Below are 57,671 nucleotides of genomic sequence, written 5' to 3'. Positions count from 1 at the left end.
AGCCCGGTTGCAGAAGGAATGGCCAACTGCAGGAGGCTGGCGAGCAGGTAGGAGAAAAAGAGGAGCACATAGGGCGAACGCAGCGCCCGTAAGGGTTTCGTTACTACCCGCACGACCGCCTCATTTGCGCCGATATGATCCATGTAATGCGCAAATCCCATTAACGCCATGATCATCAGGCCGAGATCGGCGGCGCGCGTGCTGAAGAGATCGCGCATTACCTCGAAAGGATCGAGAAAGGAAATTCCCGTACTGGCAACCCCCTTCGGTAATACGGAACCCCATCCGGTTAACGCGGTGCAAATCATCAAGACTAAGCCCGCAATGAAGAGCACCGGTTCAGCGCGGTAACCTTTCAGAATCAGACGCGCGACCACCACGATCACCAGAAGTGCGATTAACACCTGAATCATGACTGAGCTCTCCGCTGCGCGAACTCAGTATAAGTTTCCTCAATCACCGCCACCACCACATCACTGGCAGCCCGCAGAGAACGCACCGGCAGATACTCATAAATTGAATGGAAGTTATGAGCACCGGTAAAAATATTCGGGCACGGCAATCCTTTCTGCGACAGTACCGCGCCATCATACCCGCCACGCATGGCGACAGGTGCGGGCGTTATGCCGCATTTCTGATACGCGCGGAATGCAATATCAATCGGGTAGTGAGCATCCCCCTGCAAACTGTTCAACACATTCGCGTAGCGATCGGCTAAATGACAGACCACGCTGTTTTCCCCCCACAGGGCACAGGTGCTGACGGCAAGCTGGCGAATAAACGCCATACGCGCCTTATAACCTTCTTCACTGAAATCGCGGATATCCAGCTTAAGTACCGTGCGGGCACTGTTACCCTGTAGCTGTTTTACCCAGTAATACCCTTCGCGCCCTTCCGTATATTCAGGCGCTTCTCCCCCTGGGAGCATGGCAATAAACTTATGCGCCATCAGCAGCGAATTCTTTAACTTACCTTTGGCCGACATCGGGTGTGCGGACTGGCCGGTAAAGATGATTTCCGCATCGCCCGCATTCCAGTTCTCGTAAACAAACTCACCGATACCGCAGCAATCCAGGGTATAGCCAAAATCAGCACCAAACGCGGCAACATCAAACGCTTTTGCGCCACGCAAGCCCTGTTCCTCATCCGGGACAAAACCCACTTTTACCGGCCCATGTTTTATTTCCGGGTGTGCGACCAGATACTCAAGAGCATTCATAATCGCGGCGATGGCTGCTTTATCATCAGCGCCCAACAGACTGGTCCCGTCGGTCACCAGCAGGTCATCACCGATATAATTTTTCAGTTCCGGAAATTCACTTTCGCGCAGGTAAATATTCAGCTCTTTGTTCAGGCATAAATCCCCACCGTGATAATGCAGGCGCTGTGCTTTGGTGTCTGCGGTCTGTTCCGCACTGGTATCCAGATGACCAAAAAAAGAGACCACCGGGATCGTGTCATCAGTATTTGCAGGTAAGGTTGCCGTCACTATAGCGGTATCCCTGACCTCAATGTTTTCCATTCCTAATGCTTCAAGTTCTGCTGCAAGCAGTTTTGCCAGTTCCATTTGACCAGGAGAAGAAGGCATTATCCCATTAGCGCCGTTTTCCCTTGATGTCGTGGTATTGATTTTCGTGTAGTTAATAAAGCGTTCAACAATATCCATTCCAGGAGATCCTTTAATGTATCATTTATGAGGTACTGCGAGAGGTGTTCTGCATGCAGCGTGGGGTAAGTAATCTGAGAACCAAATAAAATCAGCGCTCATCCCAGAACGCTGATTTTATGGGCATTACGACAACGATTTATATAAAGGAAGATAAAAAGGCCAGTGATTATACCTGCGATTAAAAAACTCCTTTCTGATTGATAAAATCATATTCCCTGTCTGTTTTTACTGCTATTTCCCATGGTGTTAAGCTAACAGAAGTCATAAACGGCATCCCTATACCTATGAGATAATAGAAATCATTTAGATTCCTGTACTCTGTACTGGCATAAGACATACCATCGCTATATTTTTTTAATGAACGAATACTGTATCAGCAACATGCAACCGTTTGCACCTCTCTACAAATAGCCACTTAGCGCACTAAAATCCGTGAACAAAATCACAATTACCTCAAAAGCAAAAAACTTCTATCGCGCTGAAAAAAAGGCAGTTATAAGGAAAGCTATATAATACCCACATAAACATAGCCAGAATTATACTATTCACTATGAAATAGATTCAGGCTGATACTATTTCAATATTGCCGTAGGGGTCAGTAGAGCTAAATCGTCGTAACCAATAATGTGAACATGAATAACGATAATATTAAAATTTCTATTTATGACGATAAGCTAAATAATATACAGGCAAAAAAAACCTCTCCCCCGAGAAGAGATTCAGGGCAGAGGTAATACGGGTGTTAAGGACATACTTATAGTTTTAATGATAACAGAAGCGCTTCTTGCAGGACCGAGTATACACACTTAGCCACGTTAAGAAAATTCTTAAAAACATTAAATTGCAAATTTCATTTAAAACCACAATTATGATAAAGGAGCATTTATCAAAGAACAAAATTAACCAGCAAAAAGAGTAAATCATACTAATCAATGAGGTGATAAAAAAAGAATAGCAATGCTGTATGGCTACCGATAGCGTTTCTGGCGACGCTGAAACATTAAATTAATTTAATGAATAAATGCGATTTACATAACGAGAATTAAAAAGTCATTAAATAAAAGAAATACAATTTTTCGTTACAGATCACACTTCCACTACAAGGAAGTTCCCCTACTGTGTCTTGCAGGTATGATTCAGCATGTAAATACCTTTCAACTCAACCCGAGGCTTTGATGCTGGAGAATGTAATCATCTGATAATCAGCTTCCCGACCTTTTCAGGCCGGACTGGTTATCAATGCGCCGAATTCGAATGCGGACACCGCTGTGTGTTTGCACGTTTTGCACATGATGATTAAACAGGTTTTCCAGTATGAATTTATCCCGTCAGGAACAACGTACCTTACACGTTCTCGCCAAAGGTGGTCGTATTGCTCACGTCCGCGATGCCTCTGGCCGCGTCACTTCCGTCGAATGCTATAGCCGTGAAGGGTTGCTGCTCTGCGACTGCACGCTCGAGGTGTTCAAAAAGCTCAGAACCAAGAAACTGATCAAATCCGTCAATGGTCAGCCCTACCGTATTAATACGACCGGCCTGAACAACGTTCGCGCCCAACTTGATAATCGCTAAAGGAGAGAGAGAGAGAGAGATGGATATCCCAAAGATTTTTACCATCAGCGAAAGCGCACATCGCATTCATAATCCGTTCACCGCACAGAAATACGCCACGTTAGGCCAGGTTTTACGGATGGCACCGGGAACACGCATTCTGGACCTCGGCAGCGGTTCGGGTGAGATGTTGTGCACCTGGGCACGTGATCACGGTATTTCCGGCGTTGGTATCGATATGAGCCGGCTGTTCAGTGAGCAAGCCACCCTGCGGGCCAAAGAGTTGGGAGTCAATGAGCACGTGCGTTTTATTCATGCCGATGCAACAGGTTATATCGCCGAAGAAAAATTCGATATTGCCGCCTGCGTTGGTGCGACCTGGATTGCCGGCGGCGTCGCTGGAACGATCAGACAACTGGAACTAAGTCTCAAACCAGGCGGAATTATGCTCATCGGCGAACCTTACTGGCGTCAGACGCCTGCAACGGAGAGCATCGCCCAGGCTTGCGGCGCGACTTCAGTGACTGATTTTCTTTCTCTGCCAGAGCTCGTTTCATCTTTCGACCAGCTCGGTTATGACGTGGTTGAAATGGTACTGGCTGACCAGGAGGGTTGGGACAGATACGAGGCGGCAAAATGGCTGACGATGCGCCGGTGGCTGGAGGCAAATCCGGACGATGAATTTGCCCCGGAAGTCAGAGAGCAACTGAGGAGTTCACCAGCACGCCACGTGGCCTTCACCCGGGAGTACATTGGTTGGGGCGTGTTCGCACTCATACAGAGGTAATATCTACAGTCGGTATAACCAGGCAGGTTATACCGACTTTTTTCATTGCTTACTTCATTAATACTTCAACAAATTTAGCCAGCCATTGCGGATGCGCGGGCCATGCAGGCGCGGTAATCAGATTGCCATCCACGTGGGCTTGATCAATGCCGATATCTGCGTAATGCCCGCCGCTCAGACGAACTTCTGGCGCACAGGCCGGATAGGCGCTACAGGTCCGGTTTTCTAACACCCCCGCCGCCGCTAACAGCTGAGGTCCATGACAGACCGCGGCGATAGGCTTACCGGCAGCGTTGAAATCTTGCACCAGCTTAATGACATCCGGATTCAGCCGGAGATATTCCGGAGCACGTCCGCCGGGGATCAGCAGCGCGTCGTAATCGGTGGCCCGCGCCTCGGCAAAATTCGCATTCAGCGTAAAACGATGACCCGGTTTTTCACTGTAGGTCTGCGCCCCATCAAAATCATGAATAGCGGTTTGAACGTAGTCCCCCTGACTTTTATCCGGACAGACGGCATCAACACGATGGCCCAGCATCTGCAACGCCTGAAAAGGCACCATCGTTTCATAATCTTCGACATAATCGCCGACCAGCATCAGTATCTTCTTCATTCACATCCCCCGCTCACGGTTATTAATGATGAGAAATAACGGCCATCTTTACTATAGCCCACGCATTTCACGACATTAATAAATACCGCAGGACACGCCGTCACCGGACGTCTGAAGGTGGTTGCCCCTGACGGCGCGCCCTGTTGTTAATACCTGAAGTTTCTGTCACTCCCAGGCTTGCTCAGATTTCGCGGCGTCAAACTGCGGCGGCGGCTTGCGGAAACGTCCGGTCAGGTAGGCGAGATACACCAACCCCACGCCAGCCCATACCAGTCCCAGCGTCAGCGATGTCACCTCCAGGTTCACCCACAGTACGGCAACGGTGGCGGCGCCGACCATTGGCAATACCAGGTAGTGCAACTTTTCCTGCCAGGTATGCTTACGTCCTTCACGACGCCAGAAGTGGTTAAACACGGACAAATTAACGAACGTAAAGGCCACCAGCGCGCCAAAGTTAATCAACGCCGTGGCGGTCACCAGGTCAAAAAACAGGGCCGAGAGAGCCACAATCCCGACCATAATGACGTTCAGCGCGGGTGTACGCCATTTCGGATGGACATAGCCGAAGTACTTTTCCGGGAAGACGTTATCGCGGCCCATCACGTACAGCAGACGCGAAACGCTGGCATGGGACGCCAGACCTGACGCCAGCGTATTCACAAAGGTCGTACACAAGAAAATAGACTGGAACAGTTTGCCGCCAACGTACAGCGCAATCTCCGGCAGCGCCGCGTCCGGGTCTTTAAATCGGCTAATATCTGGAAAAAATAGCTGCATAAAGAACGAGGCAGCAATGAAGATCAGTCCACCGTAAAGCGCGGTAAGGAAAATTGCTTTTGGAATGGTACGCGCGGCATCCGGTGTCTCTTCAGAGAGCGTGGTTACCGCATCAAAACCGAGAAACGAGAAGCAGACGATGGTCGCCCCGGTGATAATCGGGATCAAATGCGCATTCTGGCTGATAAACGGTTGCAGCGACCAGACGGTCCCAACCCCTTCGCCTTTGTGCAGCCCCTGCACCACGAGAACAATGAACACCACGATTATCGCGACCTGCACCAGTACAAACAGCGCATTGAAGTTCGCCACCAGATTTACGCTTTTCAAATTGGCCGCGGTAAGGATCGCTACAAACATCACCACCCAAATCCATGGCGCAACGCCCGGGAACAGCGCGGAAAGGTAAATTTTCGCCAGCAGGACGTTAATCATCGGCAGGAACAGGTAATCAAGCAGTGACGACCAGCCGACCATAAACCCCACATGCGGGTTGATTGCTTTTTGCGCATAGGTGTAGGCCGAACCGGCTTGTGGAAACTGGCGAACCAGCTTTCCGTAACTGATGGCGGTAAACAGCACGCCCGCCAGGGCCAGCAGATAGGAGGCCGGAACATGGCCATTGCTGATACCCGAAACAATACCAAAGGTGTCAAATACCGTCATCGGTGTGAGATAGGCCAGCCCCATCACCACCACCTGCCACAGCTTGAGGGATTTACGCAACTGTGCTTTGCCCGGCTGGGCCGCGAGATCCACAGAAGAATTAGTCGACATAGCTTTCCTCCCCGCCACGGGCCCAGATCTGCGTTCGAAACGTGGGTACAGCAGACCTGGGTCGTGTCGGGGTGGAAAGCCAAAAGAAAGGCGTCAATGTTGCACGGCACAGATGCGGTCCGTACTTACTGCGGGAGCCATGGATGCTCACGCGGGGCGGGTTTTTAAACATTGGCATCATCACATTTCCTCGTCACAAACTCTGTCGGTTATCTGAAGACCCGTTGTCGCAAGCCGCTCCATTACGCGACATCCGGGAAATGGCAGGTGATCCTGCAATATTGACGGGCTGGCTCCGCTAGACCGCATGATGCGACTTCTTTTTTTCAATGACTAAACAATGCGTACAGGCCCGACAAACATTACGCCGCCGGGCCACTTTCCTGTCAGGCGTTTTTCAGCATCCACTCAATTTCAGTGTCGGTAATCAGGCGTTCAAACTGGATCAGTTCATCGTGTTTACAGGCGTGATACACATGGCTAAAACGCTCCCCGAGCAACTCACGCAGACTGTCATTTTGCATGAACTCCCACAGCGCATCGCTCTGGCGGATCGGGAACGGTAGCCCTTCCTGCTCCAGGCCGTTGCCCTCCACCTCTTCCTGCAACGGCAGCTCGTTATCCAGCCCATGCAGGATCCCCGCCAGAATGGTCGACATCACCAGATACGGGTTGGCGTCAGCCCCCGCCACGCGATATTCAACCCGATGGTTATCACGATCGCCGCAGGGAATGCGCAGCGCCACCGTACGGTTGTTGTGCCCCCAGGAAGCCTGGGTCGGAACATACATCCCCGGCTGGAAGCGGCGATAAGAGTTCACATTCGGCGCCAGCAGCGCCATTGACGCAGGCATCAGATCAATCATCCCGGCAAGCGCACGTTTAAGTAACGCGGAATCATCGCCATTCGCATCGGCCAACACGTTCTCGCCTTTATTATTCATAATGCTGATGTGGATATGCATTCCGCTACCGGCATGCTCCTCATAAGGTTTTGCCATAAACGTGGCATGCATCTTATGTTTCTCCGCCACCAGCCGTACCAGCCGTTTCAGCGCCAGCGCGTCGTCGCAGGCGTCGAGTACGTTATCGGTATGGTAGAGGTTGATTTCAAACTGCCCAGGGGAGGCTTCAGCCACCGCGCCGTCAGCCGGGATCAGCTGCAAACGGGCCAGTTCATCGATATCGTTTAGCACATCAGCAAAGTGGTTCAGGTTATCAACCGAGTAAACCTGACTTTGCGTATTCCGATCGTCCGTTCCCGGCGCGCACGGCGGCTGCAGATAACCTTCGGGATCGCGCTTACGATCGAGTAAATAGAACTCCAGCTCTACCGCTACGACGGGGAACAGACCGCGCTGGCGAAGTTTCTGCCAGAGTCGGTTAAGTACGTTCCGCGGCTCAACGTCAAAGGGAGCGCCATCTTCATCCAGCATCGTCAGCATCATCTGCGCAATACATTCCGGATCGGCGGCCGAAGGCGTTAACGTGCCAGGCACCGGGACACAGGTCCGATCCGGTTCGCCAAGCTCCTGGCCTAATCCCGCCTCTTCGACCACATTGCCAAGAATATCCATCGCGAAAACGGATGCCGGGAAATAGCAGCCTTTCTCTAACTTGTGTAATCCCGCAACGGGAATGCGTTTACCACGAAAACAACCATTCAGGTCGGTTAACAGCACATCCACGAACTGCGTGTTGGGGTAGCGCTCCAGATACTGCTTAACTTCACGCGCAAACGCGCTACTTCGTCTCTCTTCAGAATGCTGAACAAAATTCTCAACTTCTACGATATTGGTTTCCATGATTCACCGCCGTTGGCCTGTAAGCTGTTCTGTGATTTGACTGTTAAATATAATGTCCACTCTTCGACTCTGGATGCAAACAAATTGTTTGTCAAATGTTAAATTAAGTTTGCTAGAAGGTTATTCCGCTGCTAGATTGAGAAAATAATGAACGGAATGGCATAACAAGGAACCGTTTGGCAATAATTTATTCCAAAACGTGAGGTCGATCATGGGCAATATATTTGACAAGCCAGTTATTGGTGTAGTGATGTGTAGGAACAGGCTTAAGGGTCACGAGACCCAGACTCTGCAAGAAAAGTACCTGAATGCAGTATTGAACGCCGGTGGATTACCGATAGCGATTCCCCATGCGCTTGCGGAACCCGAATTACTGAACGCGCTGTTACCGAAACTGGATGGTATCTTCTTGCCAGGAAGCCCAAGCAATGTGCAGCCGCACCTTTATGGTGAAAATGGCGATGAGTCTGACGCCGATCCCGGGCGTGATCTTCTGAGCATGGCGCTAATTACCGCCGGGCTCGAAAGGCGCATTCCCATTTTCGCCATCTGCCGGGGCTTACAGGAATTAGTTGTCGCCACTGGCGGGACTCTGTATCGTCGCCTGTGCGATCACTCACAGTTCCTGGAACATCGTGAAGATGCGGAACTCCCGGTGGAGCAGCAATATGCGCCATCTCATGAAGTCCAGGTTCAACAGGGAGGATTGCTATCTCAGCTAATACCAGGTTGCAGCACGTTTTGGGTTAACTCCTTGCATGGTCAGGGCGCAAAAACCCTTGGCCCGCAACTGCGCGTGGAAGCACGCTCGCAGGATGGATTAGTGGAAGCAGCCAGCGTTCACGACCATCCTTTCGCGCTTGGTGTGCAGTGGCACCCGGAATGGAACAGTAGCGAATACGCCCTGTCGCGTTTGTTACTTGAAGGTTTTATCACCGCTTGTCAGAACCACCTCGCTGAAAAACAGCGACTCTGACCACTACAGTTAAGGAAATGCAATTATGAGCGATGACGGCCTGGCGCCGGGTAAACGTTTGTCAGAGATCCGCCAGCAATTGGGTCTTTCACAGCGTCGTGCCGCCGAACTGTCTGGGTTAACGCATAGCGCCATCAGCACCATAGAGCAGGATAAAGTCAGTCCTGCCATCAGTACGCTGCAGAAGCTATTGAAAGTTTATGGGCTGTCGCTCTCCGAGTTCTTCGCGGAACCGGAAAAGCCTGACGAACCGCAGGTGGTTATCAATCAGGATGATTTGATTGAGATCGGGAGTCAGGGAGTATCCATGAAGCTGGTACACAACGGAAATCCGAATCGTACGCTGGCCATGATGTTTGAAACCTATCAGCCAGGTACGACAACCGGGGAGAGAATTAAACACCAGGGTGAAGAGATTGGGACAATACTGGAAGGTGAAGTGATACTGACCATCAACGGTCAAACGTATCATCTTGTTGCAGGGCAAAGTTATGCCATTAACACCGGTATACCACATAGCTTCAGCAACACCTCGGCAGGGATCTGCCGCATCATCAGTGCCCACACTCCTACCACTTTCTAATAAGTAGCGGCCTGAGTTTCTCAGGCCTTCTTAAATAACGCGCATTAACAGGGTACATCCCTGGGGCATCGTGCAGCCTGATTTTGCCTGAAAAAGATCAGCAACGAACTTTATCTTATTGATATAAAAGGAGTAGCTATGAACTTTCAGAATCTTAAATATTGGCGTGAAAAAGCCAGCCATTATTCGCCGGAGACCCGTTTATTTATTAACGGCGAATATTGTGCAGCCGCCGATAACGAAACCTTTATTACGCAGGATCCGGCAGGACAACGCCCGCTCGCCAAAGTCGCCCGCGGCAAAAAAGCGGATGTAGACCGCGCGGTCACCGCAGCCCGCACCGTGTTTGAACGCGGAGACTGGTCGCAAGCATCACCCGCAGAGCGCAAGGCAGTCCTGCAGAAGTTCGCCGATTTAATGGAGCAGCATCACGAGGAGCTGGCGCTACTGGAAACGCTCGACACCGGTAAACCGATTCGCCATAGCCTGCGTGATGATATTCCAGGCGCGGCACGCGCCATCCGTTGGTACGCCGAAGCAATAGATAAAGTCTATGGCGAAGTGGCCACCACCTCGGTGAGCGATCTGGCGCTGATTGTGCGCGAGCCGGTGGGCGTCATTGCGGCCATTGTGCCGTGGAATTTTCCCCTGCTGCTGGCCTGCTGGAAACTTGGCCCGGCACTGGCTGCAGGCAACAGCGTGATCCTCAAACCTTCAGAAAAATCACCGCTGACCGCCATTCGCCTTGCTGCGTTGGCAAAAAAAGCAGGTTTGCCAGATGGCGTTCTCAGCGTGGTGAGCGGATATGGCCACGAAGCGGGCCAGGCGTTGTCGCAGCATCCGGATGTTGATGTGATCACCTTTACCGGCTCGACCCGCACCGGCAAGCAACTGCTCAAAGACGCTGGCGACAGCAATATGAAACGCGTCTGGCTGGAGGCCGGTGGTAAAAGTGCCAACATCGTTTTTGCCGACTGCCCGGATCTGCCGAAAGCCGCCGCCAATGCTGCAGCAGGCATCTTCTATAACCAGGGTCAGGTCTGTATCGCCGGTACGCGTCTGTTACTGGAAGAGAGTATTGCCGACGAGTTCATCGCCCTGCTGAAAGAGCAGGCGAAAAACTGGCAGCCGGGCAACCCGCTGGATCCGGAAACCACGATGGGCACGCTTATCGACAACGCGCATGCCGATACCGTGCACGGTTTTATTCGCGACGGTGAAGCACAAGGCACGCTGGCGCTGGATGGTCGCAGCCATGTACACCCAGCGGCTATCGGCCCGACTATTTTTGTCGATACAGCCCCGCAAGCCCACGTCAGCCGCGATGAGATCTTCGGCCCGGTACTGGTCGTCACCCGTTTTAGCAGCGAAGCCGAAGCCCTGGCGCTGGCCAACGACAGTGACTACGGCCTGGGGGCCGCGGTCTGGACCCGCGATCTGTCGCGCGCCCACCGCATGAGTCGTCGCCTGAAGGCCGGTTCGGTCTTCGTTAATAACTACAACGACGGTGACATGACTGTGCCGTTCGGCGGTTATAAGCAAAGCGGCAACGGGCGCGATAAGTCCCTGCATGCGCTGGAAAAATTTAGCGAACTGAAAACCATTTGGATCTCCCTGGAGCCTTAATCATGACTGAACATACCAGCAGTTATTACGCCGCAAGCGCCAATCAGTACGAACCGTTTCCCACCCTTAGCGAGTCGGTTAGCTGTGATGTTTGCGTCGTGGGCGGTGGATATACCGGACTCTCCTCCGCCCTGCACTTAGCGGAGATGGGTTACGACGTAGTGCTACTGGAATCCGCGCGTATCGGCTTCGGGGCCAGCGGACGTAACGGCGGTCAGTTGGTGAACTCCTACAGTCGCGATATCGACGTCATCGAGCGCACCTATGGCCCGGACGCCGCCAAAATGCTTGGCAGCATGATGTTTGAAGGCGGTAATATCATCCGCGAACGTATCAAGCGTTATCAGATCGAATGCGACTATCGCCCCGGCGGACTGTTTGTGGCTCTGAACCACAAGCAGATGGAAACGCTGGAGGAGCAGAAGTCGAACTGGGAACGCTACGGCAACACGCAGCTTGAACTGTTAGACAGCAGCGAAATTCGTCGCGAAGTCAGCAGCGATCGTTATGTCGGCGCGCTGCTCGACCACAGCGGTGGTCATATTCATCCGCTGAACCTGGCGATTGGCGAAGCTAACGCCATTCGTCTGAACGGCGGGCGCGTCTTCGAACAGTCGCCGGTCACCCGTATCCAGCACACCAGCCCGGCGGTGGTCAGCACCGAAAAAGGTGAGGTTACGGCCCGCTTTGTGATCGTCGCGGGCAACGCCTACCTCGGCGACAAACTCGAGCCTGCGCTGGCAAAAAGCAGCATGCCATGCGGCACACAGGTGTTAACCACCGAACCGTTGTCTGCGGAGATGGCACGCTCGCTGATTCCAAAAAACTACTGTGTAGAAGATTGTAACTATTTGCTGGATTACTACCGTCTGACCGGCGATAACCGCCTGTTGTACGGCGGCGGCGTGGTCTACGGCGCCCGCGATCCAGACGATATTGAACGTCTGGTAATGCCGAAACTGCTGAAAACCTTCCCGCAATTGCAGGGGGTAAAAATTGATTACCGCTGGACCGGTAATTTCCTGTTAACGCTATCTCGCATGCCGCAGTTCGGCCGTCTTGATACCAACATTTACTATATGCAGGGCTACAGCGGCCACGGCGTGACCTGTACCCACCTGGCAGGACGTCTGATTTCTGAACTGCTGCGCGGGGATGCCGAGCGCTTTGACGCTTTCGCCAAACTGCCGCACTACCCGTTCCCGGGGGGGCGCAGCCTGCGCATTCCGTTTACCGCCATGGGGGCGGCATATTACAGCTTACGCGATCGCCTTGGGGTTTAAGTTCTTCCGCAATAAACCCGACGCACAGGGCGGTCTCCCCTGTGCGTTTTTTTATTCCCGGACAGTGAAAAACAGGTAACGGGCACGAAAATATCGCAATAGGACATAACCCTACACTTTACATTGTTTCTCCCCGCTGATCGGATAGGCTTTTTTAGATTATCGCTGGCGACGTGGCCAGAACTCAACGGGGGAAGAAACGCGTGTTATGAATACGAATAACGAGGAGACCTTTTATCAGGCGATGCGCCGCAAAGGGGTGAGTCGACGCAGTTTTCTCAAATATTGCAGCCTCGCAGCAACATCGCTTGGGCTGGGAGCCGCAATGACGCCCAGAATAGCCTGGGCGCTGGAAAACAAACCCCGGATCCCGGTCGTCTGGATCCACGGGCTGGAATGCACCTGTTGCACTGAATCATTTATCCGCTCCTCTCACCCACTCGCCAAAGACGTCATCCTCTCCCTGATTTCTCTTGATTACGACGACACCCTGATGGCCGCCGCCGGAACGCAGGCCGAAGAGGTATTTGAAGACATTCTGAGCCGCTACCACGGCCGATACATTCTGGCCGTCGAGGGCAATCCTCCGCTGGGTGAACAAGGAATGTTCTGCATCAGCGGCGGGCGACCGTTTATTGAAAAGCTAAAAAGAGCCGCGGCAGGCGCCAGCGCGATTATCGCCTGGGGAACCTGTGCCTCCTGGGGCTGCGTGCAGGCCGCACGGCCTAATCCAACCCAGGCAACGCCGATCGATAAGGTGATCACCGATAAACCAATCGTGAAAGTGCCCGGCTGCCCGCCGATTCCGGATGTCATGAGCGCCATCATTACCTATATGGTGACGTTTGATCGTCTGCCTGAACTCGATCGTTTGGGGCGTCCGCTGATGTTCTATGGTCAGCGTATTCACGACAAATGCTACCGCCGCGCCCACTTTGACGCCGGGGAGTTCGTTGAGAGTTGGGACGATGACGCTGCCCGAAAAGGCTATTGCCTGTACAAAATGGGCTGCAAAGGGCCTACCACTTATAACGCCTGCTCCACCACCCGCTGGAATGGCGGCGTTTCTTTCCCCATCCAGTCCGGTCATGGGTGTCTGGGATGTTCAGAGAACGGCTTCTGGGATCGCGGTTCGTTCTACAGCCGCGTGGTCGATATCCCGCAGATGGGGACGCATTCAACCGCCGATACCGTGGGCCTCACCGCGCTTGGCGTGGTGGCCGCCAGCGTCGGTGTCCACGCAGTCGCCAGCGCCGTCAATCAACATAACCGCCACAAACAGCAATTAGCCGACGCCGGACAACAGTCGCCAGACAATGAGGATAAACAGGCATGAGCAATTCGTATCAAACCCAGGGATATACGGTCAATAATGCCGGCCGCCGCCTGGTTGTCGACCCCATTACGCGCATTGAAGGCCATATGCGTTGTGAGGTGAACATTGATGAGCAGAACATCATCACCAACGCGGTTTCCTGCGGCACCATGTTCCGTGGACTGGAAATTATTCTGCAAGGGCGCGACCCGCGCGATGCCTGGGCGTTTGTCGAACGAATTTGCGGAGTGTGCACTGGCGTACATGCGCTCGCATCGGTCTATGCCATTGAAGATGCCATTGGCATCAAGGTGCCCGACAACGCCAACATCATTCGCAATATTATGCTGGCGACGCTGTGGTGCCACGACCACCTGGTCCACTTTTACCAGCTAGCCGGAATGGACTGGATTGACGTTCTGAATGCCCTGAAAGCCGACCCGCGCGCAACCTCGCAGTTGGCACAAAGCCTTTCAGCCTGGCCGATGTCCTCCCCGGGCTACTTCTTTGACGTACAAAACCGCCTGAAGAAATTTGTCAACGGCGGTCAGTTGGGGATTTTCCGCAACGGTTATTGGGGACATCCGCAGTACAAACTGTCGCCAGAGGCTAACCTGATGGGCTTTGCCCATTATCTGGAAGCGCTCGATTTTCAGCGCGAGATTATCAAAATCCATACGGTGTTTGGCGGCAAGAATCCGCATCCTAACTGGATTGTCGGCGGCATGCCATGCGCTATCAATATCGATCAGAGCGGCGCGGTTGGTGCGGTCGATATGGAACGCCTTAACCTGGTACAGTCGATCATCACCCGCACCGCCGACTTCATCAACAACGTCATGGTTCCTGACGCGCTGGCTATCGGCCAGTTCAACAAACCCTGGAGCCAGATTGGCACCGGGCTGTCTGATAAGTGCGTCTTAAGCTACGGCGCGTTCCCGGATATCGCCAACGACTTCAGCGCGAAGAGCCTGTTGATGCCTGGCGGCGCGGTCATTAACGGTGATTTTAATAACGTCATGCCGGTGGATCTGGCCGATCAGCAGCAAATTCAGGAGTTTGTCGATCATGCCTGGTACCGTTATCCGGACGATCAATTAGGTCGTCACCCGTTCGAGGGGATTACTGAACCCTGGTACAACCCCGGCGATGTCAAAGGCAGCGATACCGATATCCAGCAGCTCAACGAACAGGAACGCTACTCGTGGATTAAAGCCCCGCGCTGGCGCGGACACGCCATGGAAGTTGGACCGTTGGCGCGTACGCTGATTGCCTATCACAAAGGGGATGCCGCCACGATTGAATCCGTCGATCGCATGATGTCCGCACTCAAACTGCCGCTGTCGGGTATGCAGTCGACGCTGGGGCGTATTTTGTGCCGCGCGCACGAGGCGCAGTGGGCCGTGAGCAAGCTGCAATATTTCTTCGACAAGCTGATGACCAACCTGAAAAACGGCAATCTGGCTACGGCGAATACCGAAAAATGGGAGCCTGCAAGCTGGCCGCAGCAGTGCCGTGGGATCGGTTTTACCGAGGCGCCGCGCGGAGCACTCGGTCACTGGGCGTCGATTCGCGACCAGAAGATCGACGTGTATCAGTGCGTAGTGCCGACCACCTGGAATGCCAGCCCGCGCGATCCGAAGGGGCAAATTGGCGCCTACGAGGCGGCGTTGATGGGCACCCAAATGGCGATACCGGATCAACCGCTGGAGATCCTGCGCACCTTGCACAGCTTCGACCCCTGCCTGGCATGTTCAACCCACGTCCTCGGCGACGACGGCAGCGAACTTATCGCAGTCCAGGTTCGCTAAGCGTTAAGGAACGGAACGATGACTGGAAAGATATCCCCACGCGTCGGGGAGGCGCGTGATACCGCCGTCAGCCACTATGTGTTTGAAGCGCCCGTACGCTTGTGGCACTGGCTGACAGTGGGCTGCATGTTGGTTTTGATGGTAACCGGATACTTCATTGGCCGACCACTGCCGTCGGTCAACGGCGAAGCCACTTACCTGTTCTACATGGGCGACATCCGGTTAGTGCATTTCGCCGCAGCCATGGTGTTTACGGTGATACTGCTGGGTCGCATTTACTGGGCCTTCGTCGGCAATCGCTATTCACGCGAGCTGTTTATCGTGCCGGTCTGGCGTCGCAGTTGGTGGCAGGGTGCCTTTTCGGTGGTGCGTTGGTATCTGTTCCTGGAAAAAAAACCGGGAGAAGATATCGGCCATAACCCCGTCGCGCAGGCGGCGATGTTCGGTTATTTCCTGCTCTCAGTTTTTATGATCCTCACCGGTTTTGCCTTATACAGCGAGCATAGCCAGTACGCCATTTTTACCCCCTTCCACTATGTGACGGAGTTTTTCTACTGGACCGGCGGTAACTCTCTCGATATCCACAGCTGGCATCGGTTGGGGATGTGGTTCATCGCCGCCTTCATCATCGGTCATGTGTATATGGCTATCCGCGAGGACATCATGTCTGACGATACCGTCATCTCAACCATGATCAACGGCTACCGTAGCCACAAATTTGCCAAACGCCAGCGCGATAAGGAGGCGTCATGAGCGAACCTAACGTCATCGTGATGGGCTTAGGCAACCTGCTGTGGGCAGATGAAGGATTTGGCATTCGCGTTGCCGAACGCCTGTACGCCCACTATCACTGGCCGGAATGGGTAGAGATTGTCGACGGCGGCACGCAAGGGCTGAATCTGCTGGGCTACGTTGAGCAGGCCAGCCATTTGTTGCTGCTGGACGCCATCGACTACGGACTCGCGCCAGGCACTTTGCAATCCTACGCTGGTGAACAAGTCCCCAGTTACCTCAGCGCCAAAAAAATGAGTCTGCATCAGAACAGCTTCTCCGAAGTGCTTGCTCTGGCGGAGATTCGCGGTCATCTGCCCGCCCACATCGCCCTCGTAGGACTACAGCCGGTGCAGCTGGACGACTATGGTGGCAGCCTGACCGACATCGCGCGCGCTCAGCTCCCGGCGGCAGAACAAGCCGCGCTAAGGCAACTGGCCGCGTGGGGCATCGCGCCACAGACAATCGATGAAACGCGTTGCCTGAACTATGAATGCCTGTCGCTGGAAAACTATGAAGGCGTGCGTATTCGCCAGTATCGTGTAACGCTGGAGAGATAAGCAACATGTTGAATGACAAACCATTTTCTACGCTATGGCAACGCATGCTGGCGCGCGGCTGGCAACCGCTGACCGCATCTGAACTGGATGACTGGGTAACGCGTGTGCGTGATGGCGTGGTGCTGCTCAGTAGCGATCCCCGCCGCACGCCGGAAGTCAGCGATAACCCGGTAATGATTGCCGAGTTGCTCCGCGAGTTTCCCCAGTTTGACTGGCAAATCGCTATGGCGGATCTCGAGCACAGCGAGGCTATCGGCGATCATTTTGGCGTATTACGCTTCCCGGCCACGCTGGTATTTATCCACGGCGAGCTGCGCGGCATTCTCAGCGGCATCCACCCGTGGGCCGACCTGCTCAACCTGATGCACCCCCTCGTTGAAGAACACATCCCCCGGAGCCTGCAAGATGAGTGATACCTTTTTTCATCTGCTGGGACCGGGAACCCAGCCGGGCGATGATAGCTTCAGCATGAATCCCTTGCCCCTCACCTGCCAGGTCAACAGCAGCCCCAGCATGGCGAGGCTGGAAAACTGTCCGTACAGCCCGGCGGTGATGGCATTGTTAGCCGACGTGCGCCACCAGCTAAGCCAGAAAATTCCCGCAAAACAGGACGTACTGGGATGGGATTTATCCACGCTCAACGCAGACGACCTCACGTTTTTGAATACGCTGCTCGGCGAAGGCGAAGTTTCCGTGCGTATCCAGCAGGCTGACGGCAGGGCGAGTGAGATTCAGGAGTCTATTTTCTGCGGAATCTGGCGGGTGCGTTGCCAGAATGACTTGGGTCAATGGGAGGAGCATCTGGAGGCAGGCAGTGCGCCACGGGCGCTGTGGCAGGCAGCAACAATCACGACGCTGCCAGACGATAGCCTGTTGCCTCCGCCCGTCGATGGGTTGATGAATGGCCTGACGCTGGCTCAGGAACTGCTGGCGCACGTGCGCGATCCGGCCACGCAACCTCATAGCATTAACCTCACCCAACTCCCGGTTAGCGATGCGGATCGCCAGTTCCTCTCCCGCCTGTGTGGCGAAGGACGCATTCAGATCCGCACCATCGGCTACGGCGAGAGCCAAATCGACGCCACGGCGCTGCGCCATGTCTGGCATGTGCGCTGTCTGGATACCCTGAAAGGGCTTCTGCTCGAGAGTTACGAGATCTGTCCATTACCGGAACTGGTACTGGCTGCTCCGGAGGATCTGCTCGACTCGCTCCAGCGCCTGGATGAAGTCTGTAGCTGGCTGGCATCCGGCCCGCCGGCCTGATCCCCTTCTCCCGACCCGCATACTTTTCTGCTGCGGGTCTGGCGTTTTCTTCCTTATCTATTCACTCTCTAATGCCTGATGGAGTTCGCATGTGGGACGTCATTGACTTATCGCGCTGGCAGTTTGCGCTGACCGCGCTCTACCATTTTCTGTTTGTTCCCCTGACGCTGGGGCTGATTTTTTTGCTGGCCATCATGGAAACTCTGTTCGTGGTGACGGGCAAAACAGTCTACCGCGACATGACGCGTTTCTGGGGAAAGTTATTCGGTATTAACTTTGCGCTCGGTGTGGCGACCGGCCTGACCATGGAGTTTCAGTTCGGGACTAACTGGTCGCTCTATTCCAACTATGTGGGCGATATTTTCGGTGCTCCGCTGGCGATGGAAGCCTTGATGGCTTTCTTTCTTGAATCCACATTCGTGGGGCTGTTCTTCTTCGGCTGGCAGCGCTTAAACAAGTACCAGCATTTACTGGTGACCTGGCTGGTAGCGTTTGGCTCCAATATCTCTGCCCTGTGGATCCTCAACGCCAACGGCTGGATGCAATATCCAACGGGCGCTCACTTTAATATTGATACCCTGCGCATGGAGATGAGCAGCTTTAGCGAGCTGGTTTTTAACCCCATCAGCCAGGTGAAATTTGTGCATACCGTGATGTCCGGTTATGTCACAGGCGCCATGTTTGTGATGTCCATCAGCGCCTGGTATCTGCTGCGTGGTCGCGCTCGCGAGTTCGCCCTGCGCTCCTTCGCGGTAGGTTCCGTCTTTGGCACACTGGCTATCCTCGGCACTCTGCAACTGGGAGATAGCTCAGCCTATGAGGTCGCCCAACGCCAGCCGGTAAAACTGGCGGCAATGGAAGGGGAATGGCAAACCGAACCAGCACCTGCGCCCTTTCATGTGATAGCCTGGCCGCAGCAGGAGCAAGAGCGTAACGCCTTTTCCGTGAAGATACCGGCCCTGCTGGGTATCCTGGCGACTCACTCTTTAGATACGCCAGTTCCGGGGCTGAAGAACCTGATGGCAGACGCGCTACCCCGCCTGCAGCGGGGCCGGGAAGCATGGTTGCTGATGCAGGAAATCGCCAAAGGTAACCGCACGCCTCAGCTACTGCACGCTTTTCACGCCGTGGAAAAAGATCTGGGTTACGGCATCCTGTTAGCAAACTACGCCCCTGACATGAACCATGTCACGCCAGCGCAATATCAGGCCGCACAACGCGGCGCTATTCCGCAAGTCGCCCCCGTGTTCTGGAGCTTTCGCATCATGATTGGGTGCGGTTCCCTTTTGCTGCTGGTGATGGCGATTGCGCTGATACAGACCTTACGCTGGCGTATCGACCAGCATCGCTGGGTACTGCACATAACGCTGTGGAGCCTGCCGCTACCGTGGATTGCCATTGAAGCAGGCTGGTTTATGACGGAGTTTGGCCGTCAGCCGTGGGCGATTCAGGATATTTTGCCGACCTGGTACGCCCACTCTGCGCTGAGCGCGGGCCAACTGGCCTTCTCCATGGGGCTAATCCTCACGCTTTACACCCTGTTTTTAATTGCCGAAGTCTACCTGATGCAAAAATACGCGCGTCTTGGTCCAGATGCGATGCAACGTCAACAACCGGCACAACAACAGGAATAAAGGAGAGCATCATGTTGGATTATGAAACGTTGCGGCTCATTTGGTGGCTGCTGATTGGCATTATTCTGGTGGCCTTTATGGTCACTGACGGGTTTGATATGGGGGTCGGCTGCCTGTTACCGCTGATCGCGCGCAACGATGATGAACGTCGGGTGTTAATCAATAGCGTAGGGGCGCACTGGGAGGGTAACCAGGTGTGGCTCATTCTGGCGGGCGGTGCATTATTCGCAGCCTGGCCGCGCGTCTATGCTGCCGCATTTTCGGGGTTTTATGTGGCGATGATTCTGGTGCTGTGCGCCCTTTTCTTTCGTCCGTTGGCCTTTGATTATCGCGGTAAAATAGCGAATGCACGCTGGCGCGCCATGTGGGACACCGGGTTGGTTATCGGCAGCCTGGTGCCACCGGTTATCTTCGGCGTCGCCTTCGGCAATCTGTTCCTGGGGGTGCCTTTTGTGTTCACACCACAATTACACGTGCAATATCTGGGCACTTTCTGGGATTTGCTCTCTCCTTTTGCCCTACTGTGCGGCGCATTAAGCCTGATGTTGGTCATTATGCAGGGGGGCGTGTGGCTCCAGTTGAAAACCGACGGCATTCTTCACCTGCGCGCGCTGTCTGCCACCCGCCGCAGCGCGATGTTAGTGGTGCTCTGCTTCCTGTTAGCCGGGTATTGGCTGTGGACGGGGATTAATGGCTATGTGCTGCTTAGCCAGGATCCTAATGGTCCGTCCAACCCGCTATTAAAGGCAGTAACGACCGCACCGGGCGCGTGGATGGCGCACTTTGAAAATTCACCACTACTGTTGGTTATTCCGCTGTTGGGCATGATTTTTCCGATGCTCGCGATCTATGCCTACGGGCAACGTCGGGCCGTGTGGGGATTTCTGTTTGCTTCATTGACCCAGACCTGCGTGATCTTCACCGCTGGAATCACCCTGTTTCCATTTGTGATGCCATCCAGCGCATATCCACTCTCTAGCCTGACGATGTGGGACAGTACCTCCAGCCAGATAACGCTCAGTATCATGCTGGTTATCGTACTGATTTTCCTACCGATAGTTCTGCTTTACACCCTGTGGAGTTATTACAAGATGCTGGGACGAATCAACGTAGAAACCATCCGCCGCCACAACCACGAACTTTATTAGGGAGGACTGTACGATGTGGTATCTGTTTTGGTTTGTCGGCATTCTGCTGATGTGCACGCTCTCCACGCTGGCGCTGGTCTGGCTTGAGTCACGGCAGAAATAGCCCTGCGCGTGCGTTACGCTTCCTGGCTCCCTTGTTTATTCGGGGAGTCTTTATTCGTTCACACAAAAGCAGCATGGCTGTACCCAACCCCTGGTTAGCACCAAGCTTATCTATAAACGGCAGTGTGGTGCTGCAATGGACGTGTTCGAAGAGCGGAAAGGAAATGAGAAGCTATAGAGTGCTAAACCAGTGCGCGAGACAAAAAGAAGGGATTACATTGAAGATGTGGAGTTGTAACTGCTTGATTGAATGGTGCCGATAAGAGGAGTCGAACCTCCGACCTTCGCATTACGAATGCGCTGCTCTACCAACTGAGCTATATCGGCCCTGAAAAGGACATGTCCACGAATGTGAGCACGGGGTAGAAGGTTAAAACTAACCGGGCGATGCGTCAATGGCCTTGCGAATCAAACGCCTATTTTTGCATCATCCGGTTTCAATTACGCACGAATCGTGTCGTTACAGGCATGCTTATACGCGGTCGGGTATTACTATAACCAGCGGCGAACGTGTTGTTCATAGCGCTCCCATTCCAGCCCGAAATGTTTTCGCAGTTGTTCCTCTTCAAAATCAATATGTAATCTGGCAACCGCCAGCATAAACACCGGTACAGCGAGTACTCCAGTCAGGCTACCGATGCAAAGAGCAAAGGCCAACTGGAGTCCACTCATACCAAGGTAGATCGGGTTGCGGCTCCAGGCATAACATCCGCCGGTAACAAGCGTGGTCGATTTATGTGCATGCAGCGGATTCAGGGTCGTACGTTTCATCCGCATCTGCCACGCGGTATGCAATATCACCAACAGACTGACGCCGGCCAGCAATGCGCATATCACGATATTCACCCCGCCGAATGTGAAGCGCGGACTCGCCGTCAGCACATCCGCAACGAGAAAAAGTACTAAGATAAGAGGCGGCGGAAACCAGACTCTTAATTTTGTCAGGAAATGACGCATGGCCAGGAACTCACCTCGGCATCGGTTTAATTAACGCTGATACCGCTATAAATACCCCGTATTAGATACATAAACAAACGATGCCTCACTCACAACAGGCTATCGACTTCACCAGACAGGCGGGAGTTATCGTACTCACCTCGACAAAAATACCTGCATCAGAGGCATCCGCCCCTGATGTTCCCGAAAGGCTTTACGTTGAGAAAGTAGAATCCGACGCTGATTCAAAAAAATCTAAAGACTGCTTGTAGTAACGCATAAAATCATCAAACGTCACAGGCGGTAAAAATTGATAACCCTGCAGGTAATCAACATTATTTTTCCCCAACCATTGCTGCTGATAGCCATATTCAACGCCTTCCGCCACCATGCGTAACCCCAGGAGTTCGGAAAGGTGAATGATTGACTCGAGCATAGGGATATGTTGCTCAACTTCTTTAATAGCTTTGATAAACGTTTTATCAATTTTTATAACATCCAGGTCTAACTCATTGAGATAGCAAAGGTTAGCGTATCCCGTCCCAAAATCATCTAAAGCAAACAGAACCCCTCTGTTTCGCAACGATCGTATCAGCTCTTTGATTGCAGGAGTAATAGTGAGAGTCTGGTTTTCAGTTATTTCAATCATCAATTTTATCGGTAGCCTTTGCGTTATTTCCATAAAATTAAGACACTCCCAATAAAAGACGGGGTTACTTAAACCTGATGGGCTCACATTAAAGGAGACGAATAAAGTTTTATTGAAATCCTCGCTTCCATCGACCAGATTACGCGCGACGGTGTTCATTAAATAGCTCGTTAACTCATTCATTAAGCCACTTTTTTCAGCCAGCGGTATAAATTCACGCTGAGAAATAGCATAATTATCCCCCTGTGGCCAACGAGCCAAAACCTCAACACCACAGACATCTTCGTTGATATTTACGATGGGTTGAAAATAAGGAATGATCTCTTCATTCCTTATTGCCATACTCAGTCGACTAGAATCTGAGACATCATATGCTTCGCCGTATATTACATTCTTACCAGAATAACTGTTCGTCGAGGAACCTTCATGCAATAGATTATTCCTGGTTAAAAAAATGATAGTTTCATTAAAATGAGAAAATCCCAGACGAGCGGTAATTCGTTCCCGATATCGATACACTGACTTAATTGTTATCGAGTTAGCATGACAAAAATCGTGCAATTTTTCCTTTGTGAAAGATGCATACAGCATTTTCTCTTCAAACTCAGTCAAATGAAAAGTAAATATCGCTGAACCTTTAGTGACTTCCACAACCTCATTGGGAGCCATTAGATTGGCTCTCAACTGAGAAATCAGCTGATCCGATAGTTCCCGTCCATTAATGAATGCATACTCCTCATACCCCCGATTAATAGAACGATTTTCATTCATCCGAAGAACAATACAGTTTATATTGATAAACTGCGTGCTATTTCTCTGAAACCACTTCCTGACCTGGAATAATGGTAACCGGTTATCGATCACCAGTAAACAGGATGGATACCGTGGAATAATTGACTGTGAACCAGAAATAAATGCCCGCGCATCGACCAACACCAGATTTGGCAACCACGCTTTTATCCCTGAGAAAAGAAAAATATCATAACTGAGCAGAAAAACCTTTTTCGTATTCATAGTTACCACCAACTTAAATTTATGGCATGGCAGGTCCCTCGTTTTATACACGAGAGAATATACAACACCTTTAGCCTCCAGAAATTACAATGCAGTCCGCGAATTAACTTTATCCATAAGTCATCTCACGCAGTTTCAGATTTTATAATCACGATTATCCATATGAATATTACCATTAAATGTTAAGGCCATTTTAATTATTGAAAAAGGAAAAATCCTAATTCTTCATCAATACAAATCCTATTGCTCATTTTCACTGCAAGACAAAACAAAAAACCACGAATACTAAAAACGACAAAATATAAAACTACTAAAACCATAATGATAACATATTATTGTTACTCATGCTGCCCGACAAACCATTAACGTACGTCGCAGATCTCTGATCGCATAGACATTTTTGGCGATATGGATGATCTTATAATAAAAAATTTCCTGTCGTGACATGAGTTGTTCGGTAACGTCATCAGGAACATTATCATTTTTATTTTTAACAATAGCTACACGACGGGTCTGCAGGTAACCATCACGATCTTTACCAATAAAATTCAGGATAACATTACGATCTACAGCATAATTTTTACCCTGAATATTGAGGCTTCCTATCTGAGATACCCGCCCTTCGGTAGCAGAAGAAATACGAAAAACCAGCAGAACTTCACCTTCAATTTTTACCCCCTGAGTTTGCGCCTCCAGATGCAGGTAAGTTTTTGCCGAGCAGGTCAGCGTCTCAGGTTCTTGATGGCGATATAAAAAATATGCTGTTATCGCTGCAAGAAAGATTGCCCCACTAATAAACAAAATTTTCACATTCACGGACAACCCCTCCTTTCTCTAACGTACAAATCCCAAGCAAATTCACTCTAAGATCATTGCCGGCTGATAAATTATTATCGTCATAAAAAACAATTGTTTTCTTGCCATCATGACAAGCCGCATTTACTTTTCGCCACATATCAGAAGATAAAAATGCTTTCGTTTTATCAGCATTATTGTCATCGGCAGTATAAAGTTCACAATCATCTATTGCCCTGATATAGATAAAATTTTTGGAACTTGAATTAAGTGCTAAAAATATAAAAATAGCGCTTCCAAGAAATGCAAATAATAAAATGAACAGAATAATGTTTTTACGTTTTGGTCTTACGGATGAGTTCACCGTCTCAGTTACCGAACGCACAGTTTCATCTTCAGAGGAAGATGACGATTCATCGCTGATCGAAGCATGGAACAAAAATCCCTGCCGAGGCAGCGTTTCAATGGGATTACCCGCCCCCAGCTCACTAAATGCTTTTCGCAAAATACTGATGCTTTTATTAAGACTATGACCCGATGGGGCCATGCCATGCTTTTTCCAGACTTCTTCAATGATAAACTCGCGGTGGACTTGTTGATTTTTATGGGCAATGAATAGCTCAAGTAGTCTCGCGGTAGACGCCGAAAGAATTATTGTCGTATCGCGATGTTTCAGGCTTTTTCTGGTGGAATCATACTCAACCTGTTCATTAATTATACTGTTCATACTACCTGACTCTTAATTACCGTGACGTTGAGTGCAAATGACTAAAATTTCATCTGTGCCGAGCTGATCACTGCATTGTATAAAGATAGTTACAGTATAGGTTCGATATCTAACCATGACATATCGGATCAGACTTAATGCTTACTATTGATTGAGTTTGAAGCACCCCTGACCTACTGGTATGTATTTCTGCAATGCAACGATAAATTTCCGGTTTTTTGATTTCAATTCGCTACTACGCCAGGTTTCACCCGGCAACACATAACGCATGGTGGCTTCATCATCGGTTGAGTTGCACCCCAGGTGTACGATGATTTTAAAAAAAGTATTCCCGGTGTTTTTCAGTGTTCCGTTTGCCTCATCAATGGTGTAGGCCAGATTCATTTTTCTCGGGCGAACAACCAATATGGTGTCCATAGCGATCACCGGGAGAGCCTGCCCTCCTTTCCCTTGATTACGCTCGGTAAACAGCGTTATCGGCATTTCACGAAACAGAATTCGGTAATAGCGTTCTTTATCATCCTGCGGTCCACGGTAGAAAATCTTAAAAAACTCACTCGCCTGCGGAGCCAGTGAAAAATTCAGCGGCGTAAACAGAAGTTCGCCTTCAGCAATGGCACTTCTGTTTTCACCTCCCGGTCCAGGCTTATCAATTTTTACTGCGCCAATACTGTACAAATTCTGTTTCTGGCTATCGTTATAGATCCGTTTGCTGATAAATGATTTATCCGATGGCATCTCATAAATGGTCGACTCCAGGTAGACAGCCTGTGCGGAGAATATAGTCAACCCGGAAAGTAAGATAAATACCCATCTAAACACCAAACGGCAGCGGTTCATGGCGTCACTCCCACCCAATTCGCCGTGACTTTTATCTCTCCACTGGCACTGACGACACCTTCCCAATCTGTTCCGGAAACAGTTAACATCGACCGTGAATCATTCATTGGGAAAAGCAATTTTAAATCCGTAGTATAGTAGCTTCCATCATCATTGTTATTTGCGTCCCAGGGCGTCTGTTGCCACTGCGCATCGCTCATATTGATTGCTGCTTCACTACAGCTATTTCGTTTCTTCACCACGCCCCCCGACTGACTGTTGTACTGCAGAAAGGCGGGGATTGGGACTGACAGCCCGCCTTGAGGGGAGGTAAACAGACAGTAAGGCACACTGTTTATCGTCGTACTTTCTCCAATAACTTGCGCGGTAATGCTATCAGCCTGACGAGGACCGGAGACTGTCACGGTGTAATCTATTTCTATAGGAGCGGCGTCGCCAATCGTGCCACTGCCGCTCGCAGAAGCGGTGTTGTCTGAAGAGACGATACTGATCCCATACTCCTTCGGCACAATATTGATCTGTAGCGAAGGCGTAAACTGGTAGTGCCCTGACTCAGGTGTTAAGCCATTATAAAAACCGAAGGTAAACGGTTGAGTGTTAGTAATGCTGATTCCTGAATCGACGAGTTTTTTCAGGAATACTTTTGACAGAAAAATATATATGTACTCTCCAGAGGTCGTGAAAACGTTGTAATAAGCAGTTGAAGTACCATAGTTATACCAGTTTGAACCATTCCCGGAGTATTTCACGGTGGCCGGTCCAGGCGTAAAACCAAGCATCGCCGTGTCGACATAAGCGCGAAACGTCAGAGAGGCGGTCAGATTGGCGGTTTGTTGCAGGTTATAATTTACCATTTTGCAAATCACGCCGTCTTCGCCGTTAACCACGCCAAGCTCGCAATAACCAGTGTCTTTGGTGATGCTCGGCGTACCGTCGCTGGCAACCCAAAGCTCCTGAAATGCATTAGTCGATACCAGTGACAGATGACCGCGTTTGGTTAACGTATAATTGACGTAATTCCATAATCCTTTCGATTGATCTTTGCAACGTTGCCCGGAAGAATAATCATAATCCACGGAAGTATAACAACGGTTGAACACATAGGTTTCGCTGCTACCGGTAGGCACATTGCGAAAGTACTCATAGGCAGTATCCGTCAGGGAAGCGAATCCGTAGGCACCACCAATAACACCTGCGACAGATCCCACCTGCGCATGATAAAAACCGTTTTTATCAGTGCCTTGCCCGGCAATAAACCCAGTTGATGGACACTGGCTGCCGCTATAACAACGGATCCCCCGAAAAGGCCCGTTAATCGGGGAATTATCAATCCACATGTCCTGATAATAATTTCCTGGCGCAGTCCAGATGACAAAACCTAAATACCCGAGACTTACCTGAGAGGTACCGTATTTTATCCACGTGTTTGAACCGCTGAAACGAGGGTCGAGTGCGGAGGGGGTGATAAAGTATTCACTATCAATGGCATTTTCAATAAACAAATAGTTATTACTGACTGAGCCGGAAGATACTGCATTCAAAGCCAAAGCAGGCGCAGGCGTGAAACTCCCCACGGCACAGATTACAGTAGCTACTTTAATTAATACTTTCATTTTATTACCTCTGCGCCATCGTGGTTTGCGTGGCACATTTCACATCACCAACCCACGCTGCGCCGCGTGCTTTTTCCAAATCGAGATCGGCTTCGCATAGGCTGCCATTGGCTGAAATTAACGTGATGACCGGATATTTCTTATCGATATCGATAGCAAACTCCCCTTTTTCATCCGTACGCGTTTTACCGATGTGATTATGAATATCGGTGTTTGCAGCCAACTGCCCATCGGGATAACGAATACGCCCGAATACGGTGACCATACTTTTCACTTCAGGGTTGATAACACCCACGTTACCCGGATATAGCGTCAGTTCCTGTTTGCGCCCTGAAACAATATCAAAGCTGTCTTCAGAGTTTTTATCATTGAGGATCTCCAGCTTATACTGAGCATAAGGCGGCAGTGCAATGAAATTTGATTTACCGCTGAGAAGATAATTTCGGTTATTAATCTTCGCAGCCAGTTTCCCTTCGCCGGTCAAATCGGTTTTCACAATAATGCCTGACCTTTGCCTCTCTTTACTCAGACCGAAATCTTTTCCTGCCCACGCCAGGGAACCTTGAGAAGAGAAGTTCATATTGGTGGAGTTGTCCGCAGAACGCGTTACCGATACGGTGCCGGCGTTATATTTCGTGTCATAACTCAGATTGCCGTTTACCGAGTAATTATTGTCGTAATACTGCTCACCACTCAGGCGTGTCGAAGCCGACAATCCGACCGATTTAATGGGGCCTTCAGCATACTGCTTGCGCGCGCTGAGATTACCCTGAGTGCTGCCATAGCGATCCCGGGAGACGCCCATGCTCATCCATGACGCCAACGGCAACGATAAATCCAGGCTGACATAACGTTCCTGTCGCCCATCGTCATTCCGGTTGTTGTAGTAATAACGCTGAATACCTGCGCGCAACCCAACCGTGGCATACTTGCCTGAATAAAGGTTCGTGCTGTAGTCCAGGTTACGGTATTTATTTCCCGAGTAGCGATTCTCCGTCTGACTCACGGTAAGCGAGCCGCCATGAGGAATAAACTTTCCGAGGTTAAGAGTGCCACCAATGGAATAATTGTCACGCTCCTGCATGGGCAGACGGTCGCCAATTTTACTGTCTTCACGAGATGCCCAAAGGGAACCATATCCCTCGGGGATATTGAGATTGATATTACTGATGTTTCGCCATGACGAATCGTTCGCTACCAGCGTCTGATTGCCAATGCTTACGTATTCATTCACATTGAGTGTGACATCCGTTTCATTAACCGTATTGTTGCCAAAACCGTAGAGCGTAGATTTCAGGCCCAGCCCCGACAATATCGCCAGTGTCACCGATGCGGCACCGCCGGCAATCCAGGTCTGCTCATTGCCTAAATCCTGATAGTGGTTTCGCTTATAACTCACACGGTCATAATCCAGTGAGCCACCAAACAGTTGCCATGAGAGCTGATCAATTCCGGCTGCCTGTTGGCGGGCAAAGATTTTATTAACCCGACTGATACGACTATTAATTGTCCGGCCATTGACCACGATATCTACCGTGACATCATAAACACCATACGGGAAACGACTGGTATCAATTTCATAACTGCCCATATTAAAGTTCTGTACGCTGAGCAAACGCCCGTCACGAAATACATGAACCTCGCCAGCGGCTGGCAAAAATACGGTAATTGGCGTGAGCGAAAGCGAGGTATTCTCAACAACCGTACTTCCTTTGTTTCCGTAGCTTACGCCGTAAATTTTCCCACCATTCAGCGCATTCAGGCTGGCAATAGACTGGACATTCCAGGTGTCGAGCATCCCGAGCGCCAGTCGATATCCGTCATAATCACGCTCATACATCGCGCGATAGAGTTTACTGGTGCTGTTGCTGTCGCCTATGCCGTAAAACGAACCGTTAATGTTGACATGGTGTTCACGCAGCGATGTTGTATTGTCCATCGTCAGATAGCTGCGGGTACTGCTGCCGTTATGATAATCGTTGTAGTAGGTGCCAAAGTTATAGTTCAGGACGTTAGAGAGAGTCTCCACGCTGGAAGGTCCAAGCAGGCTGCTGCGTGCGACAATCGCTTCAGTTAACGCATCTTTGCCGACAATCATCTCCAGGTGAAATGAGGAGACGTTGAGTTGCAGGCGTGCATCATTCGATAGCTCGATATTGGTGTTATCGTGAAACTTCACATCACGAATTTTTTCCACCAACGCGCGGGTTTTTCCAGATAACACGGCATTATTGGGCAATTCAGCAAGAGTCAGGGCTTTAACCGTAATATTGCCATCAACAAGGGAAATCACCGCATCGGCAACTTTTTGCTGACTTTTCTCATCAGTCTCGTTGTAACGAATATATACCGGCACCGTCATTCCCTGCTCCAGTGAACGGGCGAAAGCGCTGGGGATAACATAATTACCCACTTTTACTGGGGCTGCATGTGAAAATCCTGGTGTCAGCGCAAGAAAAAGACAAATGCTACCGCCGACAATATTTGTTGTTGTCATCTGCATCCTTACATTCCGGTAATTTTATTTATCCCTGCTATTGACCATCACTTCACTGTAATAAACTGCTTACCGTGCCAGATACCGATGCGTGAACGGCTATTACTAATGTCGGTAAACTGTAATTTTATTTTTGTACCCGGCATAATGTAATAACGTTCGCGACAGCCTCGTCCCCGATCGCGAGCCTTATCTTTACAAGCCCCATAGGCGATCACACGAAACGATACATTGCCGGTATTAGTAATAACATCGCCATTTCGGCTATATTCAAAACGCTCCTTGCGCGGCGCGACTACCAGGATAGTGCCAATTTCAGCCGACGCTGTTGCAACAGCCATTTTATTCGCCCGGGTTTCCGCGCTCTCGGTGACCGGCTCATCTATCCATTGCAGACGATAATAACGCTCGACATCATCTGCAGGTCCTTTATAAAAGAAACGAAATACATCCTTCGCCTGGCCAGGAAGAATAAGATTGGCAGGTGTAGAGAGTAATTCTCCGGAATTAACGGGCTTTATTTCGATTCCCCCCGCCAAAGGTGATGACAATTGTTTTACCGAAACACTGACATAACGCGCCGCATCTGTCGTATTGATAATTTCTTTCGATAATGAACTCTCAGCAGAAGTCATGATCGATGTGATTTCACCAACATTAATTGCCCATCCGGGAAAAGATGCTACTAACCCTACCAACATCGCTGCCGGTAAATATTTTTTCATGACACCATTCCTGATAAATTCGGGAGAACAAATTCTCCCGAATTTTTTATTACTTAGGCAGACGGAGTCGTCCAGGTTGCATTGAACTGTACTTTTACATCGCCAGTCCAATAGCCGTCTGGCAGTGCAGAGTAATCTGCTACTGTCTGACTACCATCAGAAGTCGCTGACGCGATGGTGAATTTGAAGTTGGATTGATCGCTGACACGATCGGCACCGTTATAAGCGCCATCAGCCATCAAGCTTTCAAGACCAGAAGTGGAGCTGGAGTTAACAAGGACAGTATCTGATGAATTAGTCAGCGCAGTGCCATTCCATGCCACCCCTACGTTCAGGGTAGAAGCATCACCACTGGCGTTGATCAGAGTGTTACTAATAATCTGAGCAGTCAGCTCAAAATCAGTTGCCGTCTCCTGACCCTGAATCGTCACATCAAAAGCACCGTCCTGAGAGTTGAAGGCATTCAGCCCTTCAGCATACTGGAAAGTTAAAGAGTTCAGCGGGGTGACAACCAACATGCTGGTGGTATCTTTCGTTGCCGTCGCGTCCCACGAGGCTGTTGCAGAAGCAGTAACATCTGCCATTGCATTTGCTGCAACAAATACAGAAGCCAGAGATGTTACTAATAATATTTTTTTCATTTTATCTTCTCCTAAGAACAAACTCACCACCGAGTCTTATTATTAAGTCACTCCAGCGGTTCCATTAATTGCGAGCCAGAATTGCCGCGCCAAAAAATTATCATTTGGATTAAGTAACATCTCAACAAACCCTGAAACGTAAAAATTACAAAAAACTAAGAATTTTCCTATAAAAAACATTATCTAAGAAGTTTCCTAAGATATAATCACTTAAAATACGTACATTTTTAGAATTATTATCCACACGAACAATAAAAACCAAACAATTCATCTTTTTTATGTTTTTGATAAATATCAAAAAGATCATACAAATAGCCCAGGAGTAAAACCCTTAAAAAACATAAAGATAATTAACATCCACATACTCTCTCTGTAATGCTTATTATTTGTTGCAATTATGCTAATTTTTTAACTTCACAAGAAAATTCTCATGAAATATTTATTTAAGAGGGAATATTCTTATAAAAATAGCGCTGACCTGTAGGATTATCATTCGAATTGATAATTATTCCACATAAATAAAACCAGGAATTTTCCATATAAAATGAATATTCCTGGAATATCAAGAGATAAATAACGCACGGCAAAGATAGGGTTAGCTGAAACCTTTTAACCCCAAATAACTATTAACTGTTACCGTACGGACCCGATGTAAGCTAATCAACTTTTGATGTTCGAGGGATTTTAATGAGCGGCTAACGGTTTCAATTTTAAGATCGAGATAACTGGCAATTTCCTCCCGCGAGAATGGCAAGCGAAGCGTCGTTTCAGGCCTGCCAATACGTAAATGCATTTCGTAAAACTCCACGAGGAAAGCAGCGATTCTGGCCTCAGCATGTTTATTGGCATAACGCCGTAGTTTTTCAACAATGAATCCATTGTCCCTGCAGAGAAACTTTATGACTGCCGCTGCAACCGACGGCTCCTTTTCTGCTGCCTTGAACAACCGCGCAATATCGATATGACATACCTCCGCAGCCGTTGCAGCCTTGATCGTTGTCAGATACTTACCCCCCTCAACGGCATCCAGCGCCATGATATCTCCCGGAACATAAAAGCGACTGATAAAATCGTTATCACCACATTCCACGCTGGACGTGCAGTACCCCTCGTGAATAACAAAAAGCATGTCCGCGGCTCCATCCTGCCGGGCGAGTATCTCCCCCGCTTTAAACTTCCTTCTTTTGTCTATTAATCGGTATTGATTATCACGATCAATCGCCGCTCCCTTTGGACACAGTGAACAATGGCGGGGGGGAAACGGGTTGCCGAGTGGCACAACAGGAATGCTATGTTTGTGAATATCCGATTTCACGCAACTACTCCTCATAAAAATGAGACTGATTCTAATAGATTGGACCATAGGAACAATACGTGAGCCGCAGACCCAGAAAATTCATGCTGGTAGGGAAAATTCTGTGATACGTCGCCTTTTCGACGCCGGGGAGCACATGGCTAAAAACCAGACTGATGCGGATGATGATAAAACACAGGATAGAAAACAAATGCGGTAGCGGGGTAAAGAGTAGAATTAACCGGGCAATGCCTTAACAGACCTGAAAAGCATAGACCTATTATGGCATCGCCCGTTTTCAATTACGCACGAATCGTGTCGTCACCGAAGCCAACCCACTTATAGGTGGTCAGTGCTTCCAGACCCATTGGGCCACGCGCGTGCAGTTTTTGCGTACTCACAGCCACTTCCGCCCCCAGTCCGAACTGGCCGCCATCGGTAAAACGAGTAGAGGCGTTAACGTACACGGCAGAAGAGTCCACTTCATTCACGAAACGATCGGCGTTACGCAGGGTGCGCGTCAGGATAGCATCGGAATGCTGGGTCCCATGCTCGCGAATGTGGGTGATAGCATCGTCCAGATCGGTAACGATTTTCACGTTCAGATCCAACGACAGAAACTCGTCGTCATATTCTTCGGCTTTCACCGCAACCACGTTAGCGGGCCCTGCCTGCAATGTGGCCAGCGCGGTGTCGTCGGCATGCAGCGTGACGCCGCTTTGTGCCATCTGCTGGCTCAGCGCAGGCAGAAAACGCGCAGCGATATCCTGATGCACCAGCAGGGTTTCTACGGTGTTACAGGTGCTCGGTCGCTGAGTTTTGGCGTTGACGATAATCTTCAGCGCCGGGTCGATCTCCGCGCTATCATCAACATAAATATGACAGACCCCAATGCCGCCGGTGATGACCGGGATAGTCGACTGCTCACGGCACAGCTTATGCAGACCCGCGCCACCGCGAGGGATCAGCATATCAATGTACTTATCCATGCGCAGCATTTCAGCGACCAGCGCGCGGTCCGGGTTATCTATCGACTGCACGGCTGCGGCGGGGAAACCACAGGCTTCCAGCGCCTTTTGGATAACCGCCACGGTTGCCGCATTCGTCCGGTACGTCTCTTTCCCACCGCGCAGGATCGCCGCATTACCGGTTTTCAGGCACAGGGAAGCCACGTCAACGGTGACATTTGGACGCGCTTCATAAATCACGCCAATCACGCCCAGCGGAACGCGACGACGTTCGAGACGCAGGCCGCTATCCAGCAGACCGCCATCAATCACCTGCCCGACCGGGTCGGCGAGATTACATACCTGACGCACATCGTCGGCAATCGCTTTCAGACGCGCCGGAGTCAGCGCCAGGCGGTCGAGCATTGCTTCGCTCAGGCCGTTGGCTCGCGCTTGCTCAACATCTTGTACGTTCGCGCTGAGGATGCTTTCCGTTTGCGCTTCCAGCTCATCAGCTATCGTTTCCAGTACGCGGTTTTTTTCGCGACTGGAGAGCAGCGCCAGCTTGTATGACGCAGCTTTGGCAGCAATGCCCATTTGTTCCAGCATATGCCTGTTCCTTAACGGGTAATCATGTCGTCGCGATGGACAGCAACCGGACCGTATTCGTAGCCCAGGATGGTGTCGATCTGTTGTGAGTGATGTCCGGCAATACGGCGCAGCGCATCGCTGTTATAGCGGGTAACGCCGTGGGCAATATCGCGCCCTTCGAGATTGCAGATGCGGATCACTTCACCACGAGAGAAGTTGCCTGTCACGCTTTTAATGCCTTTTGGCAGTAATGAACTGCCACGCTCCAGAATCGCTGCGGTCGCACCCTCATCAACGGTAATTTCCCCGGCAGGCGGTGCGCCGAAGATCCAGCGTTTACGGTTCTCCAGCGGAGAGGCCTGTGCATGGAAACGCGTCCCAACGGAAACCCCTTCCATCACGTCGCCAATTACGCCCGGCTTGCTGCCTGCGGCAATAATGGTGTCAATCCCGGCGCGGCATGCAACATCAGCGGCCTGCAGTTTAGTCCCCATACCGCCGGTTCCCAGACCCGAGACGCTATCACCGGCAATGGCGCGCAGCGCATCATCAATACCGTGAACGTCTTTGATCAGCTCAGCCTGCGGGTTGGTGCGCGGATCGGCGGTAAACAGCCCTTGCTGATCGGTCAGCAGCAGCAGCTTATCGGCCCCGGCCAGAATCGCCGCCAGCGCTGAAAGGTTGTCGTTATCACCGACTTTAATTTCGGCGGTCGCTACGGCGTCGTTCTCATTAATGACAGGAACGATGTTGTTATCCAGCAGCGCGCGTAGCGTATCGCGGGCGTTAAGGAAGCGCTCTCTGTCTTCCATATCCGCACGCGTTAGCAGCATCTGTCCGATGTGAATACCGTAAATCGAGAACAACTGTTCCCACAGTTGAATCAATCGGCTCTGCCCTACCGCCGCCAACAGCTGTTTCGAGGCTATCGTTGCCGGGAGCTCAGGGTAACCCAGATGCTCACGTCCGGCGGCAATCGCGCCCGAGGTAACGATAACAATACGATGCCCTGCGGCATGGAGCTGCGCACACTGGCGAACCAGTTCTACGATATGGGCGCGGTTCAGGCGGCGCGATCCGCCCGTTAACACACTGGTGCCAAGTTTTACCACCAGCGTCTGGCTGTCACTCATGATTCTCTGCCATTCAAAATTGGGGAAAATGATATCAAACGAACGTTTTAGCAGGACTGGCCCCGGTTGCCAACAACCAGCTCACAAAGCATGAAATTTTATTGCGCAGGATCAGCAAGCGTAGCGGCAGATTTTGACGCATTTATTACAGAAACAAAAAAACATCCTTTTTTAAAAATATTCTTACTTTGTCATAAAACGTTCATTACCAGACGTTAAAAACCCTCCTGTCTTTTAACGGGGATCACACCCAGTGAATATTAGCGCGTACTTTTAATCAGGAATGAAAATGAAAAAGAGCACTCTGGCATTAGTGGTGATGGGTATTACTGCGTCGGCATCCGTACAGGCAGCGGAAGTGTATAACAAGAACGGTAATAAACTGGACCTGTACGGCAAAGTAAAAGCCATGCATTACATGACGGATTATGACAGCAAAGACGGCGACCAGAGCTATATCCGTTTAGGTTTTAAAGGCGAAACGCAAATTAACGATGAACTGACGGGATATGGCCGCTGGGAAGCAGAGTTCGCCGGCAATAAAGCCGAAAGCGACTCAAACCAGCAAAAAACCCGTCTGGCCTTTGCCGGTCTGAAATTAAAAAACCTTGGCTCGTTTGATTACGGTCGTAACCTCGGCGCGCTGTACGACGTGGAAGCGTGGACCGATATGTTCCCGGAATTCGGCGGCGACTCCTCCGCGCAGACCGATAACTTTATGACCAAACGCGCCAGCGGCCTGGCGACCTACCGTAACACCGACTTCTTCGGCGTCGTGGATGGTCTGGATCTCACCCTGCAATACCAGGGGAAAAATCAGGACCGCGATGTGAAAAAACAAAATGGCGACGGTTTTGGTACTTCCGTTACCTATGATTTTGGCGGCAGCGATTTCGCGGTGAGCGGTGCGTATACCAACTCCGATCGTACCAACCAACAGAATCTGCAAACGCGCGGGACTGGCGATAAAGCAGAAGCCTGGGCAACCGGTTTAAAATATGATGCTAACGATATTTATATTGCGACGTTCTATTCTGAAACGCGCAATATGACGCCAATTTCCGGCGGCTTCGCCAATAAAACACAGAACTTCGAAGCGGTAGTTCAGTACCAGTTTGACTTTGGTCTGCGTCCGTCACTGGGTTATGTGCTGTCAAAAGGGAAAGATATTGAAGGCGTAGGCAATGAGGATCTGGTCAATTATATCGACGTTGGCGCAACGTACTATTTCAACAAAAATATGTCCGCGTTTGTCGATTATAAAATCAACCAGCTCGATAGCGACAATAAACTGGGCATCAACAATGATGATATCGTTGCTGTCGGTATGGTTTATCAGTTCTGATGTAGCATAAAAAAATGCCGGATGGGTTGCGCCGCCATCCGGCATTTTACTGTTCATTATGCCGTTAATTTAACCGGTTCATCGTTAAAATCGTCAGCAGGCTCCAGCGCCAGATTCAGCGACGTTAACAACCCACGTAATTTTTCATGAAATTCACGTAAGGTGTATTCCAGTCGCTCTACCACTTCAGTCTCTTTCACCGGCACCGCAGTCCAGTTCCCGTCTTTATCGAACAAGCCAAACTGGTAGCTGTACGTGAAGCGTTTTTCCTGCGCCTCCAGTTCCATCCACCAGCCCCAAAACTCGCGTTTCTCTGGGGCGGGTTTCACATTGACGCAAACAGCCAGACAATCGAAAAAAAACCGATTATCTTCGCACTGCCCTTCCCGGATGTACGGGCCAAGCGCGGTGAATTTCTTGATCAATCTACTTTTCGGATGCCCACTCGGTAACGTCATTACGATCTCCTTAGGTGAAGCACCTGTTTTACCAAATCGATAAAATTTAGCAAACTTTTAACACAATCTCTGATTGATCCAACCGGTTATTTCCTGCAGCCCTTTGTCAAAATTGCGATACACCGGGTTGAATGGAATCTCCAGCAACTTACCGTCAGAAGATGAAGAAGTGATTAAACGCGACTCCTCTTCCGGGCTAAACGGATCGTTTTTCCAGAACCCCGACAGCATTGGCGTTGGGCAGCGTCGGCCCAGCAGGCCCTGCACTTTTAATGAATAGCGATTAAGCTCAACGCGCAACGCTTCATCGGATGCGTCGTGCATTCCCAAACGACTGGCCAGAACGTCAAGGTACATTTCCGGGACGCTTGCCTGGCGCTGCGGGTCGCTAAGCAGCGCATGAACCACCGGCCCCAAACAGGCCACCGCCTTCAGACGTGATGATTCCAGATACGCCAGGCGTACCGCCACGTTGGCGCCAAAACGGAAGCCGAAGGCCGCCACACGGGTGTGATCCACCCACGGAACATTCGGCAGTGCTTTTAATACGTGCTGATGCAGCAGGCTGGAGTCCTGGGTCAGTTTCCATTTTGACGAGAACCCGACCGACGGCATATCCAGCGTCAGCATGGCAATACCGCGCGGGGCAAAGTAGCGCTCATACAGAGTGTAATAATCCGTTTGCATGGAATCGAGGCCACCGCACATCAGCACCGTCGGGAACGGACCGTCGCCTTTTGGCATATGCAGGAAGCCGGTAATCGGCGCGCCGCCGGTAACGGCAAATTCCATCTCACGCAGCGTGCCCGGCAGACGCTGTGCGGCCTCTTCATAGGCGCGATTGGCCAGAGCCTGCGCCTGCTCTGCCAGCTCATCGCCTTTTAAGTGCGGATAAGCGGCGATGTTGTAGAGCGTGGAAGCATGCAGCCAGTGACGTCCGCTCACCTGAGGATCCTCTTCCATAGAGGCTTTCTGTTGCCAGTCCATCGCCTGCTTCGCCCACTCGTAAATCCAGTTTCCGCCGCGATAGCCGATAACCGTGTCGTAAAGCTCTTTATCGGTGCGTTCGGCTTCGCTCATGACGATACGCGCCTGCACTTCGAGGATTTCGCGCGGATCGACGCCACGCCAGATCCACATCAGGCGGTTCACCATACGGTACCAGTGCGGGATGGTTTTGCCATCCAGGGTCGATTGTACGGACGGCTGCGCGCCGTGATTAAAACGACGAACCAGCGTTGACGTTTCAGGGTGTTTGAAGCGGGGTTTAAACAGGACTTCGCTGAGGTTAGCCTGTGACATGATTGCAGCCTCCATGAGTACTCACTAAGGCATAGTGTAACCTGACACAGCACAAAAAGAACAACGCCCGACAGTGCGGGCGTTGAAAACTTTTTAGATTAGCGACCCGAGATCGGCGGAACGAACACTACGCCCATATCCCACGGCTGCTCAATCCAGGTATCCTGAGGGATATCAACAACATAATCATTCACCAGCGGGCGACCTGCCGGCTTAGCGAAAATAGTGACGAAATGCGCTTTAGGGTACATTTCGCGGATCGCTACGGCGGTACCACCGGTGTCAACCAGGTCATCAATTACGATGAAACCTTCACCGTCGCCTTCGGCACGCTTCAGCACTTTCAGTTCGCGCTGGTTGTCGTGATCGTAGCTGGAGATGCATACGGTATCGACATGACGAATACCCAATTCACGCGCCAGCAATGCGCCCGGCACCAGACCACCACGGCTAACGGCAATAATGCCTTTCCATTGTTCAGAAGGCATCAGGCGGCTTGCCAGTTTACGTGCATGGATCTGCAACATGTCCCAGGTGACGACGTATTTTTCGCTCATGTGAAGTGTCCCAGCCTGTTTATCTACGGCTTAAAAAGTGTTCGAGGGGGAAATAGGTTGCGCGAGATTATAGAGATCTGACGCACTAAAAACCAGTGTTTCGCGGAATCCGCGCCTCTTTTTGCATGCTTTATGCTAGCCGTCAGCGGAGAAAGTGGTATTCTCAATCGCATCGCGCAAGCCTGACTTGTGATGTTTTTAATTCTGCTAACCCTGTGGCCTGCAAGCAAGTTTTGTAGGACATCGCCAAGGAGACTCAACGTGTCTGAACTGTCTCAGTTATCCCCGCAACCGCTGTGGGATATTTTTGCCAAAATCTGTTCTATTCCTCATCCGTCCTACCATGAAGAGCAGCTCGCTGAACACATTCTGAGCTGGGCCCAAGAGAAAGGTTTCCACGTCGAGCGCGATCAGGTCGGTAATATCCTGATTCGCAAACCCGCTACCGCAGGAATGGAAAACCGCAAGCCGGTCGTTCTGCAAGCGCACCTGGATATGGTCCCGCAGAAAAATAACGACACCGTGCACGACTTCACTAAAGATCCTATCCAGCCTTATATTGACGGCGAATGGGTAAAAGCCCGTGGCACCACGCTGGGTGCGGATAACGGCATCGGTATGGCGTCCGCACTGGCCGTTCTGGCTGATGACAACGTGGTACACGGTCCGCTCGAAGTGCTGCTGACCATGACCGAAGAAGCAGGTATGGATGGCGCGTTTGGTCTGCAGGCTAACTGGCTGCAGGCAGATATCCTGATCAACACCGACTCTGAAGAAGAAGGTGAGATCTATATGGGTTGCGCAGGCGGTATCGACTTTACCTCTAACCTGCCGCTGTCCCGTGAAGCAATCCCGGCTGGCTTCCAGAGCTTTAAGCTGACGTTGAAAGGCCTGAAAGGCGGTCACTCCGGTGGCGAAATCCACGTTGGTCTCGGTAACGCTAACAAGCTGCTGGTACGCTTCCTGGCGGGTCACGCTGAAGAGCTGGATCTGCGTCTGGTTGATTTCAACGGCGGTACGCTGCGCAATGCGATTCCGCGTGAAGCCTTTGCCACCCTCGCCGTGGCGGCAGATAAAGTTGATGCGTTAAAAGCGCTGGTCAACACCTACCAGGAAATCCTGAAAAACGAACTGGAAGCCAAAGAGAAGAACCTGGCTCTGCTGCTGGATGCCGTGACTCACGACAAAGCCGCGCTGACCACTCAGTCTCGCGACAGCTTCGTACGTCTGCTGAACGCCACCCCGAACGGTGTTATCCGCAATTCCGACGTAGCCAAAGGCGTGGTTGAAACCTCCCTGAACGTCGGCGTTGTAACCATGACTGACGACAACGTTGAAATTCACTGCCTGATCCGTTCCCTGATCGACAGCGGTAAAGACTACGTGGTAAGCATGCTGGATTCACTGGGTAAACTGGCTGGCGCGAAAACCCAGGCCAAAGGCGGATACCCAGGCTGGCAGCCGGATGCTAACTCTCCGGTTATGCACCTGGTTCGCGAAACCTACCAGCGTCTGTTCAACAAAACGCCAAACATCCAGATCATTCACGCCGGTCTGGAATGTGGTCTGTTCAAGAAACCGTATCCGGAAATGGACATGGTTTCCATCGGGCCAACCATCACCGGTCCGCACTCCCCGGATGAGCAGGTTCATATCGAAAGCGTTGGTCACTACTGGACGCTGCTGACTGAACTGCTGAAGTCGATTCCGGCGAAGTAAGATTCTGCGCTAAATGCCGGATAGCGCTGCGCTTATCCGGCAATCCATCAGAGTCACAGCCCCAACAGCAACTGTCTTTCCAGTTGGGGATCCAGTAGGGTAACGTGTAATCCCACCAGCCTCACGCCTCGCCCTCCCCGACGTTCTTCCCAGGTTTTACGCGCCGTCGCAATTAAGTCATCTTTATTTAAGCGCGGCCAGACGTGCTCCTGCGTGGTCTGCTGAAAATCATTAAACTTGAGTTTTATCCCCTGGCGAGCGATAAGGAGATCCGGCTTTACCTTGGCCAGACGCCGTTCCAGTTCGGGATAAAGCCGCTCAATAATCGCCTCACACTCTGACCACTCATGAATATCTTCCGCCAGCGTGCGCTCCACGCCGACGGATTTGCGCAGTCTGTCGTTGTTAACGTCCCGCTCGTCAATGCCCTGGCTTCGCTCCCACAGCACGCGACCAAACTTACCAAAACGTTTGAGCAGCATTGCCAGGTCGTATTTTTGAACATCCTCGCAGGTACGCAATCCCATTGATTCCAGCTTAGCGGCGGAGACTTTACCGACGCCGGGAATTTTGCCGAGCGGTAACGTTTTGAGAAATTCAGGAACATCGGCAGGGGTAATCACATATTGCCCGTTGGGCTTGTTGAGATCGGAGGCTATTTTTGCCAGAAATTTAACCGGCGCAATCCCGGCGGAGGCGGTTAGCTGCAGCTCGTTAAAAATCGTCTGGCGGATCTCCTGGGCGATCAGCGTGGCAGAACCGTGGCAGTGGGTGCTGTCGGTTACATCCAGATAGGCTTCATCCAGCGACAGGGGTTCAATCAGCGAGGTATAGCGGGAGAAAATAGCCTGAATCTGGCGGGAGGCTTCTTTGTAGGCCTCGTAGCGACCGGGTAATAAGGTAAGATGCGGGCATAGCTTTAACGCCATTCCCGTTGGCATCGCGCTACGCACGCCAAATTTGCGCGCCGGGTAATTGGCTGTACTGATAACCCCCCGGCGCTCCCGGCTGCCGCCGATGGCAATGGGAATGTCACGCAGAGCGGGGTTATCGCGCATTTCCACCGCTGCGAAAAAGCAGTCCATATCAACATGTATGATTTTGCGCATTACTCGCCTCCCACAACACTGTTTAAGTATACAGTATTTTTATAGTGTGAGAAGTATGATTATTCCTTACGCCGGACCATTCATGACGAAGCGGGCATCGCACAGGTAACGCACAATATCCTTTTTCGTATGTTCTGCGGGATTCCCCGCCGTACTGACAAACAGTTTATTCACTTTGCGAACATTTGCCCGCAGCAGTTTTTCGATTGTCATCAGGCGGAAGGCATCATTTTCAACGCAGAAAAGCTCGTAGTCGCCCAGACGTTCACCACAAATTTCACAGTGATTCATCCAGTAACGTAGCCCGGTGGTTTTACTTTTATCGAGGTAGTAATTGCTGGCTTTGATGTTCTTTTTTATCTCTTCAGGCAGAGAATTAATGTGGAACAAAAAGCTGTTACGCCTGACCGACTGCCAGCCCTGACCATCCTGATTTTTCTTAATAAAGCGGGTAAACATCACGCCATGGATGCGGGTAATTTGGTGGCAGCTCCAGCAGTGCATCTTCGAGGTAATCACCAGATAGTACGGCGCGACAATATTAAAATTGTCGGTGTCGTAGACATAGTCACGAAGCGCCCCGTTTAGCTCGTGGGGTTCGGTGTACCAGATACCTGAGACCTTGTCGAAATGCGCCCCCTGACAGGCTACATCGGTGACGTTATCAGTATGAATCTCCAATGGAATAATATGGGTTACATCTATCACATTGCCTTCCTGAGGAATAAATTGCCCCCACGTTGCGTGGGGGACGAGAACAGAATTAATGAGTGACGGGAGCAGATTGTTGACGTAAAGAAGTCACCTGCTTTTGCTTGTCCAGCTTATCAACCAGCGGTTGCACAACCTTCTCTCCCTGCTGGCCAAAATATTGATACAACGTATCGGAAGCGCTTTGCGTCAGCACCATGATCTCAATGCGACGGTTCCCGGCACTTTCCGGGTTTTTCGCATCCAGCAGCATTTGGTCCGCCATCGCGCTGACCTGCATGACTTTATTCTGCGGCATTCCGGCATCCTCCAGCACGCGTCGCGCCGACAAAGCGCGGTCGCCGGAGAGGTTCCAGTTGTTGTAAATGTTACTCTTATAGCTCATCGCGTCTGTATGCCCGGTGATGATTATCTTGTTATCAAGCGAGTCAAACACGGGAGTCAGTTCAACCAGCAGCGATTTAAAGAACGGCATAATCCTGGCGCTACCGCGCTCAAACATATTGCGATTTTGGTCATCTTTAATCAGTACGCGCAGCCCCTGAGGAACAATCTCCATCTCGAGGTTAGTTTCCATATGCGCATTGCGGGCGATAACGTTAATGTCGGTCGCCAGTTCGCCCAATTCGCGGGCTGATTTTTGTTTCAGCAGCACCGCTTTTTCATTCACATCCAGCGCCTTTTTCGCGTTCTCTTCCGTAATTTTCGCCGTCTCCTGCGGGTTGACGGTTTTATCGAGTTTGTTGCGCGTGACGTTTTTCTTCTGCGCTCCCGGCGCTATCGGCTGCTTGCCCAGCTTATTTAACGGCGCCATACCGCCACCGTTAAAGATTGACTGACCATGCAGCGCCGCCACGATATTTTCGCGGTCAGCTTTACTGACGCTGTTCACAATCCACAACGTCATAAACAACGCCATCATCGCCAGCGTAAAGTCAGCAAATGCCACCTTCCACGCTCCCCCATGATGACCCGCATGATTCTTTTTGATTTGTCGGCGGATAATGGTGGTTTTCGCGCCGCGATCGCGACGATTTGGCCCCTTCCTCATGCTTATTCTTGCTCCAGCATCGCATTCACCCACGCATCCAGATTGGCGAATGTGGGTTTGGAAGCCAGATGAAGAAGTTTACGTCCTGCATCAACCGCCAGCAGCGTCGGCTTACCGCCCGCTTGCGCCACCAGCACGGTACGTACACATTCGAGCAGCGAATGTTCCGCCCGCGCCTGCTGTTCCATGGCGTTTGCCAGCGGATCCATCACGCAATAACAGATGAAGACCCCTAAGAATGTCCCCACCAGCGCCGCCGCCACTTTCAGGCCGATAAGCGCAATGGAACCATCGATTGACTGCATGGTGATGATGATACCCAGCACCGCCGCGCAAATGCCGAAGCCAGGCATCGCCTCGGCGGTACGCTGCAGGGAGCGCGAAGGGGTTAACAGCGATTCTTCCGCGGTATCCAGTTCCTGATCGAGGATCCCTTCCAGCTCGTGGGCATCAATTTTCCCCATCGCCATCAGACGGAAATTATCGGCGATAAAGGTCACCAGTCGTTTCTGGGTCAGTACCAGCGGGTATTTCTGGAAAATGGTACTCTCTTCCGGCTGTTCGATATGCTGATCCAACATACGCAGACCGCCGTTCTGCACCATTTCCAGCAGTTCATACAGGCACATCAGCAACTGACGCTGGAACTCCGGCCCCATTTTCTTTTTGCTGACCACGCCTTTGATCTGGTGAGCAATCTCTTTAAGCACATGCATTGGGTTACCGATAATCATCGCCCCCAGACCGGCCCCCACGATAATAATAATTTCTGCCGGCTGCCAGATAGCAATTAACTGTCCGCCAGCCTCAAAGTAGCCACCAAATACGCAGCCTAAAACCACCAATAAACCAAAAATCTTTTGCATTACGTCCTCCGCATGTTGATTCGGAATTGTTAATTTGGATATAAACAATCACGAATCTTGTGCGTGATTTTTTTATTCATTTGACAAATTCGAGCTTCAGTCAGCCCTAATACCAGCGCGATTTCTTTTAAATTCATATCGTGCTGGTAATACATTGAGAGCACCAGCCCCTCCTTTTCGCTGAGTTGGCTCAGGGCATAACCCAGCATTTCCTGCGTGACGAATTGTTCTTCAAGCCCCCGCCCTTCGAGCGGCGCAATCGGTATATCGCCATTCAGTAATTCATCCAGGCTGGCCAGCGACTCGGCACCTTCCAGCTGTTGATATTCCTGATAATCTTCAGACGACAAACCCAACCGGGAAAGCTCTTCCCATGAGGGTTCATGCCCGAGCTGAGTACGCGCATCACGAATCAAATCTTTAATCTGATGGTATTTTTGTCGTAGCTGACGAGGCCGCCAGTCGAGGCTGCGCAGCTCATCGAGTATGGCTCCGCGGATACGATGGACGGCATAACCGGCAAAGCCCTCATCCGGTTGACCATAGCGGCGAATCGCATTCAGCAATCCCATCAGCGCCGTTTGCTCCATATCCTGCCTGTCCATAACGCAGGTACATTGCGGCGCAAGTTGACGCACCACTTTGCGCACCAAAGGAAGATAAGCCTGTAAATAATGGCTCTCTTGCTTTGGCGTTAGCACGGGCGTCGCATTAAAATCTTCTGACTCGTAAGCATCCTGGATCATGTTATTTCCTGGCTTGTCGCTTATTGAAACACGACTTTTTTCACCAATATGTCCTTATACGGTGTCGCCATTTTGCGTTTCGCTAATTCAATTTTCAGATTTTCAAAAACTTTCTTTCTGATATCGGAGATCTTCAGCGCCCGAATCTCTTCATATTTCATATTCGAGAGTTCATCTACCGTAATACTTTGATAGAGCGGTTCGTCTTTCTTAATTTTTTCAGCGTCTTTCTCTGAATCAACGACCATTACCAGCTCTGCCACCATGTATCGGTCTGTCCCTTCACTATCATGAAGCGTAACCACCGTTTCCGGCAGAGAGACAAATATGCTGCTGCTCTCATCCTGATTTTCTTCGGGTATCTCAGCGGGTTTTGCTGCCTTAGCTGTCGCACCTTTATTCATAAAATGATAAATACCCCATCCAGCCCCACCAGCAATACCCAGAGCAACGACAGAGCTGATCACACACGCAATAACAATTTTCTTCATCTTGCTTTTACACTTTGATCAGAACGGATTCGTTCTGTTGAAATTGAGGTTCGTCGTTAAGCGTTAGCGCCGACGTCACCTCGTCCTGTTGATGACCTGACTGCTGTTGTTGCTGTTGCGATTGTCCCTCGGAAGAGACCTGAACATTCACTTCCATGAAGTTCTGCGCCGTGAGGTGCTGGCGTAAGTTCTCGCTAAATTGCTGCAACGAGCGGCAGACATCGCTCTGATTTGCGCCGATGTGCACCATCAGCTTTCCTGCGTCCAGCTGCACGGCAATTTCCAGTTTGCCCAGCGATGGCGGGTCTAGACGAATGGTCGACACCTGCTGTTGCTGACCCAACTGGAACTGAATTCTGTCTTTGAGCAGCGCGGTGAGCTTCTCGCCGAGCTCCTCTGTTGACAGCGTGGTAGGCGCGGAAACTTGCGTCGACACCACGTTGTGGTCGCTCAGGGCATTTACCGGCTGATTTCCCTGCGCCGCCGTATTGAGCAAACTTTGCGACGCAAGCGATGGGTTAACCGTTACGCTATCCGTTTTTCTCACCGCCATCGGGCGAGGAACGGCGTGATCCGCTGACTTCACCCGGGCGGAAATTTGCTGTGAGGTCGAAAGCGAGACAGGTTCAGGCGCGATCGCGCGCAGATCCTGGGCGGAGAATGTCGCCAGTTTGGCCTGCTGATCCGGGGTTGCCTGGGGCAAATTCTCGGTGATCGATGCCAGTAACGTTTGCAGCTTTGGCGACAGTGACGATAAATCCGTGGCGTGCTGCTCAGCCGACGGCATGGATTGTTTTCCTTGCCCGGCCATCGCGCTCGCCAGTTGGCGCAAAAGCGCAGACCCCGCCCCCGTAGTTTGCGCCTGCGTCAGCATTTTCAGCATCTCACCGTCAGGCTGCTTCTGCGCCGCCGCAGGCGTTAACGGCTGTGCCGGTTGCGCCAGTAACATCGCCAGCAATGCTTGCATGGCCGCAGGATCTGCATCATCGCGTTGATGCTCAGGCAACGACGCCTGCTGTTGGTTTATTTTTGCGCCGATCAAACGTTCAGCCACCGCGTTAAGCCCGGCCTGCGGTAAAGAAAACGTGCTGCCGCTCGTTGACGTTGTTGGGGCCGAAATAGCCGCTTTTTCCGGTGTGGCCTCTGCCAACGCACTGGCCGAGGCCAGTAATACAGGATTCATGCCTTCTCCGAAATTAAATTAACCATTGAGTACGCCAACATTCCTTCCTGGTTTTGCTGATGTTGATCCATGCGCGCTTTGAGTTCTTCCGCACGCTGTGTTCGTCGGGCAATCAGCACCTCAAACGCCGCATGCAGGATGTCTTTGACCTCTCGCAACGCGGTGGCATCGGTTTCCCAGGCGGCATAGTCATGAAAAACGCGCATCACCTGCTGATGCAGGCCGGGTAATCGGCGCCAACGCTTTCGATCCAGCGCCTCGTTCATCTCTTTTACCAGGGCATAAAGCTGCTGTTGCTGACGCTCTCTTTCCATCGTCTTATCCCAGCTTTGCCGACAGACCTTCCCAGCCTGTGCGTAGATTGGTCAGGATGAGGATCACTTCATCAATTTTTTCCAGCGACAATTCGCCGCTGGCTTCATACAGGCGGTAGACGCAGTGGTCATACAGCCGGGACAAATTCACCACCAACTCGCCGCCCGTTTCAAACTCCAGCGAGCTGGTTAAGGCGTTGAGAATATCGATGCATTTGTTGATGCTTTGCGCCTTGCGCTCATAGCGTTTGTTCTCAATGTGGCTTTTGGCGCGTTCCAGCTCGTCCATCAGCCCCGAAAACAGCACCAGCACCAGCTCTAATGGCGATGCTGCTGCGGTACGCGCAGCAAGATCCATCTCTTTGTATTGCGAATAACCATCCTGCGTGTCGTACATGTTGATTCTCAATCCTTCTCTTAAATCAGCCGGTTACATAAACGCGGCCATACTCATTTTCATGGTGTACGTTTCCACCAGCGTATTGGTGTACTCTTCCACATAGCGCTCGTAGTTGGTGTTATAGGTTTCAGTCAGCTGATCGCTTTCGTCCTGAATTTTGCTCTGCTGGTCATCAATGTTTTCCTGGCGCAGGGCGATGATGCCGTTGCTGGAATCCAGATAGCTTTCCATCAGGTCGTCCATCTGCGCGACCATGCTGTCCTCCCCGACAAAAATAGCGGTCAAACCGTCCGGGTTTTCTTCCATTGCTTCGCTGAACTGAGTGGAGTCAATTTGTAAGTGACCGTCGGAATCCAGCGTGATGCCATAATCAACAATCGACACGCCACCGTAAGACGCGTGAGCAATATCATCCATCTGATTTGCCAGCGAATTCATCCCGGCGTCTCCCGCAAAAACCCCGGACGCCGTGTCGTCATCGCCATAGCTGGTCAGTGAATCGATGGTGTCGACCAAGGTGTTGTAGGCATCAACAAAGGTCTGTACTTTGGCCTGCGATCCGCTGGAGTCTTCCGCGACGGTAAAAGTGGTCACATCGTTAGGATCATCAGGATCGCTAACCTCAGAAAAAGTCATCGTCACGCCGGGGATCACATCGTCGAAGGTATTGGTGCTGCTGGTGATCGCAGGGCCATCCTCGTTACCGAGGTGAATAATGGCGTCCTGCGCTTGCGTTATCTGTTGTTCACTGGAGGATTCCGCCGTAGCCAGATCGGTGTTACCCGAAACGCTCACCGAAAAACCGCTTTGCTCACCGGTGGTATCAGAGGTCAGCATGATGGTGGTCGTGCCGTCGGTCTTAACCAATGCCGCCGACACGCCTGGGTTATCGTCCGAGTTATTAATCGCATCAACCAGTTCACTGGCATCAACACAGTTATCGCCATCCTCATCGACCGTAGACAGGTCAATATCCATGGTTGTGCCGTCATCCATGGTTATCTCAAATGAACCCGTCGCGGCGTAAGTATCGTCGCTCATGCTGAACGTGGTTTGTTGCCCCTGTGCTAACTGCGAAACATAAAATGAGTAGGTCCCCGCCTGTGCCTGCGAGTTTGCCGACACCGTATTCGACTCATTATTTGTGGTGGCGGAAAACGTCAGTGGGCCGTCGGTGTCGCTGTTCAGCGCATCGATTGCCGTCTGAAAATCAGTCAGCGCGGTACTTAGCGAGTCCAGACCGCTACTCTCTGCGTCCAGTTCTGCCTGCTCGTTCTGCAAATTCGTCGCCTGGGTGGCAATATCGGCGTAGGCAAATTGTTGTGCTAATTTTTGGATCGGACTCGTATAGCTCATGATCAATGACTCCGTGCAACGTTATTTATGTAAAAGCAAAATACATGCCAATAATTTTTATAATTAAAATTCAGTGAGTTAACTTAGTAGCGGAAATGAATTTTCCCTTCCCCAGGAAGGTTTCCAGGTAAAAGCCAGGTCGCTGAAAGCACAACACCGCCGGGTGGCGGTGTTGGAAATGACGTTAAGTCAGGAATTACTGCAGCAGGCTGGAAACCATGCTGGACATGCTGTTGGACTGCTTCAGCATGGTGATGCCGGTTTGCATCAGCACCTGTTGCTGGGTCATGTTGGACGCTTCCGTCGCGTAGTCGGTATCCATAATGTTACCGATCGCCACTTCAGTGTTGTCCTGCATGCTGGTCAGGTTAGCTGCGGTATCGTTCAGACGGTTGATAGATGCACCCAGTTTGGACTGGATCTTAGACACGTCGTCCATTGCAGTCTGGATAGTGGTGATCATCTGGTTTGCAGAACCAGAAGCGGTCAGCTCAGTACCACCGGAAATGCCCGTGCTACCCGCAGTCTGGTCAGCAGAGAACGATTTGCTAACATCATCCAGCGCATTAACCAGATCGCCCAGTTGGCTGGAGATATCAACGGTCATGGTGTCAGAAGATTCAGCACCAACCTGGAAGGTTACCGCCCCCTGGAACAGACCGTCTTTGCCGGTGTTGCTGGTACCGGAAACACCGAACAGGTTGGTGCCGCCGTAAGTGGTGTTCTGCAGCATATCGGACATCTGCTGACCCAGTTCGTCGTATTCGTCCTGCATCGCCTGCAAATCTTCGTCGTTGTAGGTTCCGTTCGCTGCCTGAGTGGACAGGTCTTTCATACGGCCCAGTACGTCGGTCATTTCGTCAAACATGCTGTCTGCAGTCTGCAGCATCGCAGTCGCGTCCTGAATGTTACTCAGCGCAACGCCCATACCGCTGGACTGCGCAGTCAGACGGCTGGCAATCTGTTTGCCCGCAGCATCATCTGCAGAAGAGTTAATACGGTTACCTGTCGCCAGACGTTCCATAGAAGTAGACAGTGATGCGCTGCTTTTGTTGATAGCGTTAACAGCGGACATTGATGCGGTATTAGTATTAATCGATAACATGGTACTGCTCCTTGGGAATAATCGTTTTCGTTTCGATACTCTGTAAAAACGACCACCCCTTCGGAAAACTTAAAGCGCTGCAGAAAAAATTTTTACGCCTTGCACAACATCGTTAACGCGAGAGATAAAACGTCTCTCACCTCTATTTTAGCTTTCCGTGCTCCGCATCCAAACACTCAACGCATAAGGAAGATCTCAATCAAGATTTAATTAAAAGATTATTAGAAATATCTAATAAAGACCTGTTCGATTACACATCTGATATGTTAACCTTATGATAAAGATAAGATTATACTTAGATTAAAATGTTTTAAAGCGACTGGTTATAACTTTATTTTACATTTGGTTGCAAATGCCCTGTATTTTTATATTGTGAGTCTCAGACACTTTCGCTACATTTCCAATCCTCTTTTGCACAGCATAAAAAACACTCAATACCGATTTACCTGCTGTTTCTCAGGCAGAAGACATCTCAATTTCTCCAGAATTTTAATGCACTGATTTTTAACGGTGTGGCACCAGGGATATAAAAATCTTGCGCGGGTATAATAAACCATGAGTATTGTAGTCAACAATTGGCGGATGGACTCTTCGCTTAATGCGCTAATCCACTGTGAAACAGGTGAGATACGTCGCCTGGGCGAATACCATTTTATTCTGTTAGAGACATTAGCTAAAAATGCCGATGTTGTTTTATCTCGTTCATTTTTAATGACCGCTGTCTGGAAGAATCGCATCGTCGGTGGAAATAGTTTGCCGACAGCCGTTCACGCCCTGCGCGTCGCTATTGATGATGATGGTAAACAACAAGAAATTATAAAAACCATACCAAAAAAAGGGTATTTGTTTAATAAACTCTATCTAACTGAAATCATTGCTCCTAATGAAAATAAGGTTGATGACAGCGCCAGTGAGGTAACCGAAGAGAATGCTGAGGTAGTTGAAACCCTCGCGTCTGAGGAGCAACTGCCATCAACAACAACAGAAAAAATAACTTTAAATAACAGTTCATTACATGAAGCCAGCAAGAAAAAACTGGCAACCAAACATCATCCTTATCGGGCTGTTCTGATTACCTTGCCCGTTATCGTTGTCGCTCTGTCGCTGTTTGCACTGATCTCTTATTTTAAAGCGCCATCAGCCACTAAAACGGAAGAAACTCCACAACTGGTTAAAGAAACGCTTGAAAATGCCAACCGTATTACGGTCTATCAACTTTACGATCCAGGTGAGAATAAGAAATCGTTATCGCTTGTTTCAAAACATATTCTTCCTGGTATAGAGCAAATCAATCAACTGTTGGTCGTGCATAGCGCCTCAATGACCCTTTATTATCGGGTCTCGTTGAACAAACTCGCACTTGATATTGTGATGAGCAATCAATGCAATGATAGCTGGCAGTTAGCACTAAGCTTTGATAACTGGCTAAATAAAGATAACGAAATGAATGGTATTTTAATTAAAGAAGTGGAGAAAATGTTAAATGAAATGCCAAAATGCAAATAATTACGCTTTTTATATCCTGGCTATTTCCTCCCTATTTTTTAGTTTTCTGGCCCATGCCCACATTGAGCACACGGTTATTGCCTATTATGATCTTAACGCCGGAAGGAATGCACATTACCAACTTATTCTGAGCCCACAGCACAAGGATACGGCCCTTACGCTCATCCCTTTGGAACATAATAACCAGGTTCCTTCAGTATTCGAGATCTCCACTTGCCTTAATCGTTCTACAGAATCATCTCAACAAGGTGAGCTTCATTTTAGCGATGCGAAAGCGGATAATAACGATCTCCGCTTATCCAATTTCAGTTCCTTTATTGTTGAGCATAACCTTCATACGTGGTGGATTCATTTAAACCCGCAGCAAAATTTGCTCTTCACTCAGGATGTAGGAGGCCTGTTAATCACAGACCCCTCGGCATTTACCTTTTCGACAACATCTTGTCAGCAGAATTAACTTAATAAGCTACGGACAGTCTGGCTGGAAAGCCGGGCTTGTCCGTTGACCGCCTGGGCTAAAACCTGATAGTTGTGATTAGCATGATCCAGTACCCCGCCCAGTGATTCAGATGCTTTAACCGCACTTTCTGCCTGTGGAAAACGCGCCATACCGTCAATCAGCTGCCGGGCCTTCTCCTGCTGCGCGGCCATTTGCGCGCGCTGATCGCCAATCGCATCCAGCGCCTGCTGTAACCCATCCTGAGTGCGGGAACTGCCCTGCGCGATATGTTGCAGAAGCTCATCTGAACGAGAGGGATCGGCAAATGTCTTTAGCAGAGTAAACGCCGAGGACTTCGCGTCAACATCACGTACGCTCAGGGTTTGTTGGATCTGCTGCCATTGCTTCTCCGTCGTGGAAAAGCTCAGCGCCCCCTGCTGATCGTGCACCTGTACACCGACACGGCGCAGCGCGTTGCTCATCATCATTTTGTATTGACCAGGATCCAGGTCCTCGCCCACCACCACCGCAGAGTGCTGCGTCTGCCGCCCGTCAGAAACACTGAACATGCGTGAACTTATCGCGTTTTTTTGCAGCATCTGCGCCAGTTCAGGCGAGTGAAAAGTGACGCGTGCCTCACCCTGTAAAACCGGACGCAACTGCCTGTCGACCGCATCACCGGACAATGCTGGCCGTTTTTCCAGCCACTGAGTTAGTTCAGCCCCCTTCTGCTGCAGCGCCTGTCCGCCGCGGCGAGAAGCGTGACGAAAGTCCAGCAAATGCTGCTCCAGTTGACCCAGGTAGTGGTCAGCTTGCTGCAGCGTGGTGAGCTGATCGTTAAGCTGCACGCTGTAGCGCTGAGGCCGGGTAGTAATAAGGGGTGAGGCCGGGTAATCACTCGCCGTTGCGGGTAACTTTTGACGGACAGGGGCATTCTGCGCAACGGTATGCTGCTGCACAGAAGGATTAAGCGCTCCGCTACCGGAGAGTGATGTTGTATTTAAACCGACCTGCATACTATTCCTGAGCTACTGCTAACTGTTAAATCACACTGAAAAGGTTTAACTCACTCACTTTGGAGTAGGTTTTTAAAGTGGCTTCCATCGCCATTTCCAGACCGGTAAAGGTAATGGAGGCTGGGCCATAATCCAGATCGCTCAACTGACTGATAAGCTGATCGTTGGAGGTAGTGATATCCGTCTGAGCACTGCTCAGCATGCTCATCGTATTCTGCGTTTCACCAATGGTGGCTATAGAAGCGTTGAGCGCGTCTGAGGCCACATCCACCGTATCAATGGCATTTTGAATATCGCTTTGCACCTGTGGATCGGCAGGGTCAACCGACGGATCCTGTAACTCTTTCGACAGCGACGTCAGAGTGTTCAGAACGTCGAGGCTATCGCCGAAGAAATCGCTGACCGCCACATTGGTATCAACCTCAACGCCATTGGACACCGTGGTCTGGCGATGGTCGTCGTTACCCTGATAGGTATAACTGTCGGTCACCCCGTCACCGTCCTCATCAACCGCGACAATGGGCGGTTGATCGTTCACCGTCCCGCCAAACACATAGTGACCGTCTTCATCCTGATAATTCAGCGCCGAGACCATCGCTTCGGTCATCGACTGAATATCCTGCCCCAGGCTGGATAACGACTCGGCGGTGTTGGTGCCGTTGGCGGCCTCCAGCAGATCGTCGCGAATCGCTAACAGATCGTTATTCACGCCATCCAGAATAGACTCCTGTTGGCTCATCCCCGCCGAGGCGGAATCAATATTAGTTTGATACTGATCGAGAGCCGATTGCTGGCGGTTAAGCTGGGTGATTCGTGTCGCAGCGATAGGATCGTCTGACGGCAGCAGAATACTTTTCCCTGTCGCCATCTGCGTGACAACGTGGGAAAGATCGCTGGAAAGGTCGTTAAAACTCTGCGTCATAGACACATAGGATTGTTGGGTAGACACGCGCATGATAATAGCCCTCCAGATTAACTACACATTTCCAGCACAGAGTCGAAAATATCTGCGCCCGTTGAGATAACTTTGAGGTTGGCCTCGTAAATTTGCTGGTAGGTAATGAGGTTCACCGCTTCTTCATCCATGCTGACGCCGCTGACGCTGCTCTGCTGGTTCTGTGCTTCGGAGTACACGTTCGCCGCCGCTTCCGCTTCCGTCTGGTTTTGCTGGCTGTAAATACCGATGTTACTGATGATTGATGAACAGGCTTCGCCCACGGTTACGCTACCAAGCCCCTCGATATCTAACGGTTCGGTTGAGAGGTTGATCAGCGCCTGCAGGTTATCGCTGTTGCCGCTTTCATCCGGCGAACTGGAAAACGCCAGCTCATCGGCGGTGATATCGGGGTTCACTTCCAGCGGGCCATCCGATGAGTTTTCGTCATAAATAAACAGCGGCTCGCCGGGATTTCCGTTCAGGTCGTAGCCCTGCGCCAGTTGGGTATTAACCGCATCGGCAAACTGCTCTGCCATGCTGTTAATCGTCCCCGTCAATGGCGTCAGTACCTCATTCTGATAATCAAACAGCGCGCCCAGCGAGCCGCCGGTATCAGTGTTCATGGATGACGTGGTTCCGGCGAACGTCAGCGACATGCTCTGCGTGCCGTCGGCGTTGGTCTCCAGTTCGAGGGTGGAACTCTCTTGCCCGCTCACCAACGGCTGACCGTTTTGCAGCGTGACGTTGTAGTTACCTTCATCATCAATATTGACCTGAACATCCATAATGCCGCTCAGTTCTTCCACCATCTGGTCGCGGGCATCGTAGAGCGCAGACGCGTTATCCCCGTTGGCTTCGGCTTCAGTGATCTGCTGGTTGTAGCTGGCAATACCGCTGGTAAGCGTATTCACCTGCGCCACCATCGCCTGCTCCTGACTAACGATTTCACTGCTTTGCGAATCGATATAATCGAGGGTGTTATCCACGCGCAGCGCCAGCGCGCCGGACTCGCTGATCACCTGCTCACGCAGAGCAGAGTCATCCGGACTGGTGGTAGCTGCGTTTAGAGCGGCAAAAAAGTTGTCAAAGCCGCCGCTCAGGCTGCTGTTATCATCGCTGAGCACGGTTTCCAGCTGAGTTAAATACGTCTGCTGGGTGTTGTAATAGCCGTAATCGCTGGCGGCATACCAGACCTGGTTCACCTGATACTGGTTGGATACCCGGCGAATACTGTCCACCTGCACACCGTTACCCGCACTGTTCGCCGAGCCTGAGCTGGCGCCAATAGTACTGGTGACGGCCACCTGCCGGGTATAACCGTCGGTCATGGCGTTCGCCGTGTTTTGCGCCGTTACGTTAAGCTCCACCTGCGCAGTAGATGCGCCGCTGTAGCCAATGTTAATCATGTCCATCAAAGAGTCCTCGCCGGTCAGTTCCCCGGTCTGTCGTTAACAACCTTGCCGATTAAAAGCGGCGAAAAAACCTCAGTTCTTAAGCCGCCGCGCAACCTTTATCCTTTGTGATGCGGGGAGAGCTGTTTAACGATCATCGCCGCAATCCCAATACCGTGCTGCTGGGCCAGGCTGTTACATAACTGATCGTCGTAAAATCCCTGCATCATGCGCACCGAGTCGCTGTTAAACGGGTTATCTTTGGAGTCGAAGATCTCATTGGTTTTACGCATCTCTTTCAGCATGTTGCGTAAGAAAATGGCTTCAAACTGCTGGGCGGCTTTCTGCAAATCGTTATCTTTAATTTTCGGGCCCATTAACGCATCGCTACCGTCAATGCCCCCGCTATGATTCACTTTGATGTCAGCCATTAAATGACCTCCAGATCGGCATCCAGCGCCCCGGCTTCATGCAGGGCCTGTAAAATGGACATAATGTCGTCCGGCGTGGCCCCGAGACTGTTGAGCGCATTAACCAGCGTTTTCAGGCTGCTGGATTCAGGCAGCGTAATCATCCCCGGTCGGGCGTGATTCACCGAAATATTGCTCTGCGGCGTCACCGCCGTACGACCACCGGCAAAGGCATTCGGCTGGCTGACGTTGCTGCTTTCATTGATGGAAACCGTCAGGCTGCCATGCGATACCGCCGCCGCGTGCAGGGCAATACCATCCCCCATCACCACCGTGCCGGTACGCGAGTTAAACACCACGCGGGCGCGTACTTTTTCTGCCTGAACCTGGACGTCATCTAACTGAGACATAAAGGCAACGCGCGCCCCTGGGCTGGTTGGCGCGCGGACGCTGACGTTGGTCGAGCTTTGTGCCGTAGCAATGCCGCCAAACGAGGCGTTGATCGCCGCCGCAATATTATTGGCATCTTTAAAGGAGGGACGTTTCAGATTAAGCGTAATGGTGTCACCCATCTGGAAATCGCTGGGAATTTCACGTTCGACCGACGCGCCATTCGGTATCAGTCCGGCTGTGGGGGTATTCACGGTCACGCTGGAGCCGCTAGCCCCGGTCGCGTTCATCCCACCCACCACCACGCTCCCTTGTGCAAGGGCATAAACCTCCCCATCTGCGCCGTGTAGCTGGGTGAGCAATAACGTACCGCCGCGCAGGCTTTTGGCATCGCCAATCGACGAGACCGTGACATCAATGGTCTGCCCACGCGAGTACATTGGCGGCAGCATCGCGCTGACCGCTACCGCCGCGACGTTTTTCACCTTCGGATCGATTTTACCCGGCAGTTGTACCCCGAACTGGCGCAGCATGTTGGTAATAGTTTGGTTCGTGAATTTGACCTGGTTTTTATCCCCGGTTCCGTCCAGCCCCACCACCAGGCTGTAGCCAACAAGTTGGTTTTCCCTGATCCCCTGGACGTTGACCAGCGACTCCAGAGATTGCGCCTGCGTAGTGCCGGGCAGCACCAGGCTCAGGGCGATAACGATGCCGTTTAACGCCTTCATCCAGCGCCCGCTTATGTGTTGCATATTAAAATCCTGCATTAGATCGGGAAGAGAGGATGGTTAAACAGACGCGTCAGCCAGCCCGCCGCATTGGCATCGCTCAATGCGCCACGGCCCGCATAGGAGATACGCGCATCGGCAATGCGCTGCGATGAAACGGAGTTGTCGTTTTGAATATCATCGGCGCGCACCAGACCACTCAGGCGAATGTACTCATCCCCCTGGTTGAGGGTGAGCCATTTTTCACCACGAATTTCCAGAATGCCGTTCGACTGTACCGAGTGCACCGACACCGTAATTTCGCCACGCAAACTGTTTTGCTGCTGCGAGGTCGCCGTCCCGTTGAAGTCGCGATTGGCGTCCACGGAAGCGGAAAGATTATCTTTGGTATGCCCAAAAAGAGTCGGTGCGCCGATATCAACGGTATTGTTCTTGCCGAAATTGGTTTTCGCCTGTTTGCTCGACTGGGTGGATTCTTCCAGCATCACGGTCAGGATGTCGCCCACCCGATAGGCGCGGCGGTCTGCCGTCAGCGACCACTTGTAACCCGTTTCGAACACTCCTCCCGCGCGACCATCCGCCGTTGGCGGCAACTCGGTTTTGGGAGGAGCAAAGAATTCGTCATTTTTTTTGACCAGGAGGGCCTGCGATTCGCACCCGCTTAACAGGGACAGCAGTACCACCAGCC

At 51.1% G+C, this 57,671-nt stretch carries 56 protein-coding genes and 1 tRNA gene (2 of these 57 only partly in view); 19 read left to right on the top strand and 38 right to left on the bottom strand.

The window, feature by feature from the left end; translation table 11 throughout:
- Together dcuC and pepT are read right to left on the bottom strand one after the other, a co-directional pair.
- Positions 1-413: the 5' portion of a C4-dicarboxylate transporter DcuC gene (gene dcuC / locus BZK42_RS20760; RefSeq protein ID WP_080860001.1), read on the bottom strand. 949 nt of this gene lie to the left of the window's left edge; 413 of the gene's 1,362 nt are visible here — the first part of the coding sequence; it begins with the start codon at positions 411-413; its stop codon lies off the left edge, out of view.
- The gene (gene pepT, locus BZK42_RS20755) at positions 410-1,666 is read right to left on the bottom strand and encodes a peptidase T (protein WP_016155790.1); all 1,257 of its coding nucleotides are present in this window, start codon (positions 1,664-1,666) and stop codon (positions 410-412) included. The genes dcuC and pepT overlap by 4 nt, the downstream gene beginning before the upstream one ends.
- A gap of 1,317 nt (positions 1,667-2,983) precedes the next feature.
- Between pepT and BZK42_RS20750 the strand changes: the two genes are divergently transcribed.
- Positions 2,984-3,241, top strand: coding sequence for a YjhX family toxin (locus tag BZK42_RS20750; RefSeq protein WP_016151932.1), 258 nt, complete (start codon positions 2,984-2,986; stop codon positions 3,239-3,241).
- 19 nt (positions 3,242-3,260) lie between these two features.
- Positions 3,261-4,007 (top strand): SAM-dependent methyltransferase, encoded by a 747-nt coding sequence (locus BZK42_RS20745; RefSeq protein ID WP_080859999.1) that lies wholly within the window; start codon positions 3,261-3,263, stop codon positions 4,005-4,007.
- Between the two features lie 49 nt (positions 4,008-4,056).
- Here the strand turns inward: BZK42_RS20745 and BZK42_RS20740 are convergent, their stop codons facing one another.
- From BZK42_RS20740 to BZK42_RS20730, 3 genes are all read right to left on the bottom strand, one after another.
- Positions 4,057-4,620 carry a DJ-1/PfpI family protein gene (locus BZK42_RS20740; RefSeq protein ID WP_016151930.1) on the bottom strand — a complete coding sequence of 188 codons (564 nt, stop codon included), beginning with the start codon at positions 4,618-4,620 and terminating at the stop codon, positions 4,057-4,059.
- 165 nt (positions 4,621-4,785) lie between these two features.
- Positions 4,786-6,174 (bottom strand): APC family permease, encoded by a 1,389-nt coding sequence (locus BZK42_RS20735; protein WP_016151916.1) that lies wholly within the window; start codon positions 6,172-6,174, stop codon positions 4,786-4,788.
- Between the two features lie 386 nt (positions 6,175-6,560).
- Positions 6,561-7,979 carry a glutamine synthetase family protein gene (locus BZK42_RS20730; RefSeq protein ID WP_046276299.1) on the bottom strand — a complete coding sequence of 473 codons (1,419 nt, stop codon included), beginning with the start codon at positions 7,977-7,979 and terminating at the stop codon, positions 6,561-6,563.
- A gap of 211 nt (positions 7,980-8,190) precedes the next feature.
- On the opposite strand from BZK42_RS20730, the gene puuD reads away from it, so the two are divergent.
- From puuD to cbdX, 13 genes are all read left to right on the top strand, one after another.
- Positions 8,191-8,955 carry a gamma-glutamyl-gamma-aminobutyrate hydrolase gene (gene puuD / locus BZK42_RS20725; protein ID WP_016151914.1) on the top strand — a complete coding sequence of 255 codons (765 nt, stop codon included), beginning with the start codon at positions 8,191-8,193 and terminating at the stop codon, positions 8,953-8,955.
- Positions 8,956-8,980: 25 nt separating this feature from the next.
- Positions 8,981-9,538, top strand: a complete 558-nt coding sequence (gene puuR / locus BZK42_RS20720; protein ID WP_016151913.1) for an HTH-type transcriptional regulator PuuR — start codon at positions 8,981-8,983, stop codon at positions 9,536-9,538.
- A gap of 138 nt (positions 9,539-9,676) precedes the next feature.
- Positions 9,677-11,164 carry an aldehyde dehydrogenase PuuC gene (gene puuC, locus BZK42_RS20715; protein WP_080859997.1) on the top strand — a complete coding sequence of 496 codons (1,488 nt, stop codon included), beginning with the start codon at positions 9,677-9,679 and terminating at the stop codon, positions 11,162-11,164.
- Positions 11,165-11,166: 2 nt separating this feature from the next.
- Complete coding sequence (locus tag BZK42_RS20710; RefSeq protein ID WP_080859994.1) at positions 11,167-12,447, top strand: NAD(P)/FAD-dependent oxidoreductase; 1,281 nt, start codon at positions 11,167-11,169, stop codon at positions 12,445-12,447.
- A 208-nt stretch (positions 12,448-12,655) separates the two neighbouring features.
- Positions 12,656-13,783: a hydrogenase 1 small subunit gene (hyaA, locus tag BZK42_RS20705; protein WP_046276297.1), complete on the top strand. Its 1,128-nt coding sequence runs from the start codon at positions 12,656-12,658 to the stop codon at positions 13,781-13,783.
- Positions 13,780-15,573, top strand: a complete 1,794-nt coding sequence (gene hyaB / locus BZK42_RS20700) for a Ni/Fe-hydrogenase large subunit (RefSeq protein ID WP_080859992.1) — start codon at positions 13,780-13,782, stop codon at positions 15,571-15,573. The genes hyaA and hyaB overlap by 4 nt, the downstream gene beginning before the upstream one ends.
- 18 nt (positions 15,574-15,591) lie before the next feature.
- The gene (gene hyaC, locus BZK42_RS20695; RefSeq protein WP_080859990.1) at positions 15,592-16,326 is read left to right on the top strand and encodes a Ni/Fe-hydrogenase b-type cytochrome subunit; all 735 of its coding nucleotides are present in this window, start codon (positions 15,592-15,594) and stop codon (positions 16,324-16,326) included.
- The gene (gene hyaD / locus BZK42_RS20690) at positions 16,323-16,904 is read left to right on the top strand and encodes a hydrogenase 1 maturation protease (RefSeq protein WP_046276295.1); all 582 of its coding nucleotides are present in this window, start codon (positions 16,323-16,325) and stop codon (positions 16,902-16,904) included. The genes hyaC and hyaD overlap by 4 nt, the downstream gene beginning before the upstream one ends.
- A 5-nt stretch (positions 16,905-16,909) precedes the next feature.
- Entirely contained in the window at positions 16,910-17,317 is a 408-nt protein-coding gene (gene hyaE / locus BZK42_RS20685; protein WP_080859988.1) for a hydrogenase-1 operon protein HyaE, read from the top strand.
- Positions 17,310-18,167 (top strand): hydrogenase expression/formation protein, encoded by an 858-nt coding sequence (locus BZK42_RS20680; protein WP_080859986.1) that lies wholly within the window; start codon positions 17,310-17,312, stop codon positions 18,165-18,167. The genes hyaE and BZK42_RS20680 overlap by 8 nt, the downstream gene beginning before the upstream one ends.
- Before the next feature lie 89 nt (positions 18,168-18,256).
- Positions 18,257-19,801, top strand: a complete 1,545-nt coding sequence (gene appC, locus BZK42_RS20675) for a cytochrome bd-II oxidase subunit 1 (protein ID WP_080859982.1) — start codon at positions 18,257-18,259, stop codon at positions 19,799-19,801.
- Between the two features lie 11 nt (positions 19,802-19,812).
- The gene (gene appB / locus BZK42_RS20670; protein WP_080859980.1) at positions 19,813-20,949 is read left to right on the top strand and encodes a cytochrome d ubiquinol oxidase subunit II; all 1,137 of its coding nucleotides are present in this window, start codon (positions 19,813-19,815) and stop codon (positions 20,947-20,949) included.
- A 13-nt stretch (positions 20,950-20,962) separates the two neighbouring features.
- Positions 20,963-21,052 carry a cytochrome bd-II oxidase subunit CbdX gene (gene cbdX / locus BZK42_RS20665; protein WP_016151902.1) on the top strand — a complete coding sequence of 30 codons (90 nt, stop codon included), beginning with the start codon at positions 20,963-20,965 and terminating at the stop codon, positions 21,050-21,052.
- 250 nt (positions 21,053-21,302) lie between these two features.
- Here cbdX and BZK42_RS20660 read toward each other — a convergent pair.
- From BZK42_RS20660 to proB, 13 genes are all read right to left on the bottom strand, one after another.
- A tRNA-Thr gene (locus BZK42_RS20660) sits at positions 21,303-21,378 on the bottom strand.
- A 165-nt stretch (positions 21,379-21,543) separates the two neighbouring features.
- Positions 21,544-22,008 (bottom strand): methyltransferase family protein, encoded by a 465-nt coding sequence (locus BZK42_RS20655; protein WP_080859978.1) that lies wholly within the window; start codon positions 22,006-22,008, stop codon positions 21,544-21,546.
- Between the two features lie 193 nt (positions 22,009-22,201).
- Positions 22,202-23,650, bottom strand: a complete 1,449-nt coding sequence (locus BZK42_RS20650; RefSeq protein WP_046276289.1) for an EAL domain-containing protein — start codon at positions 23,648-23,650, stop codon at positions 22,202-22,204.
- A 342-nt stretch (positions 23,651-23,992) separates the two neighbouring features.
- The gene (locus tag BZK42_RS20645) at positions 23,993-24,466 is read right to left on the bottom strand and encodes a FidL-like protein (protein ID WP_046276288.1); all 474 of its coding nucleotides are present in this window, start codon (positions 24,464-24,466) and stop codon (positions 23,993-23,995) included.
- Positions 24,441-25,172: a winged helix-turn-helix domain-containing protein gene (locus tag BZK42_RS20640; protein ID WP_019076099.1), complete on the bottom strand. Its 732-nt coding sequence runs from the start codon at positions 25,170-25,172 to the stop codon at positions 24,441-24,443. The genes BZK42_RS20645 and BZK42_RS20640 overlap by 26 nt, the downstream gene beginning before the upstream one ends.
- A gap of 144 nt (positions 25,173-25,316) precedes the next feature.
- The gene (locus tag BZK42_RS20635; protein WP_047417050.1) at positions 25,317-26,012 is read right to left on the bottom strand and encodes a fimbrial biogenesis chaperone; all 696 of its coding nucleotides are present in this window, start codon (positions 26,010-26,012) and stop codon (positions 25,317-25,319) included.
- Complete coding sequence (locus tag BZK42_RS20630) at positions 26,009-27,625, bottom strand: hypothetical protein (RefSeq protein WP_046276285.1); 1,617 nt, start codon at positions 27,623-27,625, stop codon at positions 26,009-26,011. The genes BZK42_RS20635 and BZK42_RS20630 overlap by 4 nt, the downstream gene beginning before the upstream one ends.
- 4 nt (positions 27,626-27,629) lie before the next feature.
- On the bottom strand, positions 27,630-30,122 hold the full coding sequence (locus tag BZK42_RS20625) for a CS1-pili formation C-terminal domain-containing protein (protein ID WP_080860005.1): 2,493 nt from the start codon (positions 30,120-30,122) through the stop codon (positions 27,630-27,632).
- 47 nt (positions 30,123-30,169) lie between these two features.
- A complete protein-coding gene (locus BZK42_RS20620; RefSeq protein ID WP_046276284.1) occupies positions 30,170-30,847 on the bottom strand; it encodes an EcpB family pilus assembly chaperone in 678 nt (225 codons plus the stop codon).
- Between the two features lie 53 nt (positions 30,848-30,900).
- Positions 30,901-31,488 (bottom strand): common pilus major fimbrillin subunit EcpA, encoded by a 588-nt coding sequence (gene ecpA, locus BZK42_RS20615; RefSeq protein WP_046276283.1) that lies wholly within the window; start codon positions 31,486-31,488, stop codon positions 30,901-30,903.
- Positions 31,489-32,083: 595 nt separating this feature from the next.
- Positions 32,084-32,803, bottom strand: a complete 720-nt coding sequence (locus BZK42_RS20610; RefSeq protein WP_080859976.1) for a Crp/Fnr family transcriptional regulator — start codon at positions 32,801-32,803, stop codon at positions 32,084-32,086.
- 281 nt (positions 32,804-33,084) lie between these two features.
- Positions 33,085-34,338 carry a glutamate-5-semialdehyde dehydrogenase gene (proA, locus tag BZK42_RS20600; protein ID WP_080859973.1) on the bottom strand — a complete coding sequence of 418 codons (1,254 nt, stop codon included), beginning with the start codon at positions 34,336-34,338 and terminating at the stop codon, positions 33,085-33,087.
- An 11-nt stretch (positions 34,339-34,349) separates the two neighbouring features.
- A complete protein-coding gene (gene proB / locus BZK42_RS20595) occupies positions 34,350-35,453 on the bottom strand; it encodes a glutamate 5-kinase (protein ID WP_003031373.1) in 1,104 nt (367 codons plus the stop codon).
- A 289-nt stretch (positions 35,454-35,742) separates the two neighbouring features.
- Between proB and phoE the strand changes: the two genes are divergently transcribed.
- Complete coding sequence (gene phoE, locus BZK42_RS20590) at positions 35,743-36,798, top strand: phosphoporin PhoE (RefSeq protein WP_016151867.1); 1,056 nt, start codon at positions 35,743-35,745, stop codon at positions 36,796-36,798.
- A gap of 56 nt (positions 36,799-36,854) precedes the next feature.
- On the opposite strand, the gene crl is transcribed toward phoE, so the two are convergent.
- The 3 genes from crl to gpt all read right to left on the bottom strand — a co-directional run bounded on the left by crl (position 36,855) and on the right by gpt (position 39,115).
- Positions 36,855-37,256: a sigma factor-binding protein Crl gene (crl, locus tag BZK42_RS20585; protein ID WP_016151866.1), complete on the bottom strand. Its 402-nt coding sequence runs from the start codon at positions 37,254-37,256 to the stop codon at positions 36,855-36,857.
- A gap of 57 nt (positions 37,257-37,313) precedes the next feature.
- Entirely contained in the window at positions 37,314-38,558 is a 1,245-nt protein-coding gene (gene frsA, locus BZK42_RS20580) for an esterase FrsA (protein ID WP_016155767.1), read from the bottom strand.
- Between the two features lie 98 nt (positions 38,559-38,656).
- Positions 38,657-39,115: a xanthine phosphoribosyltransferase gene (gpt, locus tag BZK42_RS20575; protein WP_003031380.1), complete on the bottom strand. Its 459-nt coding sequence runs from the start codon at positions 39,113-39,115 to the stop codon at positions 38,657-38,659.
- Between the two features lie 261 nt (positions 39,116-39,376).
- Here gpt and pepD point away from each other — a divergent pair, with 261 nt between their 5' ends.
- Positions 39,377-40,834, top strand: coding sequence for a cytosol nonspecific dipeptidase (gene pepD / locus BZK42_RS20570; RefSeq protein ID WP_016151863.1), 1,458 nt, complete (start codon positions 39,377-39,379; stop codon positions 40,832-40,834).
- 53 nt (positions 40,835-40,887) lie between these two features.
- On the opposite strand, the gene dinB is transcribed toward pepD, so the two are convergent.
- The 11 genes from dinB to lafA all read right to left on the bottom strand — a co-directional run bounded on the left by dinB (position 40,888) and on the right by lafA (position 50,166).
- Positions 40,888-41,943 (bottom strand): DNA polymerase IV, encoded by a 1,056-nt coding sequence (gene dinB, locus BZK42_RS20565; RefSeq protein ID WP_016155765.1) that lies wholly within the window; start codon positions 41,941-41,943, stop codon positions 40,888-40,890.
- Positions 41,944-42,009: 66 nt separating this feature from the next.
- A complete protein-coding gene (locus BZK42_RS20560; RefSeq protein ID WP_016151861.1) occupies positions 42,010-42,651 on the bottom strand; it encodes a hypothetical protein in 642 nt (213 codons plus the stop codon).
- Between the two features lie 55 nt (positions 42,652-42,706).
- On the bottom strand, positions 42,707-43,705 hold the full coding sequence (lafU, locus tag BZK42_RS20555; RefSeq protein WP_016151860.1) for a putative lateral flagellar export/assembly protein LafU: 999 nt from the start codon (positions 43,703-43,705) through the stop codon (positions 42,707-42,709).
- A gap of 2 nt (positions 43,706-43,707) precedes the next feature.
- A complete protein-coding gene (gene motA / locus BZK42_RS20550; protein WP_016151859.1) occupies positions 43,708-44,571 on the bottom strand; it encodes a flagellar motor stator protein MotA in 864 nt (287 codons plus the stop codon).
- 29 nt (positions 44,572-44,600) lie between these two features.
- Positions 44,601-45,317, bottom strand: coding sequence for a FliA/WhiG family RNA polymerase sigma factor (locus BZK42_RS20545; protein WP_080859972.1), 717 nt, complete (start codon positions 45,315-45,317; stop codon positions 44,601-44,603).
- A 20-nt stretch (positions 45,318-45,337) separates the two neighbouring features.
- On the bottom strand, positions 45,338-45,808 hold the full coding sequence (locus BZK42_RS20540) for a flagellar basal body-associated FliL family protein (RefSeq protein WP_047357630.1): 471 nt from the start codon (positions 45,806-45,808) through the stop codon (positions 45,338-45,340).
- Positions 45,809-45,815: 7 nt separating this feature from the next.
- Positions 45,816-46,991, bottom strand: a complete 1,176-nt coding sequence (locus BZK42_RS20535) for a flagellar hook-length control protein FliK (RefSeq protein WP_047357629.1) — start codon at positions 46,989-46,991, stop codon at positions 45,816-45,818.
- Positions 46,988-47,305 carry a hypothetical protein gene (locus tag BZK42_RS20530; protein ID WP_046275414.1) on the bottom strand — a complete coding sequence of 106 codons (318 nt, stop codon included), beginning with the start codon at positions 47,303-47,305 and terminating at the stop codon, positions 46,988-46,990. The genes BZK42_RS20535 and BZK42_RS20530 overlap by 4 nt, the downstream gene beginning before the upstream one ends.
- Positions 47,306-47,309: 4 nt before the next feature.
- The gene (fliS, locus tag BZK42_RS20525; protein WP_003843794.1) at positions 47,310-47,702 is read right to left on the bottom strand and encodes a flagellar export chaperone FliS; all 393 of its coding nucleotides are present in this window, start codon (positions 47,700-47,702) and stop codon (positions 47,310-47,312) included.
- A 33-nt stretch (positions 47,703-47,735) separates the two neighbouring features.
- Positions 47,736-49,061, bottom strand: coding sequence for a flagellar filament capping protein FliD (fliD, locus tag BZK42_RS20520; RefSeq protein ID WP_046275413.1), 1,326 nt, complete (start codon positions 49,059-49,061; stop codon positions 47,736-47,738).
- A gap of 196 nt (positions 49,062-49,257) precedes the next feature.
- Entirely contained in the window at positions 49,258-50,166 is a 909-nt protein-coding gene (gene lafA / locus BZK42_RS20515) for a lateral flagellin LafA (RefSeq protein WP_016151853.1), read from the bottom strand.
- 555 nt (positions 50,167-50,721) lie between these two features.
- Here lafA and BZK42_RS20510 point away from each other — a divergent pair.
- Positions 50,722-51,672 (top strand): transcriptional regulator, encoded by a 951-nt coding sequence (locus BZK42_RS20510; RefSeq protein ID WP_080859971.1) that lies wholly within the window; start codon positions 50,722-50,724, stop codon positions 51,670-51,672.
- A complete protein-coding gene (locus BZK42_RS20505; RefSeq protein WP_016151851.1) occupies positions 51,650-52,129 on the top strand; it encodes a hypothetical protein in 480 nt (159 codons plus the stop codon). Before BZK42_RS20510 ends, BZK42_RS20505 begins: the two co-directional genes overlap by 23 nt.
- On the opposite strand, the gene BZK42_RS20500 is transcribed toward BZK42_RS20505, so the two are convergent.
- From BZK42_RS20500 to flgH, 6 genes are all read right to left on the bottom strand, one after another.
- Positions 52,126-53,127 carry a hypothetical protein gene (locus tag BZK42_RS20500; protein ID WP_046275411.1) on the bottom strand — a complete coding sequence of 334 codons (1,002 nt, stop codon included), beginning with the start codon at positions 53,125-53,127 and terminating at the stop codon, positions 52,126-52,128. The genes BZK42_RS20505 and BZK42_RS20500 overlap by 4 nt on opposite strands.
- A gap of 25 nt (positions 53,128-53,152) precedes the next feature.
- The gene (flgL, locus tag BZK42_RS20495; protein WP_019076091.1) at positions 53,153-54,082 is read right to left on the bottom strand and encodes a flagellar hook-associated protein FlgL; all 930 of its coding nucleotides are present in this window, start codon (positions 54,080-54,082) and stop codon (positions 53,153-53,155) included.
- 17 nt (positions 54,083-54,099) lie between these two features.
- Complete coding sequence (flgK, locus tag BZK42_RS20490; RefSeq protein ID WP_065554271.1) at positions 54,100-55,476, bottom strand: flagellar hook-associated protein FlgK; 1,377 nt, start codon at positions 55,474-55,476, stop codon at positions 54,100-54,102.
- A 98-nt stretch (positions 55,477-55,574) separates the two neighbouring features.
- Positions 55,575-55,877, bottom strand: a complete 303-nt coding sequence (locus BZK42_RS20485) for a rod-binding protein (protein ID WP_029139422.1) — start codon at positions 55,875-55,877, stop codon at positions 55,575-55,577.
- Between the two features lie 8 nt (positions 55,878-55,885).
- Positions 55,886-57,007 (bottom strand): flagellar basal body P-ring protein FlgI, encoded by a 1,122-nt coding sequence (locus BZK42_RS20480; protein ID WP_016151847.1) that lies wholly within the window; start codon positions 57,005-57,007, stop codon positions 55,886-55,888.
- A 14-nt stretch (positions 57,008-57,021) separates the two neighbouring features.
- A protein-coding gene (flgH, locus tag BZK42_RS20475; RefSeq protein WP_049040809.1) for a flagellar basal body L-ring protein FlgH crosses the window boundary here: on the bottom strand, positions 57,022-57,671 show its 3' portion. Its footprint extends 16 nt past the window's final position; 650 of the gene's 666 nt are visible here — the last part of the coding sequence; its start codon lies beyond the right edge, outside the window; the stop codon is at positions 57,022-57,024.

This window comes from Citrobacter braakii (genome assembly GCF_002075345.1).
GTDB lineage: Bacteria > Pseudomonadota > Gammaproteobacteria > Enterobacterales > Enterobacteriaceae > Citrobacter > Citrobacter braakii.
Note: the sequence above shows the minus strand (reverse complement) of the source record. Positions and strands in the feature narration are given on the sequence as shown.

What these genes read in the sequence shown, in the direction of transcription:
- BZK42_RS20740 (WP_016151930.1), bottom strand. Translation starts at nt 4,620, where the DNA reads ATGAAGAAGATACTGATGCTGGTCGGCGATTATGTCGAAGATTATGAA.
- BZK42_RS20750 (WP_016151932.1), top strand. Translation starts at nt 2,984, where the DNA reads ATGAATTTATCCCGTCAGGAACAACGTACCTTACACGTTCTCGCCAAA.
- BZK42_RS20540 (WP_047357630.1), bottom strand. Translation starts at nt 45,808, where the DNA reads ATGAAGAAAATTGTTATTGCGTGTGTGATCAGCTCTGTCGTTGCTCTG.
- BZK42_RS20500 (WP_046275411.1), bottom strand. Translation starts at nt 53,127, where the DNA reads ATGCAGGTCGGTTTAAATACAACATCACTCTCCGGTAGCGGAGCGCTT.
- BZK42_RS20630 (WP_046276285.1), bottom strand. Translation starts at nt 27,625, where the DNA reads ATGAAAGTATTAATTAAAGTAGCTACTGTAATCTGTGCCGTGGGGAGT.
- BZK42_RS20635 (WP_047417050.1), bottom strand. Translation starts at nt 26,012, where the DNA reads ATGAACCGCTGCCGTTTGGTGTTTAGATGGGTATTTATCTTACTTTCC.
- frsA (WP_016155767.1), bottom strand. Translation starts at nt 38,558, where the DNA reads ATGTCACAGGCTAACCTCAGCGAAGTCCTGTTTAAACCCCGCTTCAAA.
- BZK42_RS20640 (WP_019076099.1), bottom strand. Translation starts at nt 25,172, where the DNA reads ATGAACAGTATAATTAATGAACAGGTTGAGTATGATTCCACCAGAAAA.
- BZK42_RS20535 (WP_047357629.1), bottom strand. Translation starts at nt 46,991, where the DNA reads ATGAATCCTGTATTACTGGCCTCGGCCAGTGCGTTGGCAGAGGCCACA.
- BZK42_RS20510 (WP_080859971.1), top strand. Translation starts at nt 50,722, where the DNA reads ATGAGTATTGTAGTCAACAATTGGCGGATGGACTCTTCGCTTAATGCG.
- BZK42_RS20745 (WP_080859999.1), top strand. Translation starts at nt 3,261, where the DNA reads ATGGATATCCCAAAGATTTTTACCATCAGCGAAAGCGCACATCGCATT.
- BZK42_RS20680 (WP_080859986.1), top strand. Translation starts at nt 17,310, where the DNA reads ATGAGTGATACCTTTTTTCATCTGCTGGGACCGGGAACCCAGCCGGGC.
- fliD (WP_046275413.1), bottom strand. Translation starts at nt 49,061, where the DNA reads ATGAGCTATACGAGTCCGATCCAAAAATTAGCACAACAATTTGCCTAC.
- gpt (WP_003031380.1), bottom strand. Translation starts at nt 39,115, where the DNA reads ATGAGCGAAAAATACGTCGTCACCTGGGACATGTTGCAGATCCATGCA.
- appB (WP_080859980.1), top strand. Translation starts at nt 19,813, where the DNA reads ATGTTGGATTATGAAACGTTGCGGCTCATTTGGTGGCTGCTGATTGGC.
- flgK (WP_065554271.1), bottom strand. Translation starts at nt 55,476, where the DNA reads ATGGACATGATTAACATTGGCTACAGCGGCGCATCTACTGCGCAGGTG.
- hyaE (WP_080859988.1), top strand. Translation starts at nt 16,910, where the DNA reads ATGTTGAATGACAAACCATTTTCTACGCTATGGCAACGCATGCTGGCG.
- BZK42_RS20625 (WP_080860005.1), bottom strand. Translation starts at nt 30,122, where the DNA reads ATGACAACAACAAATATTGTCGGCGGTAGCATTTGTCTTTTTCTTGCG.
- proA (WP_080859973.1), bottom strand. Translation starts at nt 34,338, where the DNA reads ATGCTGGAACAAATGGGCATTGCTGCCAAAGCTGCGTCATACAAGCTG.
- ecpA (WP_046276283.1), bottom strand. Translation starts at nt 31,488, where the DNA reads ATGAAAAAAATATTATTAGTAACATCTCTGGCTTCTGTATTTGTTGCA.
- BZK42_RS20545 (WP_080859972.1), bottom strand. Translation starts at nt 45,317, where the DNA reads ATGATCCAGGATGCTTACGAGTCAGAAGATTTTAATGCGACGCCCGTG.
- BZK42_RS20620 (WP_046276284.1), bottom strand. Translation starts at nt 30,847, where the DNA reads ATGAAAAAATATTTACCGGCAGCGATGTTGGTAGGGTTAGTAGCATCT.
- hyaA (WP_046276297.1), top strand. Translation starts at nt 12,656, where the DNA reads ATGAATACGAATAACGAGGAGACCTTTTATCAGGCGATGCGCCGCAAA.
- puuR (WP_016151913.1), top strand. Translation starts at nt 8,981, where the DNA reads ATGAGCGATGACGGCCTGGCGCCGGGTAAACGTTTGTCAGAGATCCGC.
- BZK42_RS20530 (WP_046275414.1), bottom strand. Translation starts at nt 47,305, where the DNA reads ATGGAAAGAGAGCGTCAGCAACAGCAGCTTTATGCCCTGGTAAAAGAG.
- BZK42_RS20655 (WP_080859978.1), bottom strand. Translation starts at nt 22,008, where the DNA reads ATGCGTCATTTCCTGACAAAATTAAGAGTCTGGTTTCCGCCGCCTCTT.
- dinB (WP_016155765.1), bottom strand. Translation starts at nt 41,943, where the DNA reads ATGCGCAAAATCATACATGTTGATATGGACTGCTTTTTCGCAGCGGTG.
- hyaC (WP_080859990.1), top strand. Translation starts at nt 15,592, where the DNA reads ATGACTGGAAAGATATCCCCACGCGTCGGGGAGGCGCGTGATACCGCC.
- lafU (WP_016151860.1), bottom strand. Translation starts at nt 43,705, where the DNA reads ATGAGGAAGGGGCCAAATCGTCGCGATCGCGGCGCGAAAACCACCATT.
- hyaD (WP_046276295.1), top strand. Translation starts at nt 16,323, where the DNA reads ATGAGCGAACCTAACGTCATCGTGATGGGCTTAGGCAACCTGCTGTGG.
- lafA (WP_016151853.1), bottom strand. Translation starts at nt 50,166, where the DNA reads ATGTTATCGATTAATACTAATACCGCATCAATGTCCGCTGTTAACGCT.
- appC (WP_080859982.1), top strand. Translation starts at nt 18,257, where the DNA reads ATGTGGGACGTCATTGACTTATCGCGCTGGCAGTTTGCGCTGACCGCG.
- hyaB (WP_080859992.1), top strand. Translation starts at nt 13,780, where the DNA reads ATGAGCAATTCGTATCAAACCCAGGGATATACGGTCAATAATGCCGGC.
- BZK42_RS20505 (WP_016151851.1), top strand. Translation starts at nt 51,650, where the DNA reads ATGAAATGCCAAAATGCAAATAATTACGCTTTTTATATCCTGGCTATT.
- pepT (WP_016155790.1), bottom strand. Translation starts at nt 1,666, where the DNA reads ATGGATATTGTTGAACGCTTTATTAACTACACGAAAATCAATACCACG.
- proB (WP_003031373.1), bottom strand. Translation starts at nt 35,453, where the DNA reads ATGAGTGACAGCCAGACGCTGGTGGTAAAACTTGGCACCAGTGTGTTA.
- fliS (WP_003843794.1), bottom strand. Translation starts at nt 47,702, where the DNA reads ATGTACGACACGCAGGATGGTTATTCGCAATACAAAGAGATGGATCTT.
- phoE (WP_016151867.1), top strand. Translation starts at nt 35,743, where the DNA reads ATGAAAAAGAGCACTCTGGCATTAGTGGTGATGGGTATTACTGCGTCG.
- BZK42_RS20480 (WP_016151847.1), bottom strand. Translation starts at nt 57,007, where the DNA reads ATGCAACACATAAGCGGGCGCTGGATGAAGGCGTTAAACGGCATCGTT.
- motA (WP_016151859.1), bottom strand. Translation starts at nt 44,571, where the DNA reads ATGCAAAAGATTTTTGGTTTATTGGTGGTTTTAGGCTGCGTATTTGGT.
- BZK42_RS20710 (WP_080859994.1), top strand. Translation starts at nt 11,167, where the DNA reads ATGACTGAACATACCAGCAGTTATTACGCCGCAAGCGCCAATCAGTAC.
- BZK42_RS20730 (WP_046276299.1), bottom strand. Translation starts at nt 7,979, where the DNA reads ATGGAAACCAATATCGTAGAAGTTGAGAATTTTGTTCAGCATTCTGAA.
- cbdX (WP_016151902.1), top strand. Translation starts at nt 20,963, where the DNA reads ATGTGGTATCTGTTTTGGTTTGTCGGCATTCTGCTGATGTGCACGCTC.
- BZK42_RS20650 (WP_046276289.1), bottom strand. Translation starts at nt 23,650, where the DNA reads ATGAATACGAAAAAGGTTTTTCTGCTCAGTTATGATATTTTTCTTTTC.
- puuC (WP_080859997.1), top strand. Translation starts at nt 9,677, where the DNA reads ATGAACTTTCAGAATCTTAAATATTGGCGTGAAAAAGCCAGCCATTAT.
- flgL (WP_019076091.1), bottom strand. Translation starts at nt 54,082, where the DNA reads ATGCGCGTGTCTACCCAACAATCCTATGTGTCTATGACGCAGAGTTTT.
- crl (WP_016151866.1), bottom strand. Translation starts at nt 37,256, where the DNA reads ATGACGTTACCGAGTGGGCATCCGAAAAGTAGATTGATCAAGAAATTC.
- puuD (WP_016151914.1), top strand. Translation starts at nt 8,191, where the DNA reads ATGGGCAATATATTTGACAAGCCAGTTATTGGTGTAGTGATGTGTAGG.
- BZK42_RS20735 (WP_016151916.1), bottom strand. Translation starts at nt 6,174, where the DNA reads ATGTCGACTAATTCTTCTGTGGATCTCGCGGCCCAGCCGGGCAAAGCA.